A 49469-nucleotide genomic window follows, 5' to 3' on the forward strand; every position below is an offset into this window, starting at 1 on the left:
GATGCGCGGATCGGCGACCGGTGTTCGGTGCCGCATGCACACGATGTCGAAGTCGTGCGCGAGCTCGTCGATCAGCGCCCGGCCCAGAACTCCGGAGCCGCCGGTGAGCAGGATGGTGCGTTTACGCCAGGTCATGTCGATTCGTCCTTTACGCGATGCGGAGTGTGGAACCGGTCAGGTAGTCGATGAGCGAGCCGGCCATGCGGGAGCGCGCGGGCGGATGGAAGCCGAGGCCGTTGACCGCGGCGGCGAGGTAACCGACGTCGTCGCCGGTCATGAAGTTCAGGCCGCCGAGCAGTTCGATCGCCCGGGGCACCACCGCGGCGATGGCGTCCTGAACCGCGTAGCGCACCAGCAGTGCGTCGGCGAGCAGGTGTTCGTCCTGCTGACGTTCGGGAACCTGCCGGGCGATGTTCTCGACCGCGGCCATGGCGCCCTCGATCCCGGTCACCAGCCGCAGACGCTCGTCCGCGCCGACCTTGTCGAGCGTGAGCGCGCGTTCCACCAGGGCAGAGGCGGCACCGAGATAGGAGCCGGTCATCAGCAGTTCGAACCAGACGAACCCCGCGGTCTGCACCTCGTCGAGGCGGCCGGAGTCGACGGCGCCGGTCAGCACGACGAGATTCGGCGGCACGAGCACGTCCTCGACGGTGACCTGTTCGCTTTCGGCCCCAGCCAGCGCGAAGCTGGACCAGAAGGGCGTCACGGTGACCCCGGGGTCGGTGGACGGAATGAGCGCGACGCCCAGCTGCTGCCCGCCCTCGGCGTCGGGGACCAGCACGCTGGCGGTCAGCAGGTCCATCGAGCGGGCCAGGCTGCAGGGGCGCTTGACCCCCGAGACCCGGATGCCGTCCGCGCTCGCGGTGGCCGTCATCGTCGGCGCCAGAATTCGGCCGTCGGGCCGGCCTTCGGCGAAGCCGGACGCGACCAGCATCCGCTGTCCCGCAATGGCTTCCAGCAGCAGCCATTCCTGTCCGCCCCGATCGGCCACCAGGATCAGGCTCGAGATCGAGAAGTGGTGCATGGTGGTGGCCACGGCCAGCGACGGCGATCGGGAACCGATCGCCCGCTGGATCCGGACCGCTTCCAAAGGTGTTGCGCCGCTGCCCTTGTACTCCTGCGGAATCACCAGACCGGCGCCGCCGGCCTCGCGGAAGAGCTTGATCCCCGGCGTCGCGGGAGATTCCAACTCCCGCAGCGGAACCTGGGTCAACTGCGTGTCCAGACCGGGTAGATACCGCTCCAGCACGGCGCGTTCGCGCTCCAAGATTTTCATGCTTATCCCAACCGAGCAGAGTCGAGCCCGAGCCGAACCGTGTCGTGCTCGAGCGTGTGCGAAGTGCGCGTGAATCGGGACCGCAACCGACCGCCCGTGAACACGAGATCCGTTGCGCGGCGGGCGATCCGCCCCTGAATTGTGCGTCGAGCATCCTCGGCCGACTGCGATGTGGAGCTTAACCGGACCGCTGTCGAGTCGGTCAACCGTGAGCGCGGTCACAAGGTAGGTGAGCGTTTGCTCCGTCCACGCGGCGCGATAGCGGCATTGCCGAGCTGGCAACTATCCGCCGCACAGTGGGATGTGCCAGCTGAGATAACTCGCACCCGCAAAACGGCATATTACCGGTGGGTAGTCTGGTTAACGACGGGCAATCCACGACCGTTCCTGCCCGCTCGATGATGCAGATCACACGAGTGGAAATCGCAGGTGGAATGGCTTAGCGTTGCGTTGTCGATTGGCGAATTGGTGGCACGCCTCTCGAGCTTTGTGGGGATTGTGTGCGTACGGCGTCCGGACAGGGTGGTCCGCCGCGCAGTGCAACATAATGGCAGCTCAGTGACATTATTTCGAGAGACCCGAGGGGGGTCTGTGGGTGGAATAGCGATCTGTCCGGCTGCGCGCCCGAGCCTTACCGATCTGAACTTCTGATGAATTCGTGTCGCTGATTCCGGCCGTGAACAGGTCGCGCATCACGCACCGAACCGGAAATAGACTGTTTCAAACAATTAATCACTTTCGCTCGAACTGAACGGTCGAATTATCGCCTGTTCGAGTGTCAATTGCCGCGCGCGAATCAATTATTCATGCCGGCGCAGTGCCGACCCACGACCGATCGTGGTTGCCGGTCGTTATTCCCATTTCCTTTTGTTCGATACCGAGTGAGGAACGTCTGTGAACACTGTCATCGAGAAAGACCTGGTCGAGATCGTTCGTGATGATCTGGCGGTATCGCTGCCCGATATCGACGGCACGTCACGCCTGATCGACGATCTGGGGCTGGATTCGGTCGCCTTCGCCGTGGCCATCGTCGCCATCGAGGAACGGCTCGGCGTCCGGCTCACCGAACAGGAGCTGGTGAACTGCGCGACCCTGTCCGACGTGGCGTCCGCGGTGGCCGGTCGCCGCGCCGCCGCCGAACAGGCGTGAGGGGCGCGGGCATGACACTGCTACGGGAGAACGCGCTCGCGGCCGCGGTTCGTGAGGCATTGCGCGGGGGCGCGGATCTGCGCATCCTGAACAAGGACGAGAACCGGTGGGAATCCAAGCACTGGGGTGAGGTCCTCGAACACGCCGAAGGCATTGCGGCACATCTGCAAAGCCTGCGGGAGAACACCGCACCGGTGGCGGTCATCGGCGAACCGAGCTACGAAACCGTCGCCACCGTGCTCGCGGCCTGGCTGGCCGGGCGTGCGTCGACCATTCTGCCGGGACCGAACCGCTTCGCGAGCCTCGAATCGTGGGCCGCGCGGACCACGACGCAACTGACCACGCTCGGGGTGGGCGAGGTGTTCTGCCAGGGCGCCGCGCTGCGGGCCCTGACCGCGGTCGCCGCACCCGGCGGTCCGCGCATCGCCGAGCTGGACGAGGTCAATCGGTGGCGCACCGCGCCCGCGGGATTCGCCCCCACCGCGGTCGCGCCGGACGCGGTGTCGATCTATCAGGGCACCGCGGGGTCGACCGGTATCCCCAAGAGCGTCGCCCTGACGGCTCCGGCCGCGCTGGCGAACGTCCGGGATGTGCTGTCGCGACAGCGATTCGACACCCGGGACGATGTCCTGTGCAGCTGGCTGCCGCTCTATCACGACATGGGCCTGATGATGCTGCTGGCCGGCGTGGTCACCGGCGCGCCCACCTGGCTGGCCCCGACCTCGGCCTTCGCCAAGTCGCCCTTCGACTGGCTGCAGTGGCTCACCGCCAGCGGCGCGACCATCACCGCCGCACCGAATTTCGCGTACGCGTTGCTGGGGCGGTACGCGCGGCTCGCCGGCGGCGCCGACCTCGGTGCGTTGCGTGTGGCCATCAACGGCGGTGAACCCATTGATGTTTCGGCGACGCAGCAGTTCAGCGCGCAACTCGCGCCCGCGGGGTTCGACGCCCGCGCGGTGTGCGCGGCGTACGGTCTCGCCGAGGCGACCTGCGGGCTCACCATGCCCGCGGCCGCGGCCGGCCTGAGTTTCGACGAAGTGACCGGCCCGAACGGCGCCCCGCATCGCGCCGCGCTGCTCGGCGCCGCGCTCGACGGCGTCGAGCTACGGGTGGTTCCCTCCACCCACACCACCGACTTCGATGCCGAGCGGCCGGTCGGTGAGGTCCAATTCCGTTCCACCGCACAGATGGTCGGCTATTTCGGCGACACCCCGATCGCGGCGGGGGAGTGGATCGGCACCGGCGATCTGGGCTACCTCGTCGACGACCAGTTGGTCGTGTGCGGGCGCAGCAAGGAATTGATCACCATCGCGGGGCGCAACATCTTTCCGCAGGAGATCGAGCGCGCGGTCGCGGGCGTGGCCGGGGTGCGCCCCGGCGGCATCGCCGCGGTCCGGGGCGGCGGCACCGAGGCCCGGCGCGATCAGCTCGTGGTCGTGGCCGAGTATCTCGGCGATGACGAGCCCGCCGCGCGACGGCTGATCGCCGAACGGGTCGCCGCCGAATGCGGTGTCACGCCCGGTCTGGTGGACCTGGTCGCCGCGGGCACGCTGCCCAAGACCACCTCGGGCAAGTTGCGGCGCGTGGAGATCGCGGCCGGATACCGATGAATCAAGCCAGGACGGAGAAGTATTCGGCGATGACCGACACCGTGGAGTTCGAACAGCTGCTGGACCGGGTCTTCGACGAGGAGTTCAGCCTTCTCACCGAAGAAGCGGAGCAGAAAGGAAGCTTTCCCCGCGAGTTGATCGAGAGAATCGGCCGCGCGGGGGTCTTCCGTGACAAGTGGAACGAGGGACATCGCCCGGACGTAGCCAAACTGGTGCTGCTGTCCGAGCGGCTCGGCGGACTCGGCTCGGCCAGCGCCGGAGTCGGGGTGAGCCTGCACGATTCGGCGATCGCGGTACTGCGCCGGTTCGGCCGCTCGGACTATCTCGCCGATATCGCCGAACGCGCGATCTCCGGCGAGGCCATCGTGTGCCTGGGCGCGTCCGAGGCCGGTGGCGGGTCCGATCTCCAGGTGGTGACCTCGGTCGCCGAACCCACCGCCGACGGCTATCGGCTGCGCGGGGCCAAGAAGTTTGTCTCGCTCAGCACCATCGCCGATGTGATCCTGCTGGTGGTGCGGCTGGCATCGGCGGATCGCGAGTCCGGTGACGTCGCGCTGTTCGCCGTCGAGGCCGATCGGATCTCGATCGGCGAGCCGTATCGCAAGCTGGGCGCGGGCTTCCTCGATACCGCGCCGATCGAATTCGATGTCGAGGTGTCCGCCGATGCGATGATCGCCCGGCCCGGAACCGGTTTGGCGGTGCTGAGCTGGGGACTCGCGAACGAACGGCTGTCGGTCGCCGGTCAGGTGGTCGGCGCCTGCGACCTCGCGCTCGGGGTGAGCATCGCGGAGATGATGCGCCGCACCCAGTTCGGCAAGACGCTGTTCGAGCACCAGGCGCTGCGGTTGCGGTTCGCCGATCTGGCGGCCCGGGTGGATCAGCTGCGTTACGCCCTGCGCGGGATCGCCGCGTCGGGGGCGACGCCCGACATTCGCACGGCGTCGGCGATGAAGGTCACCGCGGCCCGGTTGGGGGAGGAGGTGCTGTCCGAATGCCTGCACGTGTTCGGCGGCGCCGGATACCTGGTCGGGCCCGCTCCGGTCGAAAGGTGGTGGCGGGACATGAAATTGGCCCGGGTCGGCGGTGGAGCCGACGAGGTGCTGTGGGAGTTGGTCGCGGCGGGCCTGCGGCCCGACTTCGCCGGACACGATCGGTGGGTGCGGGCATGAGCGAGCGGCGTTTCAGCGTTCTCGACGAGTTCTTCCTGCAGATCGAGACTCCCGAGCGGCCGACCCACTGGGCGTTGGTGTTCGAGCTCGAGGACGGTGCCGCCGTGTCGGTCGCCGCGCTGCGCGAACGGGTGCGCGAACGGGTGGGCACGTATCCCTCGCTGTTGCTGGGTGCGACCGATTCGAGCGGGTCGGGCCCCCGGATGCGCGAGTTCGGTGTCCAGGACGCGGTCGACAATGTCGGCGCGGCCACCGTCGCGGACGACGCCGCGTGGCACGACCTGCTGGGGTCGCTACTGGCGCAACCGCTTTCGCGGGATCGGCCATCGTGGCGGCTGGTTCGGGTGCACCAGGACGACACCGGCGCGGTCCGCCTGGTGCTCATGGTGCATCACAGTCTGGCCGACGGCATCGCCGGCGCCGGGTACGCCGGTCTGTTCATCGACGGCGAGTCCGGCCAGCTGGCGCAACTCGACCGCTATCTCCTGAGCGATCGCTATGCCGGGCCCGCGGTGTCGCCGCGCGAATTCTTCTCCGCGCTCAAGGGATTCGCCGCAGGATGGACGGGCGGCACCGGATCGCGGCGTATGCCCAAGCTGACCGGCGCGGGCCGGCGCTCGGTGGCCGCGGTGCACGTGCCCACCGGGCAGGTGCGCGCCATCGCGGTCCGCAACGGCGCGGGCACCGCGGAGTACCTGATCGGGGCCATCGGCGAATCGCTGGCGACCCTGACCAGCGGGCACCGGGTACTGCGCGCGTTCGCCCCGGCCACGCTCGACCGATCGCTGCGGCACTCGGGCAACGCGGTATCGATCGTGCTGGTGAACGTGGACGGGGGAGACCAGGAGCTCGGCGAGCGCCTGACCGCGACCCGCGGACAGCTCGATCGAATCGCCGATTCGGGTGCGCCCCTGGCGCTTCCGGTCATCTCGCGAGCCGCGGGCGCGCTGCCCTGGGTGCTGCGCCGGGCCGCGGCCCGTGCCACCCTCGCGATGCTCGGGCCCGACGTGCACATCGGGGTCAATCCGGGATACCTGAACCTGAAGACGGTCTTCGGCACGACCATCTCCGCGGTGCAGCCGCTGTCGCCGCTGCTCGGCAACGCGGTGTCGTTCACCTGCCTGGTGCTCGGCAAGGACGTGCACATCGGCATCGTCTGGGATCCCGAGGCGGTCGGAGACCTCGGCGCGGATTCCGCCCGCGCCCTCGCCGCGCGGCTCGAGGTGAGCGCCGCGGTCGCCCCCTGACCACCGGCCCTTGCTGTGACGGCGATTGTCTGGTTAGGCTACCCTCGCTGAAAGTCACTACTAAAAAGAACTTCACTTTCAGCCATTGGCGACGACGCCCTGAGGGCGATTCCGGATTGGAATGCAATGAGTGACAAGCGGATTCGATATCTGACGCTGGTCCTGTGGCCGGTGCTCCTGGCGCTGCTGGCCATACCGGCCGCACAGATGACCGGCAAAGCCGGGGAACCCAACCTGCGCGTCGACGGCAGCGCCTCGGCCTCCGCGGCCGAGCGCACCGCCGCGCAGTTCGGCACCGACTCCTCGGTGGCCGTACTGCTCAGCGGTCCCGAACGCGACATCACCGCGCAGGGTCGCGCGCTGGCAAACGCACTGGCCGAACGCGAGATCGGCAGTGTCATCACCCCGTGGAGCGACGGTGGTCCGGGGCAGGAGCTGCGCCCGGACCCCGAATCGGCGCTGATCCTGGTGATGCCCCGGGCAGCCGGTGGGCCTATGAAGGAATCGCAGCTGGTGCGCGAGGTCGTCGAGCAGACCGTGCACGACCCCGTCAGCGTCGCGCTCACCGGGCAGGGCGTGGTCGGTGATGCGTTGCAGCAGGCGGGAGTTCGCGAACTGCGCCGCGGCGAACTGCTGGCGCTGCCGTTGTTGCTGGTGATCCTGCTGCTGGTGTTCCGTTCGGTACTGGCCGCGGCCATCCCGATCGCCGTCGGCGGCACCGTGCTCGTCACGACCACCGGGGTGCTGAGCCTGGTCGCCGAGGTGGTCGCCATCGACACCCTGGCGGTGAGCATCGCCTCGATGATGGCTTTGGCACTGGGCGTGGACTATTCGCTGCTGATCGTGTCCCGATTCCGGGAGGAGCTGGCCAAGGGCGCCGACCGGTGGAGTGCCGCGGCCACCGCCCGGCGCACGGCGGGCACCACCGTCATCGTCGCCGGTGGCGTGCTGCTCTCGGCGGTCGGCGCGGCGCTGCTCGTCGCGCCCGGGCCGTTCCTGGTCTCGGCCACGGTCGCGGTCGGGCTGTCCGCCATTTGCGGCGTGATCTGCTCGGTCGCTCTGGTTCCGGTCATCCTCGGGCTGGTCGGCGAGCGCATCAACAGCAAGGTGCTGCCCGCGCCGCGCGGCGGGGACGGGCTCGTCGTGCGCAGCTGCCGCCTGGCGCTGCGGCGTCCGCTGCCCATCGGACTGGTCGTGGCCCTGGCGCTGCTGGCGATCTCGCTGCCGGCGCTGTCCATGCGGGCCGGTACACCGGGTGTCGAATTGCTGACCGGCGGCGACAAGGCGCTCAGCGACTACCGCAAGATCACCGACAAGATGGGACCCGGCTGGGCCGCGCCCTTCGTCGTGCTGGCGGAGAACCCGGACGGTCCGGTGACCACGGAGAAGGGCCTGCAACAACTCTCGGCGTTCGAGAACGAGCTCCGCGGACTGCCGGGCGCGGCCGCGGTGCTGGGGCCGGGCGAGCTCGAGAAGCGACTCGACGCGTTCGGCAAACTCGGTGGTCCGCAGTTCGCGTCGGCGGCCACCGCCGCCGGCATCGACATCGGCGCGCTGATCACCGACACCCCGCAGTTCAACCGCTCGGGATACCTGCGGCTCGCCGCGCTCGACGGCGCCCGGCCCGAACTGCGGCAGATGATCTCCTCGGTGGTCAATATCGATCACGGCGGGTCTGCGGTCCGGCTGCTCGTGGTGCCGACCGGCGCCGCGGGGCAGGACTCGGTGAACCAGCTCGCCGAGGAATTGCGTTCCCGCGCGGACGCTTTCGAGGCCACCTCGGGTCTGCGGGTCAGCATCGGCGGGCCGGGGCAGCTGATCGTGGACTTCAGCGGTGAGATCACCCGTCTGGTGCCGCTGCTGTTGCTGGCGCTGTCGCTGGCGAGTCTGATCGTGCTGGTGGTGCTGCTGCGCTCACTGCTCGTTCCACTGGTGGCGGTGATTCTGAACGTGCTCACCGTCGGCGCGGCCTTCGGCGTGCTGGCCCTGCTCTACAACGGCGATGTCGGCGCGGACGGCGTGCCGAGTTACATCGCGGGCACCGCGGTCCTGGGCATCATGGGCATCATGTTCGGTCTGTCGATCGACTACCAGGTCTTCATGCTCTCGCGCATCCGGGAGGCGTGGCAGGAATCTGGCGACCCCGACGTCGCGATCAACGAGGGCATCGTCGGCACGGCGCGGGTGATCACCGGTGCGGCACTGGTGATGATGGCGGTGTTCGTCGGTTTCGCGCTGACCGACTTCCCGGTCAACCGGCAGCTCGGCGTCGGGCTCGTGGTCGCGGTGGCCGTGGACGCCACGCTCGTGCGACTGCTGCTCCTGCCCGGGGTGCTCAAGCTGCTCGGCACCCGCGCCTGGTGGCCCGCGCCCCGGCCGCAGGTGGCCGCACCCGCGGCGGTCGAGACCGACCGTGAGCGCGTACTGGAAGGACAACCCGCATGAGCGAGCTCCGATCATCGGATCTGACAACGGAATTGGATGCGCTGGACCCGGACGCGCGTGCGGATCTGTCCGCACTGTTCGAGCAGGCCTGTACGGGGGAGACGAAGGAATTGACCAAGGCGGCCTATGCCTCGCTCGACCTGGTACCGGGTCCGCTGCGGCGTGCGGTACTGAAAGTGGCCGGGCTGTGAGCGCGGGCGAGTTCGGCGCGGAGTTGCGCAAACTGGCGCGGCTGCTGGGGGTCACCCCCGAGCGGATCGAGTACCTCGCGAACGTCCCGCCGCAGCGACTGGCCACGATTCGTATCGCGATGGGGCAGGAACTGCTCGCCCGCAACGCCGATGGCCTGGCACGCATCGCCGGAACCGCCAAGGTGCTGCCCACCGCCGTGGTCGCCAAGGTGACCGAACGCAACGGGCACGCACTGCTGACCGCGCGGCTCGCGACGGTGATGGACAGCGGCCGGGCCGCGGATGTCGCCCGGCGGCTCTCGGATGGCTATCTGGCGCAGGTGGCCACGCACCTGGACGGGCCGCAGGCGCAGCAGGTCATCGCGCAATTGCCGTACAAGGTGATCGACGCCGTGGGCAAGCAGTTGAGCGCGTCGCGGGATTGGCTGACCCTCGGCGCCATCGTGAGCTGGCTCGGCGCGGAATCCGCGGCACACCTGTTGCGGGCGCTGGGATCGGACGCCGCCGCGGTGCTCGACGCGGTCGACGCGCAGGACCGCGAACGTCTGCGGGCGGTTCTCAGTTCTACCGGTTAGACCCGCGCGAGGGGTGAAACATCGGGGCCCGGAACCGTCTTGACGGTTCCGGGCCCCGAGTCGTGTTCGCGCCGAACGGTATTCGGACTCGAACCGACCAGTACTCAGATCGGCACGCCCAGCACCGCGGCCAGTGATCGGTGCACCAGGTCGATGGCGCGATCGAGTACCTCACCGAGTGGTTCGGCGAATCCGTTCTCGACCCAGTGGTCGATGGCGGCGACGAAACTCCAGACGCCCTGCGCGGCGATCACCCGGGGCACCAGATCGTGCGGAGCGAGACCGAGGCGGGCGGCGAACACCGCGCGCACCTGCTCCTCGACCTCGCGGACCTGGCGCAGCTGGCCGAGCCGGACGTCCGCTTCGGTGGCCATCAGCCTGGTGCGCAATTGGATTCGCCGCTCGTCGCCGGTGCCCATGATCGCCATCACCAGCAGCCGCGCGCCGGCGGTGGCCTGCGCGAGCAGTTCGGCCGGGGCGGTCACCTGTGCGTCGGCGGCCAGCAGGGTGAGGATCTGGGGGTCGATGTCGTCCCAGATGACGAGGCGTTCCTTGGTGCCGAAGTAGCGGTAGACCGTACTGGGGGACACTCCCGCCGCCGCCGCGACCTGTTCCACGGAGACGCTGCGGTACTCGCTCTCCTCGAACAGTCGCAGCGCCACCTCTTGGATCTCGCGCATGGCCTGCGTGCGGCGGCGCTCCATCATGCTCGTCTCGGGGCGCTTGGTCTGACTCACGGGACAAATAGTACGCGCGTCACCGGCACCCTGACAGTCACTTGCAGTTTCGGAGTCACTCGAGTTAGGCTTGGCTAATTAGAAAGTGACTTTCTTTCCAGAAGTCACGTTCAATCGAGGGAGTGGTCATGTCGATCGTGGATGAACGCGCTGTCCTGAAGCTTCGAACCAGCTACCAGTCGATCGTCGTCGCGGTCGACGGCACACCGCGGTCCCGGCAGGTGGTGACCGCGGCCGCGCGGCTGGCCAAGGACGCCTGCGCCGCACTCACCATCGTGGGCGCCTACGCGCGCAACGGATCCACGCCCAGCGCGATGGCCGCCGATCTACTGCGCGCGGACGCCTACAGCGCCAGCCCGGCCTCGGGCATGGACGAGCTGCTCGGCGACGCCACGATCCAGGCCAGATCGGCCGGCGCCCCGCTCGTGCATCGGCGCAGTGTGTCCGGGGCGCCGGTCGATGTCCTGCTGGCGGCGGCGGCCAACGCCGGGGCCGATCTGATCGTCATCGGCGAGCGCATGTTCGACACGCCCTGGGGGCGGTTCTTCGGTTCCTTCCCCGCCGAGGTGGCGCGGCGCTCCACCGCCGACGTGTTGATCGTCAACGGTGCGCGCGCCTGACCTTCGGGCCCGGAGCTCAGCCCACGACCCCGGGGACCTCCGAATCCAACAGTCGGAGAACGGGATCCAGCGCCCCCGGGGCGTGCGCCAGCGCGTTGCTGCTGAACTCGATGATCGCCAGCTCGTGGCGCAGGACGTAGTCGAAGAACGCCGCCTCGGGGGAGCCGGCGTAGTGGGCGGCGAGCCGATGGAACGCCGGCAGGTACCGCGTGGTGCCTTCGCGCACGGCACGCAATTGGATCCCGTAGGGCAGTACGCGCAACCCCACCGCGCCGGCCGTACCCGCCGCACTCGCCAGGGAATTGGCGTGCGCGATCGCGAGGCCGGTGCGATCGAGGAAGGCGCCGACACCCGCGTTGGTGCGGATCTCCAACTCGTGCAGGGCATTCCACGCACGGCGTTGCGCGTCGTCGGTGGCCAGTCGTTCGGCTGTGCCGAACATGGACGCGCCCAGCTCCTCGGATTCGACGAGGCGGCGCAGGTCGGCGCGGACGATGGGATCGATCACTGGATTGTTCACGGTGTCACCGGTTCTCGGGAGTGGGGATCAGGATGCGGTCAGGAAGTTCTCGATGAGCGCGTTGACCACGTCGGGTCGTTCGATCATCGGCAGATGGCCGGTGCCGGGCAGGATGTCGACGCTCTCCACGCACGGGACCAGCCGGGCGAATCGGCGCAGATCGGCCTCGGGGGCGATGCGGTCCTCGCGGCCGCCGATGACGATGGTCGGGCACGACAGCGCGGTCAGCGCGGGGCGGAAGTCGTAGCCGACGCCCTGCCGGAGGGTGGCGACCGTACCGGAACCGCCCGCGCCGGCCAGAATGTTCCGCACGGCGTCCGGGGACAGCGAGCCCGGATCGGGCGTGTAGGGCGACAGCGCGAGGCCGCGCGCCCACCGGTTCGACACCACGAGGTCAACGGCCCAGCGCGGCAGTGGAATACCCACCGTGGCGGCCTCGATCAGGAAGTTCACCAGGGCCGGGTTGCGGAACAGGGTGATCGCGGGCGATCGGAACAGCGCGATGACCGACAGAATCGGCCCGCCCACCAGCACCATTCGCCGCACCGCGTCCGGGCGGCGCGCCGCGTACTCACAGGTGAGCAGGGTGCCCATCGAATGGCCGATCAGGTCCACGCGTTCGGCGCCGGCGTTCGCCCGCACGGCGTCGATTACCTCGACGATCGCGCCGACCGTCATGTCGCCACTGTGCTCCGATCTGCCGAATCCGGGCAGATCCACCGCGATCGTCCGGCCGTGCGGCGCCAGCGCGGTCAGGGTCGGCGCCCAATGTCGCCAGCAGCCGCCCAGGCCGTGCACGAGGATCCGGACCGCTTCTCCCGCACCGGTTTCGGCGTAGGAGATGCGGCGCTGGGCGACAACGACATCGTGATGACTCACGGCGAACTCGGTCATTCCCGGCACGCTACATAATGAATATTCATTATGTTTCCGTTTCGGACGATAGTGTTCGAACCGTGCAGCAACGACGAACCCAGGCCGAACGCCGGACCGAGACCCGCGGACAATTGCTGGCCGCCGCCGCGACGGTAATCGCACGCCGCGGCTATCTCGCGGCATCGGTGTCCGAGATCGCCAAAGAGGCGGGCTGCTCGACCGGGGCGCTCTATGTCCACTTCGCGGGCAAACGCGAGCTGTTCCTGGCCCTGTTCGACGCCGCCCTGACCAGCTGGGCCGACGGCTACCTCTCGGCCGTGACCAACGTCCGGTCCGCCGATGCGGCCGTGAACGCGGTGGGCGCGCGCTGGGGCAAGCTGCAGGACGACACCCCCGAACGCACCCTGCTGTTCATCGAGTTCTGGTCGGCGGCCGTCCGCGAACCCGAGCTCCGCACGGAGTTCGTCCAGCGCCACGGGACGATCCGCGCGACGATCACCGCGCTCGTGCGCGCGGTCCGGGAGGCGACCGGCGTGAAACTCGCACTGTCGGACGAGGAGTACGGGTCGATCATCACCGCGCTGGCCGACGGGTTCGCCCTCCAACGCTTGGCCGATCCGTCGACTGCGCCGGACGCGTTGTTCGTCACCGCGGTGAATTCGGTGCTCGGGCTTCGGTAGGTCTCACGCGAGGTGAGGTACAGCTGCTCGACGCCCGCCTGTCCAATCAGCGTAATCACCTGCGGATTCGAATGTTTCAGTCCCGAGCTCAAGTCGAGGCGGCCCTCACGCCACGGCCTTTCCGAGCCAGTGCCGAGCGTGGGGATCGAGTGGTGTCTCGATGATGGCCGATACCGCGTCGAGTTGTTGTGGCTCGATCCATATCCCCGCTACCCGCGGCTCCGGATTCCCGGCGAGGGCGAAGATCCGAGGAATGGGTTCGTCGGGGATCTGGCGTACCTGGCGATCGATGATCTCGCTGTTGTGTTTTCCGTCGACGGAGTACGTACTGACCACTTCCCAGACGAACGGAGCATCGACCGGTTGAGTCCAGGTGTCGCACAAGCGGCACCCGAACTCACCTCGGAAAATGCCGTGCCGCAAACATCTATCCAAGAAGTACGGTTTCGGTACGACGGTCCAGTCGCCGAGATCGGAGCCGGCTGTAGGGCCGGGGTTAAACGCTGTGAGCATCCGGGTGAACGCGCCGAGGTTGTAGTCGATCGACGGCGTGTAGTGCAGCTTCTCCCAACCGATCCGGCGGTTCACGCGGTCGAGCAAGGCAAGGAAGAAGTCATGCTCAGCCTGGCAGTCCCGGGTCCACGGCAGATCAGCCAGGTCGAACCCACTGAAACCCGAACGGAACCGCTCCAGATCGCAGAAGTGCAGAACCAAATTCTGCTGCCATATCGTGCGTGTCATCGATGAGCCCGCCAAGGCGATCACATCACAGAACATGTCGGTGCCGCTGTTGGTCATGTAGATATCCAGGCCCACTGCACCCGCGCTGAAATGGTTGCCCACAGTCGAGACTGTAGTGGCGCCGGCATGGACGGCGTCCACGGCACTTCGCGCTGCGTGCGGCTGTTGAACGTGCGCCTGAGCCCGCGTGCAGCAGGCCGGGGTTAGACGAGTCCGCCGTTGACCGAGACGTTCTGGCCTGTAATCCAGCCGCCGCCGGGTCCGGCGAGGAATGCGGCGATGTCCGACGTTCGGCCGAGTCGTCCGAGCGGGGTCATGTGGGCGACTGCTCGACCGCGGCTTTGCTTGCGGCGTATACCGATTCCCCGATCGAGGCGTACACGGTGCTCATGGTCGACACCGCGATGACCGTTCGGGCGGTGGAGCCGCATCGGCTGGTCTTCCGCATCATCGGCACCCGACTCACCCGGGCGGCGGCATCGAGCACGTCAACGAGTAGGCGACACCGCTGTCTAGCGAACGCCCGCGCTTTGGCCGCGATGATCAGGCAGACACCGACCCCTCCACCGACGAGCAATGTCCAGCGCTGCGAATGCCCCTGGACATCCAAGAACCGATCTGTCGGAACTCAGCCAGCGTTCGAGGTGCAGATGGTGTCGAGAATGAACAAGGGCTTCACAACTCGGATGAGACCGAGCGCGGACGCGGCCACGGTCGTGGGATACGACAGATGGTAATTGCCGTAGTCGATCGCGGCCTGCTCGGCGGCCTGCTTGGTCGGGCCCAGACCCGTCCCGTATACGGGTTCGACCGCGTTCTTCCACACCGACCACTGGTCGATTTCGGCTACCGAGGCGCACTCATTGTGCGCTCTCGCCATGACGAGGCAGCGGTTGTTGCCGCACGCACTGACGGCTGCCTTATCCGCAGCATCCTGTAACGGATAGTCGACCGCCAGCCCGACGCCGGTTCCCCACGAGACTGCGATCGCACCATAGAGATCTCCGGCAGCGTGCGCCGTCGCCGCTCCCACGACCGTCAGTGCCGCGGCTGTCGGAGCCACCAGAACCAGCGCGCACTTTCCCCGCAATGACAAGAGATCAACCCCCGAAAGTTGGTACAGCGAACGGAAAGATCATGACCGCGACATAGCCGACTGTCCACACAGCCAACGCGGACACTGAGGTTCCCCTCGCGGCCAGGTCGATCGCCGATCATTGCGTGGCCTGTGGATGATGTCGCGCGGTCCAGCACCGCCCGCGACCGTGAGCTGCCGCAGTTCAGGAACGATCGCGGTAGCCACCGACAAATGCGACGCAACAACTAGTTTCTCACGAACGAAATCGCTTGAGGTCGTATCGATTTGGTTGTTGTTCTACCGCCGAATCCGTCGCCCGGGACGCCGGTCGGCCCGCCGCCTGGACCGGGGAAGGCTGAATCGCCGGGCGCCGCTACCGACTCGCACGCGGTCGCCGGTGTGAGGATGGGACGTATGCCCGTCGTGGAAGCGTCCGTCACCGTGCCGATCCCACCCGCCTTGGCGTTCGCGGTATCCCAGACAACCGGTCAGATCCGCTACCGCTGGGATCCGTTCGTTCGCGAACAGCACTTCCTCGACGGAGCCACCAGCCCGGGCAAAGGCGTACGCACCTTCACCCGCTCCCGCCACCGCCTCACCATGACCAGCGAATACGTGTCCTACCAGCCACCCACCACCGTGGGAATGAAGATGGTCGAAGGACCATGGTTCTTCGACATGCTCGCCGGCGGCTGGCGCTTCACCCCCGCTCCCGAACCTGGCCACACCCTGGCCACCTGGCGCTACAACTTCCGATGCCGGCCACCCTGGCTACGGCCACTGGCCGACCGGATGGGCACCCGCGTCCTCGGTCACGACATCCGCCGCCGCATCGCCGGATTCGCCCAAGGCTGCACCGACCCCGTCGTACTGAACGCAGCGCGCGCCACTCTTGACGAATAACACTGATCGACTGGATTCATCCGGTCCCGCGGGTAGACGCGGATACGAGCAGTCAGGTGGGTCCGACGGTCAGATCCGCACTGATTCAGTGGAAGCCGTGATGGCAGACCACACCGCCCGGACCTCGTTCCCAGTACCAGATGTCCGCGACGACAACAGGTTCACGTCAACGCGCCGACGCCGGGCATGGCATCGTGAGCAGCGGCCGCGCCAAACGCGGATTATCGTGCGTTTCGACTGCCTGAACCACATCGACCGACACGCGGCCTCGGGAGGTGCGTTCTGGCGTATGAAATGCCGAGCGCGCCAAGAAGGAGTTGGGTATGGGGTGGAAAGTACAGGGACTGGCCGTTGACGGAGCGGTTGATCCGGCCGACCTTCCCGGGCGACCGTACGAAGTGCGGGAACTCGTCGAGTTCTATGAGGTGTTCAGGCGACCGCACGATTATGGGGTTTCGTCCGTGGGCGGATGGACCTGTATCTCAGATCCGCAGTTTCGTGTGGTCTTCGATGATGATGCGGTACAAGCGCTGGCGTGTACGGGGCGTGCGTTGGCGTGGGTGACCAACAGTGTTTCGACGGTCCACGGGTTCGCCTGGTACATCGACGGGGTCCCGGTGCGGCGCATCGTCTACGCGGAAGGTGAGGTCGTCGATGAGTACGGAGACCCGCTGCCGGATGAATCGTCGGCTCCCGAGCCCTTGGGCGAAGACTATGTGTTCGAGATAATGGCGCGGTTGACCGAACTGAAATTCGGTGCAATTGCTGATGCGCCGCAAAGCATCTGGACTTGCGGGAGCTAGCCTGCCCGATCTGACGTAGGACATCCGCTCGACGCAGTGATCGGCGGATCAGTGCGTTCGATGGCGGGTGCCCCGGCCATCATGAACCGAGCGGTCAGCGGTCGCTTGATACTGGTGTCAGGACCGGATCCGGTAGTCGATGCCAGATTCAGCTGCCACCGATGCGTCGACTCGTCCTCCCGACGCATCAGCAGGCGTGCGCGGAGAGCTGGTCAGGCTCGAGTGATCGCGGCAACGCGATAGGACTGGTCCAGAACCGCCTCTCCGGGTTCGTACATTCGCAGCACGGGCCGGAATTCGCCGGCGGGTGCGGGTAGCCAGTTGGCGCGGGCGACAGGGTCGGTGGGGGCGATGTGGCTGATTGTGAGTGTGAGGGATCCGTCCGAGTCGTAAACGAGGCCGGGTGTGCGGTCCCCGATCGAGTAGCGGTCGATCGGATTGTCGACCAGGTAGAAGTCCGGGACCGAGTACATGGTGACCGACCAGAACGCGCCGACCGGCGGGGTGGGGTCCAAGCGCAGGGTGTAGGTGTGTGCGCCGGTGAGGTGGTCACGGCCGCGTCGCTCGCGGAAGTGATGTATGCCCGAGACCACGGGGGATTCGCTGCGGTTGCGGCGTACGAACGCAAATACGGTGTGCTCGCGGAGGGTAGCGCCGACGATTGGGATGTCGAGCCCAGCACGCTCGAGCAACTGACGGCCGAGGAGTTCGAAACGGCCTGGACGATGGCTCGCCAGGCAATCGAGAACCGACCTCCACCGGTAGCTGAGTAGATCTCTAGGCGACAACGCACTCGGTCATCAGCATGATGGTGCGTTCAGCGGTCGCCAGATCAAGATCAGCCTGTTGACCTTCGCCATGGCGCGAATCCCGCAAGTGACCGCGTCCGGCGAGGTAGAGCGGGCGCGCAGGCCGCTCAGGGGGTGACCGTGCCGGACAGCAGGCGCAGCAGATGGGACGGCGCGACCAGCGTGCAGTAGTGCTGACCCTTGAAGGCTTCCGGTATCCCGGGCGTATCCAAGGGCACGAACAGCGAGCTGGACGGGAGGTGCAGCCTGCCGGCGGAATCGACGGTCGCCGTGGGGAAGTCGGCCAGCCACTGCTGGCCGGTCGCGGCCTCGGTGTCCGCATCGAGCACGACGTCGTTGGGGCGGTACTTCAGGGCCTTGCGTTCCTGCGGAGTCAGGGAGCGGGCCACCTCGCGCAGTGTGCGGCGGTTGGCGGCCGCGCAGGTGCCCTCGGGGCCGGCGGTGTTCTCGCCGTACACCGCGTTGATGTGGTCGGCGGACTTCCCCTTGCAGCGCACCTGTTTCGGCAGCGTCGCGCCAGCGTCTTCGTAGGTCGTGTAGTGCGTGACGGTCAGCGGCTGGACCTGTGGCTTCGACGACGCGAAGGACGCGAGGTCGGGGTAGGCGGTGTCGTGGAGTTCGCCGCCCCGGCGGTAGAAGCGATTCGAGTGCAGGTTCGCGGACTCGATCTGCGCGCGGCGGCACAGTTCGCCGCTGGTGCTGGCGGCGGTGAGTTCGGTGTCCTCCGGGTCGGCGGCCGCCGGGGGCGCGGCGAGGAGCGCTGTGCCGAAGCAGGCTGCGAAAACGATTGCGAGGGTGCGGATTACCGGGGCGAGCATACGAAATCTCCGGGGTCTTGGTGCGAGTGACGTCGCGCGGCGCGGCTCAGGAACCGGTCAGGACGCGGGCGGTGGGCGCGGCGGCGATCGGCGCGCCCGCGGTGGCGGGGTAGTAGTCGGACGTGTTCGTCCCGGTCATGTAGTCATGGGTCCAGGCCAGGGCCAGGGTTCGCACCGCCGTCGCGTTGACGGCGGACGGTGTGCCGCACAGCAATTCGCCGAGCAGGTCCGAGCTGTCGCCCTCGGCGTCGGTGTGCGCGCCCGCCTGCAACTCGACGCCGACGAACGGGCGATGCAACCGGGTCCGCACCGCCAGGGTGCCGAGGCCGAGACTGTTGCACGCCGACGGTGGTGCGGAGATGGACAGCACGGGCAGCCGTGTCGCGTCGAGCGAGGTCAGCGCGCGGTCGATGTTGTCGCCGATGAACGAGCGCACCGGGTCCAGCAGCACCAAACCCCTTAGTGCCGTCCAGGTTTCGGGGTGCAGGGCACGCAGGAGGTCGGCGACGAACAGCACGGCCTCCGCACCGGCGGAGTGCCCGATGAACACCAGATCGGTCGGCAGGGCGGGGGCCGGCCGCTGCGCCCTGCGCGCGGCGTCGGCGAGGCTGGCGGCCAGCGGTCCGGTCGCGTCGCCCGCGCCGCCGAACAGCGCGGTCACGTTGCGCAGGAAGGCGGTGTTGTCGCCGAGGTTCTGCAGGGTGCACCCGGTGAAGTTCATGAACGGCAGGCTGGGCGCGAAGACGAGGTAGCCCGCGTCGGCGAACGCGGTCGCCAGCGCGGCGACATTGGCGTTGGTGCGGGCGAATCCGTGCTGGAGCCAGATCAGCCCGGTCGGCTCGCCGTCCGGCAGGTACCAGGCGGTGTCCTGTTCCAGCACCCCCGCGGCGCAGGGGATGGCGATGGTTCCGCTGAGTTCGGTGGTGGCCGCCGCGGTGGCTCCGGTGCACAGTACGGCGGTGAGCAGGGCGGTGACGGCGGTGAAGGCCGGGCCTCGGTGGAACATGGTGACTCCCACGGCGATTGCCTGTTTCCCTTGAAGAAACGGCGTTTCTTTTGTTGGGTGACAATTAGGGGGCACGCGCGGGGTGCTGTCAAGCCGAACCGCCTCGCCGCCGACGACACGACCGCGCGCACCCCCCGGGCCTACTGGTAGGACGGTGTGGTCCACGGCCCGATCGAGCGCGAGCGGACCGGCTCGATGTACCGCGGGGACATGCTGTGCGGGAAATCCGGACCCCAGTTGGTGGCATCGCCGGACATGACCACGCTGGCGTTATCGGTGTACCAGTCGACCAGATCCGCGTCCGAACGCACGATCCAGGTGCAGCCCCGCTCGGCGTCGGCGGTGAAGTCCCCGTGCCGAATTCCCTTGGGACGCCAGAAATACGTTCCCGGCCACATCTTTCCGTAGTTGTAGTCGAAACCCCCGTCCAGGCAGTACGCCTCCTCGCTGCACGGGTGGTGGGCCAGCGGTTCCTCGCGCCAGCCGGGCTTGGCCTTGATCAGCCGCGTGTAGAAGCCGGTCTTCTCGTCGCGGTGCAGCAGCTTGATGTACAACCCGGGCACGGGGGTGCCGCCGAGGTCGAAGCGCATCGGACTGCCGTCCTTGACGTCGATCCACGGCATGGCGGCGGTGTCGAGCACGGTGAGCCGCTGGTCGGGACGCACGGAGTCGAGATCGGCGTCGGCCGGGTCGAACCGCCAGTCGCCGTGTTCGCGGCACAGCAGGATCTCGGTGCCCGCGGTGACCGAGATGGCCGGGGTGAGCACCCCGGCGGGCGCCATCCAGAAGCCTTCGGCCCCGAGTTCGGTGTCACCGATGGTGACCGAGCCGGATAGCACGAACCATTCGGTGTCGGCGTGATGCACCCCGGCCGGGCGGGACCAGTCGCCGGTGAAGCGCACCTTGAGCGAGGCGGACCCGTCCTCCTCGTCATAGCTGAGGTTGCGCTGTTCGGCTGTGCCGGTGGCGTTCTGGAATTCGGCGAGGTGCCAGATCAGATCTTTCTCGTCGACGAGTTCTACGTGTGGACGCATGCGGCGCTCCTCGGAGAAGAAGTATTTCCGATACGGAATGTACTGCTTATCAATAACCAAAACAAGATGTATCGTTTATTGCTGTGAGCCGACCTGGACGCCCCGCCGGACCCGCGACCGAGACCGAGACCGCGGTGCTGACCGCCGCCTTGGAGCTGCTGCTGCGCGAGGGGGCCGTGGCGCTGACTCCGCAACGCCTGCACGCGATTACGGGCGTCTCGCGCAGCACGATCTACCGGCACTGGCCCGGTCCCCGGGCCTTTCTGGCCGCGCTGATCGAGGTCGCGCCGCATCCGCCCGCTCGCCCCTCCGGCGACCCGGTCGCGGACCTGCGCGCCGAGGTCGACCTGCTGTGTGATCGCCTGCGGGACAAGCCGGTCGCGGCGTTCCTGCGTGCGCTGGTCACCGCCTCGGCGAGCGATCCGGACTGCGCGCTGCTGCGCCAGCGCTACGTCATGGACCTGCTCGCTCCCTTCCGCGCCGCGGTGTGCGCGGTCGGCGTCCACGGCGCCGACGCCGTGGAAGAGGTTGTCATGGCGATCGTTTCGCCGCTGCTGGTGGACGCGCTGCTGCTCGAGCGGCCGGCCGACCGCGATCGGGCGCAGCGCGCCGTCGACGATTTCCTGGCCCGGGTCGCCTCCTGAGGCGGCTTCTTGATCGAAACTCCGCGAAGGACGGTCGAATGACCAATGTCGTCGGTACGCGCGCCGTCTTCGGCGTGATCGTGCCCAGCACGAATACCGTTGTAGAGCACGACTATTGGCGTGCGGGTCTGCCGGGGATCGCCTACCGGGCCGGGTCGATGTACATCCCGAACCCGGTGATGGGCGACGACGCGGACTTCGAGGCCCTGCTCGGGCAGATTCGCGCCTCCATCGATACCGCGGTCCGCGATGTGCTCACCGCCGAGCCCGATCGGATGGTCATGGGCATGTCCGCCGAGACCTTCTGGGGCGGGGTCGAGGGCAATGCCGCCTTCGAGCGGCGCCTGCGCGAGCGCACCGGACTACCGGTCACCACGGGCGCGAGTTCGTGCCGAGCGGCGCTGCGCGCGTTGGGATGTCGCCGGATCGCGGTGTTCTCGCCGTACCAGCCCATCGCCGATCGCGAGGTGGGCCGGTTCTTCACCGAAGCCGGCTTCGACGTCGCCGCCATCACCGGCCTGCGCTGTCCCACGGCGATGGATATCGCCAGGGTGGGCGACGAACGCCTCTTGCGGGTGGTCGCCGACCTCGACGCACCTGGTGTGGAGGCGATCGTTCAGGTGGGCACGAATCTGTCGTTCGTGAACCTGGCCGCGCGTCTGGAGGCCGAACTCGGCAAGCCCGTGGTCGCCATCAACACCGCGACGCTGTGGCACGCACTGCGCGAGCACGGTATCGATGATCGCGTCGAGGGTCTCGGCGCGCTGCTGCGGGAGCACTGATGCACCCCGCGGCGTCCCCGGTGCGTTCGGCGCTGTACGTCCCCGGCAACCGTCCCGAGCTGTTCGACAAGGCGGCCGCCGGTCCGGCCGATGTGGTGCTGCTGGACCTCGAGGATGCGGTACCCCTGGCGGACAAGGAGTTCGCCCGCGAGCAGGTGGCTTCGTGGCTGTCCGGGCGACCGGCCGGGCGGTCGATCTGGGTCCGGGTGAACCCGGGGGAGTTCGGGCACGACGACCTCCGGGCGGTGGCATTGCCCGCGGTGAGCGCGGTGTGCCTGGCCAAGACCGAATCCGCCCGGCAGGTTCGGGACGCGGTGCGCGTGCTGCACGACCACGAGCGCGTTCCGGACCGCATAGGGGTGTGCCCGCTGCTCGAGAGCGCGACGGCGGTGCTGGACGCGCGCACGATCGCCGCCGCGCCGCGCGTGGCCCGGCTGCAACTGGGTGAGGCGGATCTGTGCGCCGAACTCGGCGTGACGCCGGGCGCGGACGAGCGCGAGCTGCTGTGGGCGCGCAGTCAGGTGGTGCTGGCCGCGGCGGCCGCGGGCATCGCCCCGCCGCTGGGGCCGGTCCGTACGGACTTCCGCGACCTCGAAACGCTGCGGGAGTCGACGATCGCGCTGGCGCGCATGGGATTTCGCGGCCGCGCCTGCGTACACCCGGGGCAGGTGCCGGTGGTGAACGAGGTGTTCACACCCACCACCGCCGAGCTGGACCGAGCACGTGCGGTGGTTGCCCGCTTCGAGGACGCCGCCGGCGGGGTGGTGCTCGACGAAGACGGGCGCATGGTCGACCTGGCCGTCATTCGCCAGGCGCACCGGTTGCTCGGGTCGGTGGGCGGACCGCGCTGACCGGGCGCGAGCCTGCCCGGATCGGCTGCTCGCGGACCCGCCGCGACCCGCACCGACCGGCGCGGGCTCAGGTCCAACACCGTAGAACCGCGCACGGCGATCAGTGGTCACGCAGCAGCCCGCCCACTCCCTCGATGCGGTCCTCGATACCGTTGTCGCGCAGTGCCATCCACCAGGTCGCGGCGTTGATCGCGATCACCGGTTTGCCCAGCCAGCGCTCGGCCTCGTCGGCCAAACGAACCATCGACAGGTTCGTACCGCACTGCACGAGTGCGTCGATGTCGTCACCGTCGACCTCGAGCAGCGCCTCCCGCAGGTCGTTCTCGCCGACATGGGCGATGGAAACTGCCGTGGGACAGCGCAATCCCCGAATGTTCTTGACCTCGAACCCCAGTTCGCCGAAGAACCGCACGACATTCTCGTCACCGATGGGCTGATACGGCGTCACCACGCCGATCCGTTCGGCACCGTAGAGCTGCAGCGCCCGTCGGCATGCCTCGGCCCCGGTGGCCACCTCGAGTCCCGTCGCCTGCTGGATCTGCTCGATGAACTGGCGGTTGCCTTCGATTCCGCCCCAGAAGGTTTCGGCCGACATACCCATGACCATGTAGTCGGGTTCGCAGGTCAGCACCCGCGCGCAGGCCCCGCCGATCTCGGCGCGGATCTGCTCGAGCAGCCGGGTCATCCCCGCGTCGTCGCTCATGTTCTGATCGCGGATGTGGATGCGGCTGAAGTGGGAGGTCACGCCGGGCACCGTCATGCGGTAGAAGTCCGGTTCCACGATGGTGTTGGTGGAGGGCGCGATCACTCCGAACTTGCGGCGCCAGCCCAGGGCGTCGGTCATCGGATCATCTCCTTGCCGGTGTCGGCGGTCGTTCGGGCCGTGGCCGAGAGGCGCCACGCGCCGATGAGGAAGGCGGCCTGGGCGACGGTGTTGCACGACTGCTCGACCCATTGCAAGGCCACCGTCTGGTCCTCACGTGAGGCCAGCGGGCCGAGAATGAAGAACCCCAGCAGTTGCAGCCCGAACAGCCCGGCGCTGACCGTGTCGCCCTGGGAGCGGGCCCGGTCTATCAGGTAGACCCCGGTGATGGTCGCGAAGACCGTGGTGCTCACGAGCATGGGTATCGGGTCGCGCGCGGCCACCGCGCCCAGCGCGCAGAGCGTGAGCAGCGCGGGAACCGTCACCGCGAGCCAGCGCGGCGTCGATCCCTGGCGCAGCCGCGCCAATTCCAGGCACAGCACCCCGAATCCGAGCGCGAGGAAGGGAAACAGCATGCCGCGCAACCACGGCAGATCCGGTCCGCCCGCCGCGGCGATGAGTTTCGCGGTGGCCTTGGCGAATCCGCCCGCGCCGATCAGCACCGCCGCGGCCACCGCGCGAGCGGGCGGCACGATGCGTCCCAGCAGCAGGACCCCGGCGGTGGTGAACAGCACCGGCACGAAGTCCTCGACCGCGAGGGACACCGGGTAGTCGACGGCCGCGCTCATCCGGCGAACAGATCGCGACGCCGGAACGGAGCTGCCGCGAACCGCCCGATCACCTTCGGCGTGGTCAGCCAGCGCACGTGCGCGCCGTTGCGGGCGCGCGAGATGGCGCGTTCGGCCAGCCACGGGGCGACGGTGTCCACGGTGTCGGCGAGGATGTTGAACACCTTGCGCGCCTTGGCGAGTTCGGCGGGGTCGTCGTAGCCGTGGGTGAGCAGATCGGTGGCCACCATGCCGGGACTGAGCAGTCCGGCCGAGACGCCCGGCGGCGCTTCCTTGCTCAGTGCCCGGGTCAGGTAGGTGACCGCGCGCTTGCTGGCGCCGTAGGCGGCCAGTCCGGGCACGGTGCGGCCGTCGCTGCCGAGGCCCTCCATGTTCCAGACGTGTCCGCCGCCCGCGTCCGCCATCGCCGCCACCGCCACCGCGGATCCATTGATCACGCCCAGCAGATTAGTGGTGATCACCTGCTGCGCTGTGGCGGCGGGCAGCTCCCACAGCGGTTTGCGATCGTGGGAGATGCCGGCGTTGTTGATCCAGATGTCGACGCCGCCGAATCGGTCCGCGGCCGCGTCCCAGAGGTGGCGCAACTGCTCGCGATCGGTGACGTCGGCGGTAAGCACCACCGCCTCCCCGGACAGCTCGGCCCGTACCTTCTCCACCCGCTCGGGATCGGTACCGCAGACCGCCACCCGGTGGCCGCCCGCGAGCAGTGCGCGCGCCATCCCCAGCCCGATGCCGCGGGTTCCTCCGGTGATCACGACCGTGCTCATGCTCGCTCCAGGGTTCCGTGCATGACCGCGGTCAGGCCGTTGTGCTCGAACAGGTGATAGACCACGGCCATGTGCCCGCCCGCGCCCATGCCGGGTTCGGCGTCCATCATGAACTCGCGGCCGTGTAGGCGGCGGCCGTCGGCGGTGTGCAGGCGCACGAAATGCGCGCGGCCGTAAGAATTTCCGTTGCCCCAGATGTCGGGGCCCTCGTGGAACGAGCGCACTCCGTCCCGGCGCACGGTGAACCGTGAACTCGATTCCATCGCCCCGGAGATGGTCAGCCGATGGTCGGCCACCACCAGGCTGACCGGGTCGATCTCGAGCTCCATGCGGACCGATCCGAGCGAGCGCTGATCGGCGCCCCACAGTTCGAGCTCGCCGGTGTAGCGGCTCTTGTCCTTGGTCGGAACCCGGAAAACCGTCGCACCACATCGTGTTTCGTGTTCGACGCGGGCCTCGGCCAGGTCCGGGTCGCGGGTGTACACCCCGTTGAAGACCCCGACCATCGCCGGACCCTGGTACAGGACCGACGAATACACCTGGGTGTCGTCGATCGTCTGATTCCAGGTGTTCAGCGATACCTGCCAGCCGGGTCCGTAGTAGTTGGCGTCGACGAATCCGCCGTAGGGCTGTCCGGAGCCGAAGAAGTCGGGGCCGGTGTAGACGCGGTCGCCGCCGGTGTCGAGCACGCCGAAGGCGAACGGCGCGCCCAGCGCGAAGCGGCCCGCGAGCGGCCCGCCGCCGGTCAGGCCGCCGTCCATGTAGTAGGTGGTGGTCCCGTCCGCGTGGACCGAGGATCGCCGGATGTCCTCGAAGCCCTGCCAGGTGCCCGCGGCGTCGAACAGGGACGGCCGCCCCACCCACTCGCCGGCGATGCGCTGCTGAAAGGCACTGGGCGCGTTCATGCCACCAGCTCCCCGCGCACGCGCTCGCACTGCTCGGCCCCGAGCAGCCGGGTGACCTGCGCCCAGACCGGATCGACGGCGGGGCTGAAGAGATTCGCGCGGTTGGCGCGATCCCGGCCGGGCAGATCGGCCTGCACGGCGGGAACGCCCTTGTCCAGCAGCGTGAGCCAGTGCGCGAGGTACGCGTCCACGGTCTCGGTGAGTTCGCCGAAGGCTTCGGAGGTGGCGCGGCACACCAGCATCCACGGTGACATCATCGCGCGCTGGCGCGGGCCGATCGCGGCGGGGGAGACGCCCGTGAGCTGCCACGCCTGTTCCAGCAGTGGCGTCAGCGGCAGGAACGCGGCGTCCAGGTAGTCCAGGTGCACCGCCAGGTCCGCGCGGGGAATCAGGTCCAGGTGCATGGCGTAATACTCACCGGCGAACACCGAGTCCAGCGTGAAATGCGGTACCGCGGAATCGCTTCCGGTGAACGCGAACACCATGTGGCTGTCCAGGCCCAGCGGCGGCACCACCAGATCGACGGTCACGGCTTTGTCGATCGGGCCGCCGCGCAGCACGCGCAGCCGGCCGACCGGGTCGGGGGACATCGCACTGGTGAGTGGGATGTCCTCGGTGGTCTCGAGGTGCAGCGCAGAGGTCAGGGCGTCGAGTGTGCGCTCGCTGAGCGCGGTGGGCAGGCTGGTCGTGGTCATCGGGGATCGCCTCCGGTTCGGGCCTTGTGCACCCAGGCACTGGCCAATTCGGGATTGTCGCGGCGGCCGGGGGAGGGGATGACGGTCGCGGTGCGGCGGGGCGCGTCACCGGTGATGATGTCGTCTCCGCCCACCCACCAGCCCATCTTGATCAGTTCGAGCCGGCGGCGCCGGTAGGCGACCTGCAGGGCGTCGCTGCGCACGTGCAACTCGTCGGACAGATCGAACGGCAGCAGTTCGGGTCGCTGTGCCTCCACGACCGGCCGGTCCTGCAGCAGGATCTTCTCGATCCGCTTGCGGGTGTTGGCGTCGGCCCAGTCCCCGGTGAAGAAGTTCCGGAAGCCCAGGATCTTGATCAGCGTCTTGTCTTGGGAGAGCGGGATATTGAAGTCGTAGAGGATCAGGTCGCCGATCGGCAGGCGCACGTGCAGCTTCACGATGTTCGGCAGGTACCAGGCGTTGGTGACGGTCACGTACTCCGGTCGCGGCCGGCGCCGGGCCAGCACGCCCCACAGGCCCTTGGGCAACGGCGGGCTCAGTTCGATATCGGCTTCTGCCGACCACTCCGTCTGCCGCACGCGGAAATCCGGGATCTCCGGCTTATCGGGGTTGCCGAAGGACGTGCCGTGTACGAACGGGGTGTGCGAGGCGTCGACGACGTTCTCGAAGGTGCGCTCGTAGTTGGCGTCGATCACCATCTCGTACTGCACGGCCTTGAACGCGGGATCGCTCCACTGCGGAAGATCCGGAATCGGCGGGCGTTCGGCCTCGGGCAGATCACCCAGGAACGCCCAGACCATGCCGTCCTGTTCGCGGGTCGGGTAGTTGTCCACCCGGGCCTTGCGCGGGATGTTCCGCTCGGCGGCGTTGGCCGGGATGCGCACGCACGCGCCCTCGGCGTCGTACTGCCAGCCGTGATACGGGCAGGTGATGCAGTCGCCGGTCACCGTGCCCATCGACAGCGCGCCGCCGCGGTGTACGCACAGGTCGGACAGGCACACCACCGTGCCGGCCTGTGTCCGGTACAGCACGAAGTCCTGTCCCAGGCAGGTCACCTTGCGCGGTTCCCGGGTGACCTGATCAGCGAATTCCACCGCGTACCAGAAGTTCTTCAACATCGTCGGGTGCTCCTATCGGCGAATCAGCGTGATGCCGGTCTCGGGTGGCTCGTCGCCGAGCCGGGCAAGTGCGGTTTTCGCCGCGGGATCGCCGCGCAGGTGCGCGTGCAGGAAGAGCGTGGTGAGACGAGCGAACGGCGCGACCGCGTCGATCCCGCCGGGGCCGTCGAGGAACGCGCGCGCGGCCGTGGGGTCGGCGTCGGCGATGCCGAAGTGATTGGCGCCCGGCACGACCGCCAGCAAATGCTCACCGGCGGGCAGCGCCTCGTCGAAGGTGCGCCGCACGGGGTCGGGGCGATCCGCGCCGTCCTCGCCGTAGCGGTCCGCGCTGCCCCGGATGACGCCGTCGTCGTCGCCCACTCCCAGCAGCACCGGGCAGTTCACCTGGGCCGGCAGCACGGTCCCGGGATCCCAGCCCAGCATGGTGGCGACCATGGTGTGCGCGCCCCAGGCGAACACCGCCGCCACGGACGGGAAGTAGCGTGCGGACTGCAACACGACCGTGCCGCCCGCCGAATGCCCGCCCAGGGCAACCCGTTCCAGGTCGAGCGCGCCGCGCAGGGGCGGTGATGCGTTCAGCTCGGACAGCGCCTCGAGTATCGCGCCGATCGCGGGACAGGTGGGCCGGGTGCCGTAGGCGTCGGGGCGGGCGGCGTCCAGGTCGACCCCGGGGGTCAGACCCCGCTGCCCGCCGAACAACTCGGCGACCCGATCCATGGTCACCACCGCGTAGCCCGCCTCGGCCACGGCGGTGGCATAGCGGCGATAGGAGTCCTGGCCGACGTTGACCCCGGACAGAAACACCACGACCGGCAACGGGGTCCGCGCGGGATCGGGGGCGAATACGCCGGTCAGCCGTTCGGCGTCGTCCCCGGTCGCCGTCGCGGGGTAGTACACCTTGAGATGTGCGGTGTCGAAGGGGGATTCGCCGCCGGTGCGCGCGGCCCACCACAGGGATCGAATCAGGGCCATGCGGTCCTGCCTTTCAGGGAGAGCGTTCAGGGCCGGGGCAGTTCGCGGTCGCCGCCCCAGAGCGCGCGTACGAGCCGGTTGGTGAGTTCGGGTCCGAAGAGGCGCTCGCCCATGACGTTCGCGGGGTCGCGTTCGGCGATGTTGCGCCGCACGGCCAGGTCCCGTGCGGCCAGTGCCGGACGGTCTTCGGCCGCAACGGGTTCGGCCGCCGCCACCCAGCCCAGCCACTGCTCGACCCGCGCGGTGAGCAGGTCCGCGACGGTGTCCAGATTGGGCCGGGTCGCGGGGAAGGAGTAGCAGTGCGCGGTCGGTGACAGACTGCCTCGAATGAAGCCGGTGCGACTGGTGAACCAGGTGAAGTCGGGGTGCTCCTGCTTGAAATCGAGCCAGGGCGCGTCGTTCTCGGCGTAGTAGGAGTCGAAATACGCGCCGTCGCCGATGATGTCGCCGCGCGGAATGGCGTCCACGTAGAACCAGCCCTCGGGCCACAGCAGCAGCGCCGAACCGAAGTGCGGTACCCGGATCTGCGGGCCCAGCCACGCGGTGAGGTGCAGATTGACGAATCCGGTTCGGGGATCACCGATCCAGGAGTGCACCAGCCAGTCGATTTCGGGTCCGGAGTAGGCGGCGAGGCTGCCCGCGGGGCCGGTGGCCGGGTCGCCGTAGCTTTCCAGGTCGTCGGTGCTCGGATCGCGGACGAGCTCGAAGCGCTCGGCGATGCGGGATCGGAGGCCGGTCAGCAGGTCGCGCCACTCCTGGAACGTCGCGGTGACGTCGGTGCGGGGGTTCTCGTCGACCATCTGCTCGACGTGTTGCACGGTTTCACTCATCTTCGCTCCGGTCGGGTTGTGCGGGTCGTTGTTCCGTGCGCCTTCTCATCGCTGTCCGGTCATGGCGTCCATGGGCCGGCGCGGTCGTCCGGCGACGAGGTCGGTGCCTCGGGAGATGAGCCGGTTGACGGCCTGGGCGGGGCGGATCGTCGCGCGGACCACGGTGGCGCTCGGCGGGACCGGTGTGACCTCCGGGTGGCTGATCACGCCGGTGAAGGGGCCGCGCCAGGCGGACCACAGGGTGAAATCGGGGCTCAGGCCGTAGATTCCGCCGACCAGCGCCCGGTCGGGGGCGAATCCGGCGGCGACGATGTTGAGCCGGTTCTCCGCCGACCGCTCGGGCAGGCCCAGCCGCAGTTCCCACTCCTCGCCCGGGGTGTGGGCCACCGCGACCACGTCGGCGTCCTGCACCGCGGCCAGGCGGAAGGTCTCGGGGAACAGCGCGTCGTCGCCGACCACGAGCGCGAGTCTGCCCCAGGGCAGGGCGAATACGGTGAGCTCGTCGCCCGGTTCGGTCAGCCAGGGATGGCGGGCGGTGGGGTGCAGTTGCGGCTGCCGTCCCGCCACTCCGCCGGCGTCGATGAGTACCCCGTGGTGCGCGCCGCCCGCGCGGAGCGAGGTCACCACGCGGCAGGACGTATTCGCCAGTGCGCGAACGATTTCCGGAATGGTCACCGCGGCCAGCTCGGGCAGCACGATCAGGTCCAGGTCGGGTGCCATGCGGGCGATGGCGTGCGGATCGGGGACGCTGACGGCCGCGGTGAGATGGTCCGCACCGGCGGCGGCGCTGCGCAGGGCGTCCGCGCGCAACGGGGTGTAGATCGCGGGCCTGCGCGCGGCGATCACGTCGGTGCCGTCGGGCCGGTATTTGTCATCGGCGCGGGTGAGGTCGATGTCGGCGAAGACGAGGGCCTCACCGGCGGCCGGCGCCATCGCCACACAGGTCCCGTCCGGTGCGACGATCTGGCTCTCCCCGGCCCCGTGCAGCCGATCCGGGGGAACGCCGAGCCGGTCGGCGATCGCGGGCAGTTGATCGCCGGGCAGCAGCGGGCCGATCTTGTTGGCGGCGACCACCCAGACCTTGTTCTCGGCGGCGCGCACGGGAATGTGCAGGCCCGCTTCGTCGATGGCGAAGGAGTTGAGGCTGTTGAGCAGTAGCTGCGCGCCGCGCACCGTGAGCGAGCGGGTGACCTCGTTGATGACGCCCTCCATGCAGGCGTACATGCCGATCCGGCCGAGGGGGGTCTCGATCACCGGGGAATCGTCGAGTCCGGGGTCGAGGTAATCGTTTTCCGCGCCCATCAGGATCTGTTTGTCGGATTCGCCGAGCAGGGCGCCGTCCGGGCCGAAGAGCAGGCTGGTGCCGGTGGTGCGGCCGTCGTCGCGGGCGAGGGTGACGCCGATCTTGACGTAGATCGCGTGGCGACAGGCGCGGTCGGCGATGGCGGTGAGGAAGGGGTCCTGGATTCGGCAGGCCATTCGGTGCGCGTGAACGCGGTCGTCGTACCAGGATAGGTGGTTACAGAACTCGGGCAGCACCACGAGTTCGGCTCGCGCGTCCGCGGCGGCGTCGATCATGCGCAGGCAGGCGTCGAGGTTGGCCGCGACATCGGTGCCCGCGGCCAGTTGTGCGGCCGCGACTCGGATCATCCGCCGGCCTCCTTCGGTGTGGGATTCTGTTTCGTACATCGAAACAGCGTTTCCAATAGAGCCGATTCTGTACCCGCGTCGGAGTTCTGTCCAGCGCTGGTCGGGATTTTCACGTTCCCGAAATCCCCGGTAACCGAAGTGCCTTGTTGCCGTGTTGTTTCGGCGCGGCCTGGCCTTGACACCCGATTGCGGTGCGGGTTCAATATGGCAATTCCGAAACCGCGTTTCCATCAGCGAAACGCCAGAGGAGGGTGACATGGTGACCTCCGATTCGTCCCGCGCCACCGCGGCACTGCTGGTTGCCGGGATGTTCGCCGGGCCGGTGGCGGGCGGCGCGCTGGTGCTGCTGGCCAAACCCTTCGGCGGGCGATTGGGAATTCCGGGCGCGGTCGTCGGTTACGTGGCGCTGACCGCGCTGCTGTGTGCCTGCGGCGCAGCGCTTCTCGGCCCTCGGCTGGCGCTCGCGCCGCGTCGTGCGGGGTTGTTCGCGCTGGTGAGCGGCGCGGCCATCCTGATCGCCGCGAGCGTGACGCACGTCGGTGTCTTCACCGCCGCGGTGGTGATCGCCGCTCTGGCCGCCGGTCCGGTGCTGGGGTGCGGGCGGGTGAGCGCGGTGGCGCGGGGCGGGCGGACGCTCACCGGGTGGCATCTGGCGCAGTGGGGCGGGATCGGCGTGGCAGCGGGGGTGTCGGCACTGTCCGACACCGCGCCCGCAACCGCCTTGCGGGTCGCCGGAATCGCCTGTGTGCTACTGGGCTCGGTATTGCTGCTGCCAGAATCGGTTGCCGCGCAGGCTGTTTCCATTCGGCGCGGATCCGACGGTGAGCGAACCTCACCGGGGTGGAGCAGGGGGCTGGTCGCCGGATACGCCGGCGTCGGCCTCGCGGTGGGCGGCACGGTGCTGCCGGGCCTGCACCTGTTGCTGTTCCGCTGGAACGCGCTCGATGCCGAGCAGTGCGTGTTGCTGCTGCTGGCGGTGGCGCCGGCGATCGTGGTCGCGGCGCTGCCCGCTGTCGAACCCGATGCGGTACCCCTCGCGCTGATCGTGGCGGCCGGGGGAGCGCTGCTGATCGCGACCGCGCCCGGCCGAGTCACTCTCACGCTCGGCCTCGCGGTGACGCTGGGCGCGGCCGCGTGCGGTGCGCGTGCGCTGGATGCCGCTGCGGGATCAGTTGTTTCGCCCGCGCGGGCCGTGCACACCGGACTGCTGTCCATGCTCGCGGCCCTGGCGGGACTCGGTTTCGTCGCGCTGATCGGTGCGAGCGCCGGTACCGGAACGGGTGTGACGCTGCTGTCGCTCCCGGTACTGCTCACCGCGCTGATGTGCGTGCGCGCCCCACGACCGTTCGCGCCCGCTCGCCTCGCTCCGGAAGGAAACACCCCGTGATCCGTCCCGCCATCGCCCGAGCCCTGACCGTGCTGGCCGTAGTCGCCGGTGCGAGCTGGCAGCCGTCGCTCGCCGCCGCCGATTCCGGTGCGGCCATCACCATCTCCGTCGATACCGATCTCACCGAGGGCCAGCGGATCACCGTGGACGGGCGCGGTTTCCGGCCCGGACTCGCGGCCGTGGCCGTCGGCCTGTGCAAACAGGGTTTCACGAGCGGCATCAAGCATTGCGATCTCGAGGGTGGCGCGACCTTCGTCAACATCTCCGGCGACGGCACGTTCCCCACGGTCACCCTCACCGCGCATCAGCGCTTCCACGACATCGATTGCGGCACACAGCCCTGCGTGATCGCCGCCGCGCCGCTGCCCGGCAGCGAACCCGCCGCGGTGATCGAAGCCAATTCCGCACAACTCGCGGTGGTGTTCCAAGGAACCCGCCCGCCCGCGGCGGCGCTCCCCGCGCCCGCCACTTCCCGGGACGACGACGTCTCGGGTCCCTCGACGCCACTGTGGACGGCCACCGCCGTCCTGCTGGCCCTGGTTTCCGCCATCGCGATCGCCGATCGGCGGCGCTCGCGAACGTCCCCGGAGGAGAAATGACAATGAGAAGACTCGATGCGCGGGTCGCCCTGCTCGCGGCCGCCACCGCGACGGCCCTGACGTGCGGCGCTCCGACGGCCACGGCGGACCCCGTGCTCCAGGCCGATCAGTCGACGGGTGTTGCCGCCGGCCAGTCGATCACGGTCACGCTCGCCGGCCTGCCCGCGAACCTCGCGAGCGTCGCCGTCGGCCAGTGCAAACCGCAGATCGTCTCGCCCGCGGACTGCAACCTCTCGGGCGCCCTGCTCGGCGCGGCGGACGCGACGGGTGCGTGGCAACCCAACGGCGGCAAACGCACCCTGGTCCTGGCCGCCTCGGTCGGCGCCACCAACTGCGAGTCCGCCCCCGGCGCCTGCACCCTCAGCGTCACCAGCCTGACGAATCCCACCCAGATCCTGACCTCGATCCCCCTGACCTTCGGCGGGGCGCCGGCTCCCACGACCGCACTGGCGGCCCCGGCCGCCACCGAGGACAGTGACGATGGCAGCAACCTGGGGTGGATCCTCGGCGGTGCCGCCGTGGTGGCACTCGCCGCCGCGTTCGGCATCGCCCTGTGGCGGCGGGGCGCGAGCTCGCGCTGATCGGAAGTCCCTGCGGCGGTACCCATCCCCGGCCGGACGGGTACCACATCCCTCCTACGTGGGCCGGGGCTCGGCGGCCCGGTGCAGCCGGTCGGCGAGCCGGACTGCGTGATCGCGGAACTCGGCGGGCTCCTCGATGGCGAATTCCGCGCCGATCATTCCGACCTGGAGAATCAGCCAGTGGAACGAATCCACCTGGACGATCAGGCGGCAGCGGTCCGGCCCCAGGGACTCGATCTCGCAGTCCTGGAATTTGAGGACGTCCGCGACGGCGGCGGCGGAGGTCTCGATGGTGACGACCGCACGGTGGCGGCCGGCGCTCAACCCCGCACGCAGATACTCCGCGCCCGACCGGGCCGGCAGTGGGCGCGGGGTGAAATGGCTTGCGGTGGGCACGATCGCGTCGATCCGATCGAGGCGGAAGGTACGCCAGTCGGCCGCCCGGACGTCCCAGGCCAGCAGATACCAGCGCAGGTGGAGGTAGACCGTGCGGTACGGCTCGGCCCGGCGGTGGGAGGTCTGTCCGTCCCGGCCGAGGTAGGTGAAGGTGACGTATTCGTGCCGGGCCGCCGCGGTGCCGAGGATGGTCAGTGCCTCCGGTCGCACCGCCGGTGCGTTCTGCGGTGCGGCCTCCACGGTTTCGCGCAGCGCGACCACGGCCGGCCGCAGGCGATGCGGCAGGAATTGGTCGAGTTTGCCGAAGGCGCGGTCGGCCGCGGGGGCGAATCCATTGCCGCGGAAGGGTTCTCGTGGGGCCGTTGCACCCAGCAGGGTCAGGCCGACCAGCGTGGCGACCGCCTCGTCGTCGTCGAGTACCAACGGCGGCAGGGTCCGGCCGGCGGCGAGTTGATAGAAGCCGCTGGGCCCGGGCTGTGTCGACACCGGGTAGCCGTACTCGCGAAGCCGTTCCACATCGCGGCGCAGGGTGCGCGGGCTGGTTTCGAGCCGAGCGGCCAGTTCCTTACCGCTGAACCGCCGCCCCGTCTGGAGCTGAGCCAGCAGTTCGAGCATACGACGGGTCACATCGGCCATGGCTCCATCATGCCGCTGATTGCGGCCAGGATCCGGCCACATCTGTCGATAACGTCGAATCATGACCACATTCGCGCAACACCGCTCGGTCCGCATTCGTGGCGCCCGCACGAACAATCTGCGCCGGATAGACCTCGATGTGCCGCGCAACAGCCTCGTCGTCTTCGTCGGCGTTTCCGGATCGGGGAAGTCGTCGCTGGTCTTCGACACCATCGCCGCCGAAGCCGGATATCAGGTCAACGAGAACTACCCCCCGTTCGTGCGCAATCGGCTACCACGCTGGACTCGGCCGGAGGTGGAACACATCGAGGGTTTGTCACCGGTGGTGGTCATCGACCAGCGGCGGCTCGGAGCCAATGCCCGTTCCACCGTCGGCACCATCACCGATGTGTACAGCTATCTGCGCCTGCTGTTCTCGCGGATCAGCACCCCGCATGTGGGGGAGTCGAACCACTTCTCGTTCAATGATCCGGCCGGAATGTGCCCGGCCTGTTCGGGATTGGGGCAGACGATGTCCACCGCTGTCGAGCGTGTACTGGACCTGGACAGGTCACTGGAGCAGGGTGCGATCCTGCTGCCGGGCTTCGGCGACGGGCAGTACTGGTACCGGCAGTACGCGGACATCGGCTCGTTCGACCCGACCACTCCGCTGCGCGAGTGGACCGAGTCCGAACGACAGGCGCTGCTGTACGGAGGAACCGCGGCGACACGGCTGGGCACCCGTCCCCCGAAGGACTACGAGGGGGTCATCGAGCGGTTCGAACGGGTCTACCTGCACACCGCGGACGACCTCTCCGAACGTAAGCAGGCCGTGCTCCGGAAGTTCACCCACACCCGGCCGTGCCCGGACTGCGGTGGCGATCGGTTGAACGCCGCCGCCCGCTCGGCCCGGGTGCTGGGCCGCACCATCGTCGAGATGAGCGGCATGGAGATCGCCGAGCTCACCGAAGTGGTTGCGGGCGTGCCGGATCCGAGTGTCGCATCGGTGGTGGCCGCCCTGCGCGAGCGACTCGTCGCGCTCACCGATATCGGACTCGGCTACCTGTCGCTGGCCCGGCCCACCGGCACCCTCTCCGGCGGTGAATCACAACGCGTCAAGACGGTGCGGCATCTCGGCAGCAGCCTCGTCGAAATGCTGTACATCTTCGACGAGCCCACCATGGGTCTGCATCCGCATGATGTCCGATCGCTGACCGGGATGCTGAAACAGTTGCGGGACAAGGGGAATACCGTGCTGGTCGTCGAGCACGATCCCGAGATCATGCGTATCGCCGACCGGATTGTGGAAATCGGGCCGGGAGCGGGGACCGCCGGCGGTGAGGTGATATTCGAGGGATCGTTCGACGCGCTGCGCACCGCCGACACCCCGACCGGACGGGGATTGCGAGAGCGCCGCATCCGACGCGAACACCGCACTCCCACCGGCAAGCTGCGGATCGACAATGCCACGCGAAACAATCTGCGCGGGCTCACCGTCGATATTCCCACCGGGGTGTTGACGGTGCTGACCGGGGTCGCCGGATCCGGGAAGTCAAGTCTGGTAGCGGAATTGATCGATCGCCATCCCGCCACCGTCGTCGATCAACGTCCGCTCACCACCAATCGGCGCTCGACGCCGATCACCTATGCCGGTATCGCGCCCGCTGTCCGGCGGCTGTTCGCCACCCGCAACGACGTGAGTCCCGCTCTGTTCAGCGCGAATTCGGCCGGTGCGTGCCCAGCCTGTAAAGGGCTCGGCGTCAGTTATACCGATCTGGCCTTCATGGACGGCCAGGAAACGGTGTGCGAATCATGCGGCGGACGGCGCTTCACCCCGGAGGTACTCCGGTACACGGTGGACGGTCTGACCATCGCCGATATCGACGACCTCACCATCACCGAAGCCGCGGCGCGCCTGCGGGAACCGGGGGTCGCCGGACCGCTGCGACGTATCGAGGAAGTCGGCCTGGGCTACCTGCGCCTCGGACAGTCGCTGACCACTCTTTCCGGCGGCGAATGCCAGCGGCTGAAGATCGGCAAGGAACTGACCCGCCGCGGCGACAACACCCTCTACGTCCTCGACGAACCGACGACCGGCCTGCACCTCTCCGATATCGACACCCTGCTGGAGCTACTCGGCACCCTCGTCGACAAGGGCAACACCATGGTGGTCATCGAGCACAACCTCGATGTCGTCCGCCAGGCCGACCACGTCATCGATCTCGGACCCGGGCCGGGACGCCACGGTGGGCAACTGGTGTTCGAGGGCACACCCGAGCGGCTCGCCACGTGTCCGGACTCGAAAACCGGTCGCGCTCTGCGGCGTTGATGGCAACGGGAGGGTGTTCGGCAGGGGCTCTCTCACGCGGGGCGGGGCGTGTACACATTCGCCGAGGTCGGCTGTCGCTGCCACGACGGCGCGAGCGGCGGGGTCGCTCCCAAACATCCGCTACTGCCTGCGAATTCAGTCTGTTCGGTGACGCTCAAGGCTTGCGGTTCAACCCCAATTCGGCGGCCAGATAGGTCACCACAGGTTCGGACATCGACTCGAACACCAGCTCCGAGGGGGAAACCACACCCGCGATATCACGGAACGTCGCTGCGGTGAGTTCGGCCGCGGCCCGCACGGTCGGATAGGCGGTGGCATGGACCCACGGTCGTCTCCAGACGGGATCATCCTCACCACCGAGGTGTTCAGGATCCCAGATCCAACCCAATCCGGTCATCCGCACATTGAGATCGCCGATCGCCAGCCCCGCCTCGTCCCAAATGATGCACTCGTGGGCCCGCGACGGACTACCCGGAATTTGATAGAACTGCACGTGGCAGGACTCTCTGCCCTTCGCCGGGGCGGAGAGGACGAGCATTTCGCCCAGGGGCAGGGTGGTCACTGCCCAATCCAATCGGTCGATGAAGTCCGCCCATTCCGAACACCGTGGAGGCACACCACGCTGGGTTGGCCGATCAGGCTCGACGGTCGAGAGGTACGAGATCCCCAGCAGCCCACGAGCAGGGCCTTGATAGTTCCATGCCCGGTAACGTATCCGACTGGAGTCCGAGCCCAGACCGTCTCGCAGAACCTCGACAACAGCGGCCGCGACCTGAGGCTTGTAGTCGTCGGCGGGGTGCCGCCAACTCGTCCACCGGAATTTCTCCGACCGTGGAACCGGATGCCACAGGGCTTCCTCGCGTGGAATCAGCTCTCCTGAATCGGGATGCGGCACAGGGGTCCTGGCGGTTTTTTGTTGGCGTTGCAAGACCGAGAGCAGGCGCTGCGCGGCCTGCGGATCATCGGGGACCATCACCCAGATCTCCACGATGTCGCCGTTGGCGAAGAACAGGATGCGGTCGTTGCTCGCCACATCACGAAGCTCGATGCACTCGCCGGTCTTCGGCCACACCCTCTCGAGCTGTTCGTCATACTCCGGATACAAGAACAACGGAATATCCTCGAGCAGCCGAGTCCATCCGTCGTCAGTCATCTCTCCCTGATCTCTCACAGTCGCAACACCATAAGCGAACTTACCGACTTCCGTGACACCCATCTGCAACCGTCAATTCTCCATGTCCGCACATGCCGCGTGACGCGCGGACCGGAATCGGCCACCGCACGGATGTCAAGCTGAACCCTGACGTCAGATTCCGCCGCTACGACATCCCATCGGTCGGGGTGCCGTCACGATTCACCGATCACGGGGCCCGGACTCGCCGATGTACCCAGTGGATGATGCGTCGGGAATCGATGGGTACTCCTAACGAGGTAGCAGACGCCACTCTCGCAATATCACGAGAGACGCGATCTCCCAATACTTCTCAGCCAGATGCTTGCAATTGTCGATGCGACGAAGGATGTGAACCACAGTCCTCCTGATGCGCCGCCATCGTCCGTACTGAGATGCCCGAAGGTTCCGACCAGGCAAAACAGCGCTACAAGTCCGAAGAAAAGGCTGCCGATGACCTGTAGTACCCCCACTGGGTCCAGCCTGCCGCTCGAGGACGTGGCCGGTGCGGGCGTGGGCTTCGAAACAATGCCGGAGTAGTCCAATATCGGCGATGTCTGGATTCCGCCGCTGCGGGCCAACCGTTGGGCGTGGATGTTCTCCGGCATGATGGAACCGTCGTCGGCATCGAAGTAGAACAGTGCGACGCCGTGCTCGGTGGCCCACACTTCGGCCTGCGTGGTGTAACCCGAGGACGAGAAGAAGAGCATGTCCACGACGTGAAAACCGCGGGCGCCGAAGAGATTCTGGATCGCCGGCCGGCCAACCTTTACACCTTGCCACTTCACTTGAGCCACCGCGTTCTCGGCGATGACATCGAGCCCAGCGTCTGCACCACGCCGGGTTACCTGCGCATCGAAGTAGCCCATTCTTCTCATCCAGTCTGCCGCGTTGCGCTCAGCGTCGTATGGCGAGTGGATTGAAGACATCGGCGCTCCGTGCAAGGAAGAGATCGGGGCAAAGCTTGTCGGATCGTATCAGTGATTGCATCAGCCAAGTCTGGAGGAACGTTCATCCTGAATTATGTTCCGCCGGTTGGCTATTCAAGTATGCCGGCTGACATCTCAGCGCCGATCATCTGGCCCTTCGGAGGGGAACAACACGCTAGAAGGAAACGGCAGATCAGGTAGAGGTTGAGAGGATGGACGACTAGTACGTCAAGATCCGTGAACGCCCTCTTCGCCGCATGGCGCGAAGACCGGACTTGCCAGCACGCCGCAGGCTCGGTGGAATTGACTGCGGCACAGCAACATCCGCTACTGCAGACGACCGCAGGATCCACTGGTGTCGGCCGACGTCATTATGTTGTCGGTGACCGAATCGTTCGGTCAGCGAGAATGTGCGGGGACAAGCGATGGTCGATCACAACTGGCAGCAACTGCTCGAGGAGCTGCCGCAGTACCTGTATCCCTACCCTCTCGGTGAGCATGAGGGCGCACTGCTCCAGATCCGTGATGTCGAGACCGGGTACCGAGTGCTGTTTCGTGACAACGGCGGTGTCGAGGTCATCGTTGCGCTCCCGGTCGAACAGGAAGGGCGACGGCGTTTGGTGGACATCCTCCGAACGCATCGGACGACCAATGTCGGTGCGTTGTATCTGACCACCGGGGAGGTGATCCGCGCCGACGACCGACCCATGTGGGGCCCTTCCACGGTGTTCGAGGATCTCGGCAACACGGCGGTGGGCGAGGTCTCGACCGCATGGACCGACATCGACAGATTTCGCGAGGAGGTAGCGGCCGCGCTGGTGGAAATATTCCGCGATGGCTGGGAAGCCTCCCCACAACGACTTCGCTACACCGTGGCGAACAACGATGGCCCCGAGGACGCCCTCTACGGAATCACTCGGAAGCTGACCACGGTGGCTCCGGATCGCCCGACCCATCGCAATGCCGCCGAAACATGCACGAGCTGGGACGATTTCGCCGAACGGCTGCAATGGGCGCTCGACACGTTGCCTTACGGTGCAGTCCTCAAGCTGCACGCGCCCACCAACGAACCCGACTACACCATCATCGAGTTCACCAACCAGTTCAGCATTCACAGCATCGCACTGGTGGGACCAACGACATCTCGTGACCGCGCGCAGTTGCGCCAGCAGATGAGCCAACTTGGCTGGGAATGGGACCCGATCGAGGGCGTGGAGACCGAGCACCCGATGTGGAATGCCGCACCCGAACGAACACTGCAGGACGCCACACTGCGTCTACTCGTACCGAATACGGTCGCCACCTTGCGCGACGTCTTCGAGGTGACCCACCCACGAGAGCTCACCTTCGCCGCAGAAGCTCTCACCGATGACCCGACCCTGACTTACCTGGATGCAGACGCCGCCAACAGTGAACGGTCGACCTGGCCACCTGGAGCTCGAGACTCTTGGAGGCTGAAGAAGGTCGAGAGCTACGATGTGCCGATGGATCTGCGCACGCCGATGCGGTTGTACCGAAATCAGGTGTACGTCGGTCTCATCACCAAATATGGGTACGAGACCCCGTGGGCAACAGGAACAGTCGAGTATTCAGATACCGAACGCGGCATCCGTTCGGACCGCGCCGCGCGCTTTTTTCAGTGGATGAATCACAGCGACGCACTGCCGGAAGCTGACGACGACTACACCGAACTGTGCGATCGGGAGTTGGTTCGCCACGAGGTGGCGCAGGCGGATATCGACTGGTGTAGCGGTGGTCGCTGGACGATCGAGACACCGGATGGTCTCGAGAACGCGGTGCATTCACTGGATTTTCTGGGCGATAGTCACATCCAATGGCGCTGGTGACGACTGTTCCTCGGCGCCCGCAGCCGAGTATCGGCCAGTCGGCTCGTTGACCGGACCAGTCGGCGCGGCACGACTGAAAATTAGCGGGCGATGTTGGTAGGGGGTAGCAGGCCACAGCACTGTCCAACGGCGAACGTTCGCCGAGGCAGGCCGCGCCCTGATTTGCCCGGTCGACTAACCGCGCTGGGATGGGTAGGCGCGGGCCGGCATTCCGGGACCGCCGGGGCGGAAGGCCGCGGGGGCGTGGATCACGGTGGGCTGGACGTACTCGCGCAGGCCCTCATGGGCGTACTCGCGGCCGAAGCCGCTGCGTTTCGTGCCGCCGAAGGGGGCGCGCAGGGACATGCCGGTGCGGTTGTGGGTGTTGACGAAGGTGAAGCCCGCCTGCAGGTTGGCCGCCACCGCGAAGGCGCGGTCCTCGTCGGCGGACCAGACCGAGGCGGCCAGGCCGAGTTCGGAATCGTTGGCGCGCAGGACCGCCTCGTCCTCGGAGTCGTAGGTGAGCAACGGGACCAGGGGGCCGAACTGTTCGCTGGTGACCAGGGCGGCGTCGTCCGGCAGGTCCAGCGCGAGAGCGGGGGTCAGGAAGTAGCCGGGGCCGGCGTCGGGGGCGGCGGCCAGCGGAATCATCCGGCCGCCGCGGCGGCGGCTGTCGGCTATCAGGTCCGTGAGGCGTTCGACCGCCGCGCGATTCACCAGCGGGCCCATGGTGACACGTTCGTCCAGGGGGTCGCCGACGACCAGGATGCGCCGGGCTGCAGCCAGATACGAGTCGAGGAACTCGTCCCGGCGTGCGCGGGGCACGTAGAGGCGCTTGGCGGCCATGCACACCTGGCCCGCCGTGGCGAACGACGCCAGTACGAGGCGTTCGTAATCGTCGGGGGTGAGCGCGAAGTCGTGCAGGAACAGCGCGGGGTCATTGCCGCCGAGTTCGAGGGTGATCGGGGTCAGCGCAGCTCCGGCGGTGGCGGCGATGCTGCGCCCGGCGGCTTCGCCGCCGGTGAAGGCGACCTTGGCTACGAGCGGGTGGGACACGAGCGCGGTGACGGTGTCGGGGCCGCCGTGAATCACCTGGATGCCGGGCAGCAGCGCGGCGACCGCCGTGATCGCGAGTGGCGCGAAGGGGGAAGGCTTGAGTACCACGGTGTTTCCGGCGGCCAGGGCCGGGCCGAGTTTGAGCACGGCCAGGATGATGGGCGCGTTCCACGGGGTGATGGCGGCGACGACGCCGAACGGGGCGGGCGTGGTGGTGAGACGACCCAGGGCATCCCGCACCTCCGAACCTGTCAGCACCACGGGCGCGTTGTCGCGAACCCAGCGCAGATACAGTGCCGCGAAGCCGATTTCGCCCCGGCAGTCCACGATCGGTTTGCCGCTCTCGCGCGCCAGCAGCGTGGCCAGTTCGCCCGCGCGGGCCTCGAGCGCGTCGGCGGCCGCGCCGAGCGCGGCGAGCCGGTCGGGCAGTGGAACCCGGGACCATTCGAGGAAGTCCCGATGTGCCTGGGCCACTACGAGATCCACGGCCGCGGGTGGGCAGATCGGGACCGAGCCGACGATTTCGGCGGGCCGGGCCGGGTTCTCTCGGATCACGCGCGGGCTCATCGTTCGGCCTCGAGCGAATCGAGCAGGCAGGCGCGGCGCAGATACGCGCGGGTGGCCACAGGGTCTGCGGCCAGTTCCCGCACGTGCGTGCGGAAGTCGTCGCTCGCTCCGCGCAGCCGCTGCCAGTTGGCGTGACTGGCCCGCTGTACGTGCTCGACCGCGACCCGCCGCCGATGCTCGGCTGCGACATCGAGGCCGGATTCGGGCCCACCGTGCAGCACATCGGCCAGCGCTTCGCCCAGCCGTACCGCGTCGTGGATGCCGCTGTTCATGCCCAGGCCGCCGAGCGGATTGTTGACGTGCGCGGCGTCGCCCATCAGCAGCACCCGGCCCACCCGGAAGCGATCGGTCACCCGCTGGTGCACGCGGTACAGGGAGGCGTGCAGCAGTCGCCAGGGCCGTCCCAGATCGGCGACCTCGGTCAAACGATTTGGCAGCCGCGACAATTCGGCATCGTCCGCGCTGTCCGCCGCGGTCGGCAGCAGCACCCGCCAGTGCTGCGGCGTGCGCAGCAGGACCAGCCATTCGACGGGATCGAACACGTAGTTGATCGGGGCGATGCCGGGCAGCGCGGCGGTGAGGTCCTCCTCGACCGAGGCGACCAGGAACCGTTCGGGATAGGTGCTGCCCTCGAATCGGGCGCCCAGGCCGTGCCGGACCGCCGAATGCGCGCCGTCCGCGCCGATGACCCAGTCCGCGCGCACGGGTCCGCGCGCGGTGTGCAGGATGACTCTTTCGTCACCGCGGAACAGTCCCTCCACGGCGTGGTCGAATCGCACCCGCCCGCCGAGCCCTTCGAACGCGTCGAGCAGGATCGGCGTGAGCCTGCTCTGCTCGCATTGCACGCGGAACGGATACGGGGTGTCCGCAGCCAGCAGACCGAGGTCGAGGGTGGCGAGTTCGCCGCCGTTCCGTTCGCGGTACTGGAACGTGGACGCCACGATTCCCTTGTCCAGCAACGGCTTCAGCACGCCCAGCGCGTCGAGCATCTCAAGCGTGGGTGGATGGAAGGTCGACGCGCGCGATTTGGCGGCCAGCTCCGTGCCGGCCTCCAGGACTGTCACCTCGATCCCGCGCCGGGCCAGGGTCAGGGCCGCGGTGAGCCCGACCGGTCCGGCGCCCACGACCACGACGCTCATGAGGTGTGCAGGGCGAAGCGGCCCTCGACGCCGACGACCTGTGCGCCGGTGAACAGGCGCAGTGTCTCGGCGGTGCCTTCTTCGCCGAGACCGGAGATGCCCCACGCCGGGCGCGGCGTCATGAGATGCAGACTCATGATCGACGAGCCGTTGACCTTCACCTCTCCGGCCCGAATACGCTGCGCCACAGCCACTGCCGCGTCCTCGTCGGCACCACAGACATAGCCCTCGAGTCCGTAGGGCAGCGCGTTGGCGTGCGCGACGGCCTCGTCCACCGAGTCGTAGGTGCGCACGCCCGCGACCGGTCCGAACACCTCGTCCAGCAGATCGTCCGCGAGCAGGGTGGGCGCGAAGTAGTTGCCTCCCTCGGGTACCGACCCGAACGACCGGGCATCGTGGCCGGCCACCGCCGCGCGCACCGCCGCCAGATGCCGCGAGTGCACCAGCGGCCCGAATTCGGTCGCGGGATCCAGCGGAGCGCCGATGCGTAAGTCGGACAGGCGTTTCCCTATCGCGTCGAGTAGTTCCGGTGCTCGACCGGCGGGCAGGATGAGCCTGCCCAGGGCACGGCACCACTGGCCATTGAGCGTGGTGAGCAGCTCCGCCGCCATCCGGGCCGCGATGTCGGTGTCGGCGTCGGGCAGGACAAGCAGCGGATTGTTGCCACCGAGTTCGAGCTGACACGGGCGCAGCAGCGGCGCCGAGGCGATCGCCACGGCCCGGCCGCCGGCCAATCCGCCGGTGAACGACACCGCCTTGATGCGCGCGTCCCCGGCGAGCTGCGCGCCGGTGTCCGCGCCGCCGTGCACGAGCTGGAACATGCCGGGCGGCACGCGCTCGGCGATCACCTCGGCCAGCACCACCGAACTGTACGGCGCGAGTTCACTGACCTTGAGAATGACGGGACAGCCCGCCGCCAGGGCGTTGGCGACCTTGTGCGCGGCCATCGGGGCGGGCGCGTTCCACGGGGTCAGGCACAGCGCGGGCCCCAGCGGCAGTCGATGCACCTGAACGCCGTCGATATCCGCGCGCAGCGCACCCGACCGCAGCTGCGCCGCGGCGAGCCGGAAGGATCCGGACACGATCACGCCCAGCGGAGCGACCTGCGTGATGGGCACACCCGTGGCGTACGAGTCCAATGCGCTGATCCGGCCCAGTCGGGCGTCGAGGTCGTCCGCGATGGCTTCGAGGGTGTCGGGACCGATCGAACCCGTTGCCCGGGCCGCGACGGACAGCGCTCGCTCGATCCGGTCCGGCGCGGTCGCGACCGCCCGGGACACGTGCGCGCCGGTGGCGGGATCCTCCAGCGCCACACCGAGATCCACTGTGGGCGTGCCCCATTCGCCGTCGACGAGTTCGCGGACGTCGGGTAGCTCCACCCCCGTCATCGCGTCACCTGCGGAGCGGATTGCTGTGCCGTCTGCGGTGCGGTGGTGAACAACTCGTTGGCCGTGGCGTCGGTGACGATGCGAGCGACCTCGAGCATGCCGCGCTCGGCGGGAAAGGTCATCACCAATCCCATCGCCAGGTCGCGCAGCGCCCGCCCGGCGGAGCCGTCCATCGAGGCCGCGGAGGTGCCGCCGGCCTTGAGCGCGCCGATCGCGACCTGGAAACAGGCTTCGGTGACCGCACCCTTGCCCAGCCGCCACTGGGTGAAGACCTCCTGCTTGGGTTTGATCGGCGTCTCGGCGGTCTCGACGGCGAGCTGATAGCGCAGCCACAGGTAGGCGGTGCGCAGATTCTTGGTCATCTCGCCGATCAGCACCTGGTGCACGGGGGAGGAGGCGATCGGTTCGCCGGTGTCGGCGAACGTCCTGCGGGTCGTCGCGGCCAGGGTGTCGTCGTATACCTGCTGCGCGCAGCCCGCGTACACCGCGGCGATGGCGAGCTGATTGCCGACGAAACTGCCCCGGCTCATGGTGAGCATCTTGGTGAACGCGCCCGGCACCGCCAGCGCCTCGTCGTCGGCGATGTGCACGTTCTCGAGCCGGATGCCGTTGTTGGCGGTGGCGCGCATGCCGAGTCCGTCCCAGGGTGCGCGCACGCTTACCCCGGCGGCGTCGCGGGGGACGAAGAAGGTCGCCAGGCCCTCGGCGGTGTCGTAGCCTTCCAGCTTGGCCGAGGTCAGGTAGTAGTCGGCGATGCCGGTCGCGCAGCCGAACGACTTCTCCCCGTTGAGAATCCAGCCGCCGGGCACCTTGCGGGCGGTGGTGGCGATGGTGATGTTGGCCTTGGCCGTCTTGACCGATTCCGAGGCGAAGTTGGCCAGCCAGACTCCGTCCGCCATCCGGCGCAGGACCTTCTCGGCGAACGCGCGCACCACCGGGACCTCGTCGTCGGCGAAGAGCCCGGCGTCGATGGCTTCCAGGGGGAGCAGGCCGCGCGAGGCGCTGGTGTTGTGGAAGAAGTAGGCCAGCGCCGTCGACGGGCACGCGGTGCCCATGGCGAAGGTCGCCGCGGCGAGATCGCGCAGCGTGCCGCCGAGGCCGCCGAACTTCTCCGGCACCACCAGTCCGAGCAGGCCCGCGTCGCGCAGTAGCCCGACGTGGGCGGGCGGGAAGGTGGCGGTGCGGTCGGCCTCGGCCGCGGCAGCGCGCAGGGCGGGCAGAATCGATTCGACACGGTGCGCGCGTTCGAGTTCCGCGGCGGTCATGTCTTCGACGAGTCGTTCGCCGATCATCGGGCAATCCCCTCGTAGTAGGTGCGGTCGTGATAGATGAGCGGGGGAGCGGGGCGGGGGACTGCGGCATCGCGGACCAGGCCCAGCACGATGGTGTGGTCGCCGGCGGGATGGCGGGCGGCGACCTCGCAGTCGACCCAGGCCACGGCGTCGGTGAGGACCGGCGCGCCCGTGCACGCCGAACGCCAGCGGCCCACCGCGAATCGGTCCCCTGCGGTGGCCGGTCCGGCGAAGCGGCGGCCGATGGCCCCGTGGTCGTGGCCGAGCACGTTGATCGCGAAAACGCCGCTGTCGCCGATCAATCGGCAGGTGGTGCCGTTCGAGGCCAGGCATACCGAGACGAGCGGGGGATCCAGGGCCACACTGGTGAAGGAACTGGCGGTCATGCCGTGCCGGGCGCCGTCGCCGTGCAGGGTGGTGACGACGGCGACTCCGGTCGCCCACTGGGCGAGGACCGGGCGGAGATCTGTCGAGTCCACGTCTCCTCCGTTTCGATAGTGGAAACGCTGTTACGCACAACGTAACGCCCGTGGTGACGTGGTGCAAGTGAACGAACCGGAAATCCCGTGCGCGACCGGACCGAGCGGGTCGTTTCCCATTGGGAAATCCCGTGCCCTAAGCTGGAGCCGTGTCGGACAACGAGGCCGAGAACCAGAGTCGCTCCATCGCCGCGGTCGAGCGAGCCATGGACGTGTTGTTGCTGTTCGGGCGTAGCGGGCGGGCCGATCTCGGCGTCACCGAGATCGCCAACGAGCTGGGGCTGACCAAGGCCGCGGTCCATCGCATCCTCACCGCGCTGCGCAACCGCGAACTCATCGCGCTCGAGCCGACCACCCGGCGTTACGCCCTCGGGCACGCCGCCATCGCGCTGGGGCGCGCATACCTCGCCCGCACCGACCTGCGCGTCATGGCCGCGCCGGAACTGCGCAGGCTGGCCGCCGCGACCGGGGAGACCGCGACCCTCTCGATTCGCCGCGGCGACACCCGCATGTACGTGGATCAGGTTGTGCCGGAACAGGAATTGCGCATGGAGGTGGTGCTGGGCGTGCCGTATCCGCTGCACGCCGGCAGTTCCTCGAAGGCGATCCTGGCCGCCCTGCGCAAGGAAGAGATCGACGAGTACCTCGAACGTCACGAGTTGACCCCGTTCACCGAATCGACCATCACCACCCCGCGCAAACTGCGCGCCGAGCTCGCCTCGGTGCGCAAGCAGGGCTACTCGATCTCGCTGGGGGAGCGGCAGATCGGCGCGGCCTCGGTGGCGGCGCCGATCCTCGACCACGACGGCGGCGTCATCGGCGCGATCAGCGTGTGCGGACCGCTGGCTCGATTCGAGCCGCGTATCCCGGAGTTGGTGCCGCAGTTGCAGAAGGCCGCGGCCGCGCTCTCGGCGCAACTCGGCTACACCGGCTAGTTCTCGTCACAGCTGCGCGCCGGGCTTGAACACCCCGAGCGCGGCGGCCGCCAGGACGCTGCCCCAGATCGTCCACACGTAGGGCAGGCAGCCGTCCACGCTGCGGCGCAAGGTCTGCTCGATCCGGTCACTGGACCCCGTGGTGAGTAGTTCACCGAAGGCTGCGCCGAAGGGGCGCAGCGTGATTCGGATGCCGAGGCCGGCCGCTATCGCGGCGGTGTAGAGCAGTATCTTGGCGCCGAGCCACTTCGGGTTGGTGGTGACCCCGAACGGTTCGGCCGCGATCAGGGCGTATCCGCCCGCACCGGCCATACCCGCGATGACGAGCCCGCGGATGACGAGATCGGCGCGATACACCGTGGCGATGCGGCCGTGGGTGCGATGTGCGATCACAGTGAGCGCCAGCCAGATCGCGCTGAACACCCAGATCGCGACCACCGACCAGCCGGGAAACAGGGCGACCCCGAACAGCTCCGCACCGTGCGGCGCGGTGGCCATGAGGGTCACCCCGCTCGGCAAGAACAGCACCAGGCAGATCTTGGGGGCCAGATCCAGCCCGCTCATGATGTTCAGCGCCGTGACCCGGGCCGCCGCATCGAGTTTCGGATCGATCACGAACCGGCTGGAGTAGAAGACGCCCAGGTCTCCACCCAGCCAGAACACGAACAACACCAGGTGCAGCAGGATCAACCAGCCGTAGGGGTGCGGTCCCATTCGAGCTCCCTGTTCTCTTCTGCGAAACGCTGTTTCGGAGTACGCTCCCGACAGTCTCACACCGAAACACTGTTTCCACAAACGAAACGGGATCCCATGCGCACCCTGCTGGCGTCCGCCCTGTCCCTGCTCCTTCTCACCGCCGCTCCGGCCCATGCCGACCCGGGTGTCACCCGGGAGGAAACCCGCGTCGGCCTCGACGCGGCCACGGTCTGGTATCCGGCGAACGCCGGCCGTCGCCTGCCGGTGGCGCTGATGCTGCCCGGCGCGAACATGCGCCGCGAGTACTACTCCCGATTCGCTTCCGCCGTCGCCGATTACGGGTTCGTGGTGGTGATTCCCGAGCGCTATCCGATGCCCGGGTACAGCCTGCCCAGCGAGCAGTCGATCACCGATGTGGTGGGCTGGGCGCGCGAGCGCGCCGCGGACCCGGGATCGCGGATCGGCGGCGTCGTCGACCCGGAGACCCTGGTCGTGGCCGGGCATTCCTACGGCGGGGCGGCGGCGCTGTACGCGGCCGCGGACCGCTGCCAGATGCCCTTCTGCTTCGGGGTGTCCTATCGGCATCCCCCGCAGCTCAAGGCCATCGTCGGGCACGGCACCAACACGACCATCGGACCGGTCGTCGATGTGGTCGCGGTGCACGGGATTCCGGTGCTGTACATCAACGGCACCGAGGACTCGGTGAGTGAACCGGCCGAAGCGCACGAGAGTTTCACGAAACTCACCGGCGCTCCGACAGCCGCTTTCGTGAATCTGCTGGGCGCCAATCACTTCGGCCTGGCCGATGAGGACAACCCGCCCGGGGCGGCGCCCGACGCCCACCCCGGCACCGCCCCGCGCGAGCAGACCGTCGCGGCGGCCGCGCGCTGGACGGCGCAGTGGTTCCTGGCGCAGCTGGGCGATCCGGCGGCCCGGGCGTTCGTCTACGACAGTGGACGGCGCACCGATGCCGCGGTTCGCGTCGAAATGCCCTGAGAACTGAGCGGTTTCCGCCCGGCCGGCCCCGCCCCAATAAGGCCGCCGGGGGCGCCGCGGGTGACAGGAACCTGTTTGGGGGCGGGGAGCACTACG

The 49469-nt window shown here is 68.3% G+C and carries 50 protein-coding genes (1 of these 50 running past the window's edge); 21 read left to right on the forward strand and 29 right to left on the reverse strand.

Translation table 11 applies throughout. The annotated features are described in order from the left end of the window. Together ACWIGI_RS32775 and ACWIGI_RS32780 are read right to left on the reverse strand one after the other, a co-directional pair. A protein-coding gene (locus tag ACWIGI_RS32775; protein ID WP_454206928.1) for an SDR family oxidoreductase crosses the window boundary here: on the reverse strand, positions 1 to 135 show its start. 903 nt of this gene lie to the left of the window's left edge; only the first 135 of its 1038 coding nucleotides appear in the window; its start codon is at positions 133 to 135; its stop codon lies off the left edge, out of view. 13 nt (positions 136 to 148) lie between these two features. Beyond that, the gene (locus ACWIGI_RS32780) at positions 149 to 1276 is read right to left on the reverse strand and encodes an acyl-CoA dehydrogenase (protein WP_454206930.1); all 1128 of its coding nucleotides are present in this window, start codon (positions 1274 to 1276) and stop codon (positions 149 to 151) included. An 894-nt stretch (positions 1277 to 2170) separates the two neighbouring features. On the opposite strand from ACWIGI_RS32780, the gene ACWIGI_RS32785 reads away from it, so the two are divergent. The 7 genes from ACWIGI_RS32785 (at position 2171) to ACWIGI_RS32815 (ending at position 9662) form a co-directional block, all read left to right on the forward strand. Beyond that, entirely contained in the window at positions 2171 to 2425 is a 255-nt protein-coding gene (locus ACWIGI_RS32785) for an acyl carrier protein (protein WP_454206931.1), read from the forward strand. A gap of 11 nt (positions 2426 to 2436) precedes the next feature. Continuing rightward, on the forward strand, positions 2437 to 4035 hold the full coding sequence (locus ACWIGI_RS32790; protein ID WP_454206933.1) for an AMP-binding protein: 1599 nt from the start codon (positions 2437 to 2439) through the stop codon (positions 4033 to 4035). A gap of 29 nt (positions 4036 to 4064) precedes the next feature. Beyond that, a complete protein-coding gene (locus ACWIGI_RS32795) occupies positions 4065 to 5204 on the forward strand; it encodes an acyl-CoA dehydrogenase family protein (RefSeq protein ID WP_454206935.1) in 1140 nt (379 codons plus the stop codon). Then, positions 5201 to 6451 (forward strand): wax ester/triacylglycerol synthase domain-containing protein, encoded by a 1251-nt coding sequence (locus tag ACWIGI_RS32800; protein ID WP_454206937.1) that lies wholly within the window; start codon positions 5201 to 5203, stop codon positions 6449 to 6451. Before ACWIGI_RS32795 ends, ACWIGI_RS32800 begins: the two co-directional genes overlap by 4 nt. Positions 6452 to 6577: 126 nt before the next feature. Next, positions 6578 to 8896 (forward strand): MMPL family transporter, encoded by a 2319-nt coding sequence (locus ACWIGI_RS32805; protein WP_454206939.1) that lies wholly within the window; start codon positions 6578 to 6580, stop codon positions 8894 to 8896. Next, entirely contained in the window at positions 8893 to 9087 is a 195-nt protein-coding gene (locus tag ACWIGI_RS32810; RefSeq protein ID WP_454206941.1) for a hypothetical protein, read from the forward strand. Before ACWIGI_RS32805 ends, ACWIGI_RS32810 begins: the two co-directional genes overlap by 4 nt. After that, positions 9084 to 9662, forward strand: coding sequence for a hypothetical protein (locus ACWIGI_RS32815; protein ID WP_454206942.1), 579 nt, complete (start codon positions 9084 to 9086; stop codon positions 9660 to 9662). Before ACWIGI_RS32810 ends, ACWIGI_RS32815 begins: the two co-directional genes overlap by 4 nt. A 104-nt stretch (positions 9663 to 9766) precedes the next feature. Here the strand turns inward: ACWIGI_RS32815 and ACWIGI_RS32820 are convergent, their stop codons facing one another. Further along, a complete protein-coding gene (locus ACWIGI_RS32820; protein WP_454206944.1) occupies positions 9767 to 10399 on the reverse strand; it encodes a TetR/AcrR family transcriptional regulator in 633 nt (210 codons plus the stop codon). Between the two features lie 128 nt (positions 10400 to 10527). On the opposite strand from ACWIGI_RS32820, the gene ACWIGI_RS32825 reads away from it, so the two are divergent. Next, positions 10528 to 11019 carry a universal stress protein gene (locus ACWIGI_RS32825; protein WP_454206946.1) on the forward strand — a complete coding sequence of 164 codons (492 nt, stop codon included), beginning with the start codon at positions 10528 to 10530 and terminating at the stop codon, positions 11017 to 11019. Positions 11020 to 11035: 16 nt separating this feature from the next. On the opposite strand, the gene ACWIGI_RS32830 is transcribed toward ACWIGI_RS32825, so the two are convergent. Together ACWIGI_RS32830 and ACWIGI_RS32835 are read right to left on the reverse strand one after the other, a co-directional pair. After that, positions 11036 to 11539 carry a hypothetical protein gene (locus ACWIGI_RS32830; RefSeq protein WP_454206947.1) on the reverse strand — a complete coding sequence of 168 codons (504 nt, stop codon included), beginning with the start codon at positions 11537 to 11539 and terminating at the stop codon, positions 11036 to 11038. A gap of 27 nt (positions 11540 to 11566) precedes the next feature. Next, positions 11567 to 12433, reverse strand: a complete 867-nt coding sequence (locus ACWIGI_RS32835) for an alpha/beta fold hydrolase (RefSeq protein WP_454206949.1) — start codon at positions 12431 to 12433, stop codon at positions 11567 to 11569. Positions 12434 to 12495: 62 nt separating this feature from the next. On the opposite strand from ACWIGI_RS32835, the gene ACWIGI_RS32840 reads away from it, so the two are divergent. After that, positions 12496 to 13095 (forward strand): TetR/AcrR family transcriptional regulator, encoded by a 600-nt coding sequence (locus ACWIGI_RS32840; RefSeq protein ID WP_454206950.1) that lies wholly within the window; start codon positions 12496 to 12498, stop codon positions 13093 to 13095. A 105-nt stretch (positions 13096 to 13200) separates the two neighbouring features. Here ACWIGI_RS32840 and ACWIGI_RS32845 read toward each other — a convergent pair whose 3' ends face one another. Next, positions 13201 to 13938: a hypothetical protein gene (locus tag ACWIGI_RS32845; RefSeq protein WP_454206951.1), complete on the reverse strand. Its 738-nt coding sequence runs from the start codon at positions 13936 to 13938 to the stop codon at positions 13201 to 13203. Between the two features lie 526 nt (positions 13939 to 14464). Further along, positions 14465 to 14932, reverse strand: a complete 468-nt coding sequence (locus ACWIGI_RS32850) for a DUF4189 domain-containing protein (protein ID WP_454206953.1) — start codon at positions 14930 to 14932, stop codon at positions 14465 to 14467. Positions 14933 to 15328: 396 nt separating this feature from the next. Between ACWIGI_RS32850 and ACWIGI_RS32855 the strand changes: the two genes are divergently transcribed. Then, the gene (locus tag ACWIGI_RS32855) at positions 15329 to 15817 is read left to right on the forward strand and encodes a type II toxin-antitoxin system RatA family toxin (protein WP_454206954.1); all 489 of its coding nucleotides are present in this window, start codon (positions 15329 to 15331) and stop codon (positions 15815 to 15817) included. Positions 15818 to 16140: 323 nt separating this feature from the next. Then, the gene (locus ACWIGI_RS32860; protein WP_454206956.1) at positions 16141 to 16620 is read left to right on the forward strand and encodes a hypothetical protein; all 480 of its coding nucleotides are present in this window, start codon (positions 16141 to 16143) and stop codon (positions 16618 to 16620) included. A 212-nt stretch (positions 16621 to 16832) separates the two neighbouring features. On the opposite strand, the gene ACWIGI_RS32865 is transcribed toward ACWIGI_RS32860, so the two are convergent. The 4 genes from ACWIGI_RS32865 to ACWIGI_RS32880 form a co-directional block, all read right to left on the reverse strand. After that, positions 16833 to 17213: a DUF1214 domain-containing protein gene (locus ACWIGI_RS32865; RefSeq protein WP_454206957.1), complete on the reverse strand. Its 381-nt coding sequence runs from the start codon at positions 17211 to 17213 to the stop codon at positions 16833 to 16835. Positions 17214 to 17536: 323 nt separating this feature from the next. Further along, a complete protein-coding gene (locus ACWIGI_RS32870; protein WP_454206959.1) occupies positions 17537 to 18247 on the reverse strand; it encodes a hypothetical protein in 711 nt (236 codons plus the stop codon). A gap of 46 nt (positions 18248 to 18293) precedes the next feature. Then, positions 18294 to 19253: an alpha/beta hydrolase gene (locus ACWIGI_RS32875; protein ID WP_454206961.1), complete on the reverse strand. Its 960-nt coding sequence runs from the start codon at positions 19251 to 19253 to the stop codon at positions 18294 to 18296. 140 nt (positions 19254 to 19393) lie between these two features. Continuing rightward, a complete protein-coding gene (locus ACWIGI_RS32880) occupies positions 19394 to 20287 on the reverse strand; it encodes a DUF4437 domain-containing protein (RefSeq protein WP_454206963.1) in 894 nt (297 codons plus the stop codon). Positions 20288 to 20370: 83 nt separating this feature from the next. Here ACWIGI_RS32880 and ACWIGI_RS32885 point away from each other — a divergent pair, with 83 nt between their 5' ends. The 3 genes from ACWIGI_RS32885 to ACWIGI_RS32895 are packed head-to-tail and all read left to right on the forward strand — an operon-like array spanning position 20371 to position 22564. After that, positions 20371 to 20931 carry a TetR/AcrR family transcriptional regulator gene (locus ACWIGI_RS32885; protein ID WP_454206964.1) on the forward strand — a complete coding sequence of 187 codons (561 nt, stop codon included), beginning with the start codon at positions 20371 to 20373 and terminating at the stop codon, positions 20929 to 20931. Positions 20932 to 20969: 38 nt separating this feature from the next. Beyond that, the gene (locus tag ACWIGI_RS32890) at positions 20970 to 21713 is read left to right on the forward strand and encodes a maleate cis-trans isomerase family protein (RefSeq protein ID WP_454206966.1); all 744 of its coding nucleotides are present in this window, start codon (positions 20970 to 20972) and stop codon (positions 21711 to 21713) included. Further along, positions 21713 to 22564, forward strand: a complete 852-nt coding sequence (locus tag ACWIGI_RS32895) for an HpcH/HpaI aldolase/citrate lyase family protein (RefSeq protein ID WP_454206967.1) — start codon at positions 21713 to 21715, stop codon at positions 22562 to 22564. Before ACWIGI_RS32890 ends, ACWIGI_RS32895 begins: the two co-directional genes overlap by 1 nt. Before the next feature lie 100 nt (positions 22565 to 22664). On the opposite strand, the gene ACWIGI_RS32900 is transcribed toward ACWIGI_RS32895, so the two are convergent. Genes ACWIGI_RS32900 through ACWIGI_RS32940 form a run of 9 tightly spaced genes read right to left on the reverse strand, consistent with a single transcriptional unit; the run spans position 22665 to position 30992 of the window. Continuing rightward, on the reverse strand, positions 22665 to 23408 hold the full coding sequence (locus ACWIGI_RS32900; protein WP_454206969.1) for a maleate cis-trans isomerase family protein: 744 nt from the start codon (positions 23406 to 23408) through the stop codon (positions 22665 to 22667). Then, positions 23405 to 24055, reverse strand: coding sequence for a hypothetical protein (locus ACWIGI_RS32905; protein ID WP_454206970.1), 651 nt, complete (start codon positions 24053 to 24055; stop codon positions 23405 to 23407). The genes ACWIGI_RS32900 and ACWIGI_RS32905 overlap by 4 nt, the downstream gene beginning before the upstream one ends. Then, positions 24052 to 24822 carry an SDR family oxidoreductase gene (locus ACWIGI_RS32910; protein ID WP_454206972.1) on the reverse strand — a complete coding sequence of 257 codons (771 nt, stop codon included), beginning with the start codon at positions 24820 to 24822 and terminating at the stop codon, positions 24052 to 24054. Before ACWIGI_RS32910 ends, ACWIGI_RS32905 begins: the two co-directional genes overlap by 4 nt. Then, positions 24819 to 25727 (reverse strand): hypothetical protein, encoded by a 909-nt coding sequence (locus ACWIGI_RS32915; protein WP_454206974.1) that lies wholly within the window; start codon positions 25725 to 25727, stop codon positions 24819 to 24821. The genes ACWIGI_RS32910 and ACWIGI_RS32915 overlap by 4 nt, the downstream gene beginning before the upstream one ends. After that, a complete protein-coding gene (locus tag ACWIGI_RS32920) occupies positions 25724 to 26422 on the reverse strand; it encodes a hypothetical protein (protein ID WP_454206976.1) in 699 nt (232 codons plus the stop codon). Before ACWIGI_RS32920 ends, ACWIGI_RS32915 begins: the two co-directional genes overlap by 4 nt. Further along, positions 26419 to 27540: an aromatic ring-hydroxylating dioxygenase subunit alpha gene (locus ACWIGI_RS32925; RefSeq protein ID WP_454206978.1), complete on the reverse strand. Its 1122-nt coding sequence runs from the start codon at positions 27538 to 27540 to the stop codon at positions 26419 to 26421. The genes ACWIGI_RS32920 and ACWIGI_RS32925 overlap by 4 nt, the downstream gene beginning before the upstream one ends. 12 nt (positions 27541 to 27552) lie before the next feature. Further along, entirely contained in the window at positions 27553 to 28512 is a 960-nt protein-coding gene (locus ACWIGI_RS32930) for an alpha/beta hydrolase family protein (protein WP_454206980.1), read from the reverse strand. A gap of 26 nt (positions 28513 to 28538) precedes the next feature. Continuing rightward, a complete protein-coding gene (locus ACWIGI_RS32935) occupies positions 28539 to 29342 on the reverse strand; it encodes an oxidoreductase (RefSeq protein WP_454206982.1) in 804 nt (267 codons plus the stop codon). Positions 29343 to 29387: 45 nt separating this feature from the next. Next, positions 29388 to 30992 carry a nitrilase-related carbon-nitrogen hydrolase gene (locus ACWIGI_RS32940; protein ID WP_454206983.1) on the reverse strand — a complete coding sequence of 535 codons (1605 nt, stop codon included), beginning with the start codon at positions 30990 to 30992 and terminating at the stop codon, positions 29388 to 29390. A gap of 256 nt (positions 30993 to 31248) precedes the next feature. On the opposite strand from ACWIGI_RS32940, the gene ACWIGI_RS32945 reads away from it, so the two are divergent. The 3 genes from ACWIGI_RS32945 to ACWIGI_RS32955 are packed head-to-tail and all read left to right on the forward strand — an operon-like array spanning position 31249 to position 33559. Next, positions 31249 to 32379 carry a hypothetical protein gene (locus tag ACWIGI_RS32945; protein WP_454206985.1) on the forward strand — a complete coding sequence of 377 codons (1131 nt, stop codon included), beginning with the start codon at positions 31249 to 31251 and terminating at the stop codon, positions 32377 to 32379. Next, positions 32376 to 32978, forward strand: a complete 603-nt coding sequence (locus tag ACWIGI_RS32950; protein ID WP_454206987.1) for a neocarzinostatin apoprotein domain-containing protein — start codon at positions 32376 to 32378, stop codon at positions 32976 to 32978. Before ACWIGI_RS32945 ends, ACWIGI_RS32950 begins: the two co-directional genes overlap by 4 nt. Before the next feature lie 2 nt (positions 32979 to 32980). Continuing rightward, entirely contained in the window at positions 32981 to 33559 is a 579-nt protein-coding gene (locus ACWIGI_RS32955; RefSeq protein WP_454206989.1) for a neocarzinostatin apoprotein domain-containing protein, read from the forward strand. A 54-nt stretch (positions 33560 to 33613) separates the two neighbouring features. Here ACWIGI_RS32955 and ACWIGI_RS32960 read toward each other — a convergent pair whose 3' ends face one another. Further along, the gene (locus ACWIGI_RS32960; RefSeq protein WP_454206991.1) at positions 33614 to 34591 is read right to left on the reverse strand and encodes a helix-turn-helix transcriptional regulator; all 978 of its coding nucleotides are present in this window, start codon (positions 34589 to 34591) and stop codon (positions 33614 to 33616) included. A 61-nt stretch (positions 34592 to 34652) separates the two neighbouring features. On the opposite strand from ACWIGI_RS32960, the gene ACWIGI_RS32965 reads away from it, so the two are divergent. Further along, positions 34653 to 36899 (forward strand): ATP-binding cassette domain-containing protein, encoded by a 2247-nt coding sequence (locus tag ACWIGI_RS32965; RefSeq protein ID WP_454206993.1) that lies wholly within the window; start codon positions 34653 to 34655, stop codon positions 36897 to 36899. 154 nt (positions 36900 to 37053) lie between these two features. Here the strand turns inward: ACWIGI_RS32965 and ACWIGI_RS32970 are convergent, their stop codons facing one another. Together ACWIGI_RS32970 and ACWIGI_RS32975 are read right to left on the reverse strand one after the other, a co-directional pair. Beyond that, a complete protein-coding gene (locus tag ACWIGI_RS32970; RefSeq protein WP_454206995.1) occupies positions 37054 to 38052 on the reverse strand; it encodes a TY-Chap domain-containing protein in 999 nt (332 codons plus the stop codon). Between the two features lie 302 nt (positions 38053 to 38354). Then, positions 38355 to 38999, reverse strand: a complete 645-nt coding sequence (locus tag ACWIGI_RS32975; protein WP_454206997.1) for a restriction endonuclease — start codon at positions 38997 to 38999, stop codon at positions 38355 to 38357. A 425-nt stretch (positions 39000 to 39424) separates the two neighbouring features. Here ACWIGI_RS32975 and ACWIGI_RS32980 point away from each other — a divergent pair, with 425 nt between their 5' ends. Continuing rightward, positions 39425 to 40846: a TY-Chap domain-containing protein gene (locus tag ACWIGI_RS32980; RefSeq protein WP_454206999.1), complete on the forward strand. Its 1422-nt coding sequence runs from the start codon at positions 39425 to 39427 to the stop codon at positions 40844 to 40846. A gap of 174 nt (positions 40847 to 41020) precedes the next feature. On the opposite strand, the gene ACWIGI_RS32985 is transcribed toward ACWIGI_RS32980, so the two are convergent. From ACWIGI_RS32985 to ACWIGI_RS33005, 5 genes are read right to left on the reverse strand one after another with little or no spacing between them, the layout of a single operon-like run. Next, positions 41021 to 42436, reverse strand: a complete 1416-nt coding sequence (locus ACWIGI_RS32985; protein WP_454207001.1) for an aldehyde dehydrogenase family protein — start codon at positions 42434 to 42436, stop codon at positions 41021 to 41023. A gap of 8 nt (positions 42437 to 42444) precedes the next feature. Then, positions 42445 to 43587 carry an FAD-dependent oxidoreductase gene (locus ACWIGI_RS32990; RefSeq protein ID WP_454207002.1) on the reverse strand — a complete coding sequence of 381 codons (1143 nt, stop codon included), beginning with the start codon at positions 43585 to 43587 and terminating at the stop codon, positions 42445 to 42447. Further along, the gene (locus tag ACWIGI_RS32995) at positions 43584 to 44975 is read right to left on the reverse strand and encodes an aldehyde dehydrogenase family protein (protein ID WP_454207004.1); all 1392 of its coding nucleotides are present in this window, start codon (positions 44973 to 44975) and stop codon (positions 43584 to 43586) included. The genes ACWIGI_RS32990 and ACWIGI_RS32995 overlap by 4 nt, the downstream gene beginning before the upstream one ends. After that, a complete protein-coding gene (locus ACWIGI_RS33000; RefSeq protein WP_454207006.1) occupies positions 44972 to 46267 on the reverse strand; it encodes an acyl-CoA dehydrogenase family protein in 1296 nt (431 codons plus the stop codon). The genes ACWIGI_RS32995 and ACWIGI_RS33000 overlap by 4 nt, the downstream gene beginning before the upstream one ends. After that, the gene (locus ACWIGI_RS33005) at positions 46264 to 46746 is read right to left on the reverse strand and encodes a flavin reductase family protein (RefSeq protein WP_454207008.1); all 483 of its coding nucleotides are present in this window, start codon (positions 46744 to 46746) and stop codon (positions 46264 to 46266) included. Before ACWIGI_RS33005 ends, ACWIGI_RS33000 begins: the two co-directional genes overlap by 4 nt. A 149-nt stretch (positions 46747 to 46895) precedes the next feature. Here ACWIGI_RS33005 and ACWIGI_RS33010 point away from each other — a divergent pair, with 149 nt between their 5' ends. Next, positions 46896 to 47681: an IclR family transcriptional regulator gene (locus ACWIGI_RS33010; RefSeq protein ID WP_454207010.1), complete on the forward strand. Its 786-nt coding sequence runs from the start codon at positions 46896 to 46898 to the stop codon at positions 47679 to 47681. 6 nt (positions 47682 to 47687) lie between these two features. On the opposite strand, the gene ACWIGI_RS33015 is transcribed toward ACWIGI_RS33010, so the two are convergent. After that, positions 47688 to 48395 (reverse strand): hypothetical protein, encoded by a 708-nt coding sequence (locus tag ACWIGI_RS33015; protein WP_454207012.1) that lies wholly within the window; start codon positions 48393 to 48395, stop codon positions 47688 to 47690. A gap of 96 nt (positions 48396 to 48491) precedes the next feature. Here ACWIGI_RS33015 and ACWIGI_RS33020 point away from each other — a divergent pair, with 96 nt between their 5' ends. After that, positions 48492 to 49373, forward strand: coding sequence for a poly(ethylene terephthalate) hydrolase family protein (locus tag ACWIGI_RS33020; RefSeq protein WP_454207014.1), 882 nt, complete (start codon positions 48492 to 48494; stop codon positions 49371 to 49373). The last annotated feature ends 96 nt before the right edge of the window (positions 49374 to 49469 follow it).

This window comes from Nocardia sp. NPDC055321, from assembly GCF_053645575.1.

Bases quoted from the DNA above. Each gene is read 5' to 3' on its own strand.
- ACWIGI_RS32780 (WP_454206930.1), bottom strand. From the start codon at position 1,276: ATGAAAATCTTGGAGCGCGAACGCGCCGTGCTGGAGCGGTATCTACCC.
- ACWIGI_RS32790 (WP_454206933.1), top strand. From the start codon at position 2,437: ATGACACTGCTACGGGAGAACGCGCTCGCGGCCGCGGTTCGTGAGGCA.
- ACWIGI_RS32795 (WP_454206935.1), top strand. From the start codon at position 4,065: ATGACCGACACCGTGGAGTTCGAACAGCTGCTGGACCGGGTCTTCGAC.
- ACWIGI_RS32800 (WP_454206937.1), top strand. From the start codon at position 5,201: ATGAGCGAGCGGCGTTTCAGCGTTCTCGACGAGTTCTTCCTGCAGATC.
- ACWIGI_RS32805 (WP_454206939.1), top strand. From the start codon at position 6,578: ATGAGTGACAAGCGGATTCGATATCTGACGCTGGTCCTGTGGCCGGTG.
- ACWIGI_RS32810 (WP_454206941.1), top strand. From the start codon at position 8,893: ATGAGCGAGCTCCGATCATCGGATCTGACAACGGAATTGGATGCGCTG.
- ACWIGI_RS32825 (WP_454206946.1), top strand. From the start codon at position 10,528: ATGTCGATCGTGGATGAACGCGCTGTCCTGAAGCTTCGAACCAGCTAC.
- ACWIGI_RS32835 (WP_454206949.1), bottom strand. From the start codon at position 12,433: ATGACCGAGTTCGCCGTGAGTCATCACGATGTCGTTGTCGCCCAGCGC.
- ACWIGI_RS32855 (WP_454206954.1), top strand. From the start codon at position 15,329: ATGCCCGTCGTGGAAGCGTCCGTCACCGTGCCGATCCCACCCGCCTTG.
- ACWIGI_RS32860 (WP_454206956.1), top strand. From the start codon at position 16,141: ATGGGGTGGAAAGTACAGGGACTGGCCGTTGACGGAGCGGTTGATCCG.
- ACWIGI_RS32870 (WP_454206959.1), bottom strand. From the start codon at position 18,247: ATGCTCGCCCCGGTAATCCGCACCCTCGCAATCGTTTTCGCAGCCTGC.
- ACWIGI_RS32875 (WP_454206961.1), bottom strand. From the start codon at position 19,253: ATGTTCCACCGAGGCCCGGCCTTCACCGCCGTCACCGCCCTGCTCACC.
- ACWIGI_RS32880 (WP_454206963.1), bottom strand. From the start codon at position 20,287: ATGCGTCCACACGTAGAACTCGTCGACGAGAAAGATCTGATCTGGCAC.
- ACWIGI_RS32890 (WP_454206966.1), top strand. From the start codon at position 20,970: ATGACCAATGTCGTCGGTACGCGCGCCGTCTTCGGCGTGATCGTGCCC.
- ACWIGI_RS32895 (WP_454206967.1), top strand. From the start codon at position 21,713: ATGCACCCCGCGGCGTCCCCGGTGCGTTCGGCGCTGTACGTCCCCGGC.
- ACWIGI_RS32900 (WP_454206969.1), bottom strand. From the start codon at position 23,408: ATGACCGACGCCCTGGGCTGGCGCCGCAAGTTCGGAGTGATCGCGCCC.
- ACWIGI_RS32905 (WP_454206970.1), bottom strand. From the start codon at position 24,055: ATGAGCGCGGCCGTCGACTACCCGGTGTCCCTCGCGGTCGAGGACTTC.
- ACWIGI_RS32910 (WP_454206972.1), bottom strand. From the start codon at position 24,822: ATGAGCACGGTCGTGATCACCGGAGGAACCCGCGGCATCGGGCTGGGG.
- ACWIGI_RS32915 (WP_454206974.1), bottom strand. From the start codon at position 25,727: ATGAACGCGCCCAGTGCCTTTCAGCAGCGCATCGCCGGCGAGTGGGTG.
- ACWIGI_RS32920 (WP_454206976.1), bottom strand. From the start codon at position 26,422: ATGACCACGACCAGCCTGCCCACCGCGCTCAGCGAGCGCACACTCGAC.
- ACWIGI_RS32925 (WP_454206978.1), bottom strand. From the start codon at position 27,540: ATGTTGAAGAACTTCTGGTACGCGGTGGAATTCGCTGATCAGGTCACC.
- ACWIGI_RS32930 (WP_454206980.1), bottom strand. From the start codon at position 28,512: ATGGCCCTGATTCGATCCCTGTGGTGGGCCGCGCGCACCGGCGGCGAA.
- ACWIGI_RS32935 (WP_454206982.1), bottom strand. From the start codon at position 29,342: ATGAGTGAAACCGTGCAACACGTCGAGCAGATGGTCGACGAGAACCCC.
- ACWIGI_RS32940 (WP_454206983.1), bottom strand. From the start codon at position 30,992: ATGATCCGAGTCGCGGCCGCACAACTGGCCGCGGGCACCGATGTCGCG.
- ACWIGI_RS32945 (WP_454206985.1), top strand. From the start codon at position 31,249: ATGGTGACCTCCGATTCGTCCCGCGCCACCGCGGCACTGCTGGTTGCC.
- ACWIGI_RS32955 (WP_454206989.1), top strand. From the start codon at position 32,981: ATGAGAAGACTCGATGCGCGGGTCGCCCTGCTCGCGGCCGCCACCGCG.
- ACWIGI_RS32960 (WP_454206991.1), bottom strand. From the start codon at position 34,591: ATGGCCGATGTGACCCGTCGTATGCTCGAACTGCTGGCTCAGCTCCAG.
- ACWIGI_RS32965 (WP_454206993.1), top strand. From the start codon at position 34,653: ATGACCACATTCGCGCAACACCGCTCGGTCCGCATTCGTGGCGCCCGC.
- ACWIGI_RS32970 (WP_454206995.1), bottom strand. From the start codon at position 38,052: ATGACTGACGACGGATGGACTCGGCTGCTCGAGGATATTCCGTTGTTC.
- ACWIGI_RS32975 (WP_454206997.1), bottom strand. From the start codon at position 38,999: ATGTCTTCAATCCACTCGCCATACGACGCTGAGCGCAACGCGGCAGAC.
- ACWIGI_RS32980 (WP_454206999.1), top strand. From the start codon at position 39,425: ATGGTCGATCACAACTGGCAGCAACTGCTCGAGGAGCTGCCGCAGTAC.
- ACWIGI_RS32990 (WP_454207002.1), bottom strand. From the start codon at position 43,587: ATGAGCGTCGTGGTCGTGGGCGCCGGACCGGTCGGGCTCACCGCGGCC.
- ACWIGI_RS32995 (WP_454207004.1), bottom strand. From the start codon at position 44,975: ATGACGGGGGTGGAGCTACCCGACGTCCGCGAACTCGTCGACGGCGAA.
- ACWIGI_RS33000 (WP_454207006.1), bottom strand. From the start codon at position 46,267: ATGATCGGCGAACGACTCGTCGAAGACATGACCGCCGCGGAACTCGAA.
- ACWIGI_RS33015 (WP_454207012.1), bottom strand. From the start codon at position 48,395: ATGGGACCGCACCCCTACGGCTGGTTGATCCTGCTGCACCTGGTGTTG.
- ACWIGI_RS33020 (WP_454207014.1), top strand. From the start codon at position 48,492: ATGCGCACCCTGCTGGCGTCCGCCCTGTCCCTGCTCCTTCTCACCGCC.